General features: G+C 72.9%; 55 protein-coding genes, 2 tRNA genes and 2 pseudogenes (1 of these 59 only partly in view). 27 read left to right on the forward strand and 32 right to left on the reverse strand.

What is annotated here, in order from left to right:
* Window positions 1-420 precede the first annotated feature (420 nt).
* Window positions 421-849: pseudogene (locus ACTWQH_RS21370) on the reverse strand (SAM-dependent methyltransferase); the annotation flags it as partial.
* Between the two features lie 134 nt (window positions 850-983).
* Window positions 984-2,018 (reverse strand): LacI family DNA-binding transcriptional regulator, encoded by a 1,035-nt coding sequence (locus ACTWQH_RS21375; RefSeq protein WP_443288276.1) that lies wholly within the window; start codon window positions 2,016-2,018, stop codon window positions 984-986.
* Window positions 2,019-2,257: 239 nt separating this feature from the next.
* On the opposite strand from ACTWQH_RS21375, the gene ACTWQH_RS21380 reads away from it, so the two are divergent.
* Genes ACTWQH_RS21380 through ACTWQH_RS21395 form a run of 4 tightly spaced genes read left to right on the forward strand, consistent with a single transcriptional unit; the run spans window position 2,258 to window position 7,068 of the window.
* On the forward strand, window positions 2,258-3,583 hold the full coding sequence (locus ACTWQH_RS21380; protein ID WP_443288277.1) for an ABC transporter substrate-binding protein: 1,326 nt from the start codon (window positions 2,258-2,260) through the stop codon (window positions 3,581-3,583).
* 12 nt (window positions 3,584-3,595) lie between these two features.
* Window positions 3,596-4,666, forward strand: a complete 1,071-nt coding sequence (locus ACTWQH_RS21385; RefSeq protein ID WP_443288278.1) for a carbohydrate ABC transporter permease — start codon at window positions 3,596-3,598, stop codon at window positions 4,664-4,666.
* Window positions 4,666-5,601, forward strand: coding sequence for a carbohydrate ABC transporter permease (locus ACTWQH_RS21390; protein WP_443288279.1), 936 nt, complete (start codon window positions 4,666-4,668; stop codon window positions 5,599-5,601). Before ACTWQH_RS21385 ends, ACTWQH_RS21390 begins: the two co-directional genes overlap by 1 nt.
* A gap of 51 nt (window positions 5,602-5,652) precedes the next feature.
* The gene (locus ACTWQH_RS21395) at window positions 5,653-7,068 is read left to right on the forward strand and encodes a GH1 family beta-glucosidase (protein ID WP_443288280.1); all 1,416 of its coding nucleotides are present in this window, start codon (window positions 5,653-5,655) and stop codon (window positions 7,066-7,068) included.
* 151 nt (window positions 7,069-7,219) lie between these two features.
* On the opposite strand, the gene ACTWQH_RS21400 is transcribed toward ACTWQH_RS21395, so the two are convergent.
* Both ACTWQH_RS21400 and ACTWQH_RS21405 read right to left on the reverse strand, forming a co-directional pair.
* The gene (locus tag ACTWQH_RS21400; protein WP_443288281.1) at window positions 7,220-8,083 is read right to left on the reverse strand and encodes a spermidine synthase; all 864 of its coding nucleotides are present in this window, start codon (window positions 8,081-8,083) and stop codon (window positions 7,220-7,222) included.
* Window positions 8,084-8,166: 83 nt separating this feature from the next.
* Entirely contained in the window at window positions 8,167-8,565 is a 399-nt protein-coding gene (locus tag ACTWQH_RS21405) for a hypothetical protein (protein WP_443288282.1), read from the reverse strand.
* A gap of 198 nt (window positions 8,566-8,763) precedes the next feature.
* On the opposite strand from ACTWQH_RS21405, the gene ACTWQH_RS21410 reads away from it, so the two are divergent.
* Window positions 8,764-10,224, forward strand: a complete 1,461-nt coding sequence (locus ACTWQH_RS21410) for a tetratricopeptide repeat protein (RefSeq protein WP_443288283.1) — start codon at window positions 8,764-8,766, stop codon at window positions 10,222-10,224.
* Between the two features lie 446 nt (window positions 10,225-10,670).
* Here ACTWQH_RS21410 and ACTWQH_RS21415 read toward each other — a convergent pair whose 3' ends face one another.
* Window positions 10,671-11,270 (reverse strand): histidine phosphatase family protein, encoded by a 600-nt coding sequence (locus ACTWQH_RS21415; protein ID WP_443288343.1) that lies wholly within the window; start codon window positions 11,268-11,270, stop codon window positions 10,671-10,673.
* A 176-nt stretch (window positions 11,271-11,446) separates the two neighbouring features.
* On the opposite strand from ACTWQH_RS21415, the gene ACTWQH_RS21420 reads away from it, so the two are divergent.
* The 3 genes from ACTWQH_RS21420 (at window position 11,447) to ACTWQH_RS21430 (ending at window position 12,956) form a co-directional block, all read left to right on the forward strand.
* The gene (locus tag ACTWQH_RS21420) at window positions 11,447-12,370 is read left to right on the forward strand and encodes a phosphatase PAP2 family protein (protein WP_443288284.1); all 924 of its coding nucleotides are present in this window, start codon (window positions 11,447-11,449) and stop codon (window positions 12,368-12,370) included.
* Between the two features lie 33 nt (window positions 12,371-12,403).
* A complete protein-coding gene (locus ACTWQH_RS21425) occupies window positions 12,404-12,775 on the forward strand; it encodes a hypothetical protein (RefSeq protein WP_443288285.1) in 372 nt (123 codons plus the stop codon).
* A gap of 107 nt (window positions 12,776-12,882) precedes the next feature.
* Window positions 12,883-12,956 (forward strand) — tRNA-Lys (locus ACTWQH_RS21430).
* A gap of 288 nt (window positions 12,957-13,244) precedes the next feature.
* On the opposite strand, the gene ACTWQH_RS21435 is transcribed toward ACTWQH_RS21430, so the two are convergent.
* The 4 genes and pseudogenes from ACTWQH_RS21435 to ACTWQH_RS21450 all read right to left on the reverse strand — a co-directional run bounded on the left by ACTWQH_RS21435 (window position 13,245) and on the right by ACTWQH_RS21450 (window position 15,755).
* Entirely contained in the window at window positions 13,245-13,523 is a 279-nt protein-coding gene (locus ACTWQH_RS21435) for a substrate-binding domain-containing protein (protein WP_443288286.1), read from the reverse strand.
* Between the two features lie 274 nt (window positions 13,524-13,797).
* Window positions 13,798-13,872, reverse strand: a pseudogene (locus ACTWQH_RS21440) (LacI family DNA-binding transcriptional regulator); the annotation flags it as partial.
* Between the two features lie 47 nt (window positions 13,873-13,919).
* Window positions 13,920-14,366, reverse strand: a complete 447-nt coding sequence (locus tag ACTWQH_RS21445) for a cold shock domain-containing protein (RefSeq protein WP_443288287.1) — start codon at window positions 14,364-14,366, stop codon at window positions 13,920-13,922.
* Between the two features lie 156 nt (window positions 14,367-14,522).
* On the reverse strand, window positions 14,523-15,755 hold the full coding sequence (locus ACTWQH_RS21450; RefSeq protein WP_443288288.1) for a M6 family metalloprotease domain-containing protein: 1,233 nt from the start codon (window positions 15,753-15,755) through the stop codon (window positions 14,523-14,525).
* A gap of 389 nt (window positions 15,756-16,144) precedes the next feature.
* On the opposite strand from ACTWQH_RS21450, the gene ACTWQH_RS21455 reads away from it, so the two are divergent.
* A complete protein-coding gene (locus ACTWQH_RS21455) occupies window positions 16,145-18,040 on the forward strand; it encodes a putative bifunctional diguanylate cyclase/phosphodiesterase (RefSeq protein ID WP_443288289.1) in 1,896 nt (631 codons plus the stop codon).
* Window positions 18,041-18,067: 27 nt separating this feature from the next.
* Here ACTWQH_RS21455 and ACTWQH_RS21460 read toward each other — a convergent pair whose 3' ends face one another.
* Together ACTWQH_RS21460 and ACTWQH_RS21465 are read right to left on the reverse strand one after the other, a co-directional pair.
* Window positions 18,068-18,814, reverse strand: coding sequence for a maleate cis-trans isomerase family protein (locus tag ACTWQH_RS21460; protein WP_443288290.1), 747 nt, complete (start codon window positions 18,812-18,814; stop codon window positions 18,068-18,070).
* Window positions 18,815-18,942: 128 nt separating this feature from the next.
* Window positions 18,943-19,827 (reverse strand): maleate cis-trans isomerase family protein, encoded by an 885-nt coding sequence (locus ACTWQH_RS21465; RefSeq protein ID WP_443288291.1) that lies wholly within the window; start codon window positions 19,825-19,827, stop codon window positions 18,943-18,945.
* A gap of 215 nt (window positions 19,828-20,042) precedes the next feature.
* On the opposite strand from ACTWQH_RS21465, the gene ACTWQH_RS21470 reads away from it, so the two are divergent.
* Window positions 20,043-21,050, forward strand: coding sequence for a D-2-hydroxyacid dehydrogenase (locus ACTWQH_RS21470; RefSeq protein ID WP_443288292.1), 1,008 nt, complete (start codon window positions 20,043-20,045; stop codon window positions 21,048-21,050).
* Window positions 21,047-22,558: an amidase gene (locus ACTWQH_RS21475; protein WP_443288293.1), complete on the forward strand. Its 1,512-nt coding sequence runs from the start codon at window positions 21,047-21,049 to the stop codon at window positions 22,556-22,558. The genes ACTWQH_RS21470 and ACTWQH_RS21475 overlap by 4 nt, the downstream gene beginning before the upstream one ends.
* Here the strand turns inward: ACTWQH_RS21475 and ACTWQH_RS21480 are convergent.
* Window positions 22,539-23,063, reverse strand: a complete 525-nt coding sequence (locus ACTWQH_RS21480) for a DUF3830 family protein (protein WP_443288294.1) — start codon at window positions 23,061-23,063, stop codon at window positions 22,539-22,541. The genes ACTWQH_RS21475 and ACTWQH_RS21480 overlap by 20 nt on opposite strands.
* Window positions 23,064-23,161: 98 nt before the next feature.
* Here ACTWQH_RS21480 and ehuB point away from each other — a divergent pair, with 98 nt between their 5' ends.
* The 5 genes from ehuB to ACTWQH_RS21505 all read left to right on the forward strand — a co-directional run bounded on the left by ehuB (window position 23,162) and on the right by ACTWQH_RS21505 (window position 27,297).
* Complete coding sequence (ehuB, locus tag ACTWQH_RS21485; RefSeq protein ID WP_443288344.1) at window positions 23,162-24,100, forward strand: ectoine/hydroxyectoine ABC transporter substrate-binding protein EhuB; 939 nt, start codon at window positions 23,162-23,164, stop codon at window positions 24,098-24,100.
* Entirely contained in the window at window positions 24,097-24,846 is a 750-nt protein-coding gene (ehuC, locus tag ACTWQH_RS21490) for an ectoine/hydroxyectoine ABC transporter permease subunit EhuC (protein ID WP_443288295.1), read from the forward strand. The genes ehuB and ehuC overlap by 4 nt, the downstream gene beginning before the upstream one ends.
* Entirely contained in the window at window positions 24,843-25,502 is a 660-nt protein-coding gene (ehuD, locus tag ACTWQH_RS21495; RefSeq protein WP_443288296.1) for an ectoine/hydroxyectoine ABC transporter permease subunit EhuD, read from the forward strand. Before ehuC ends, ehuD begins: the two co-directional genes overlap by 4 nt.
* A gap of 28 nt (window positions 25,503-25,530) precedes the next feature.
* Window positions 25,531-26,364 (forward strand): ectoine/hydroxyectoine ABC transporter ATP-binding protein EhuA, encoded by an 834-nt coding sequence (gene ehuA / locus ACTWQH_RS21500; RefSeq protein ID WP_443288297.1) that lies wholly within the window; start codon window positions 25,531-25,533, stop codon window positions 26,362-26,364.
* Window positions 26,365-26,496: 132 nt separating this feature from the next.
* Window positions 26,497-27,297: an IclR family transcriptional regulator domain-containing protein gene (locus tag ACTWQH_RS21505; RefSeq protein ID WP_443288345.1), complete on the forward strand. Its 801-nt coding sequence runs from the start codon at window positions 26,497-26,499 to the stop codon at window positions 27,295-27,297.
* 135 nt (window positions 27,298-27,432) lie between these two features.
* Here the strand turns inward: ACTWQH_RS21505 and ACTWQH_RS21510 are convergent, their stop codons facing one another.
* Window positions 27,433-27,861 carry an OsmC family protein gene (locus tag ACTWQH_RS21510; protein WP_443288298.1) on the reverse strand — a complete coding sequence of 143 codons (429 nt, stop codon included), beginning with the start codon at window positions 27,859-27,861 and terminating at the stop codon, window positions 27,433-27,435.
* 115 nt (window positions 27,862-27,976) lie between these two features.
* Here ACTWQH_RS21510 and ACTWQH_RS21515 point away from each other — a divergent pair, with 115 nt between their 5' ends.
* A complete protein-coding gene (locus ACTWQH_RS21515; RefSeq protein ID WP_443288299.1) occupies window positions 27,977-28,936 on the forward strand; it encodes a phosphotransferase family protein in 960 nt (319 codons plus the stop codon).
* Between the two features lie 26 nt (window positions 28,937-28,962).
* Here the strand turns inward: ACTWQH_RS21515 and ACTWQH_RS21520 are convergent.
* A tRNA-Leu gene (locus ACTWQH_RS21520) sits at window positions 28,963-29,046 on the reverse strand.
* A 29-nt stretch (window positions 29,047-29,075) separates the two neighbouring features.
* Entirely contained in the window at window positions 29,076-30,413 is a 1,338-nt protein-coding gene (locus ACTWQH_RS21525; protein WP_443288300.1) for a DUF445 domain-containing protein, read from the reverse strand.
* A 66-nt stretch (window positions 30,414-30,479) separates the two neighbouring features.
* On the opposite strand from ACTWQH_RS21525, the gene ACTWQH_RS21530 reads away from it, so the two are divergent.
* Together ACTWQH_RS21530 and ACTWQH_RS21535 are read left to right on the forward strand one after the other, a co-directional pair.
* Window positions 30,480-31,799 carry an SGNH/GDSL hydrolase family protein gene (locus ACTWQH_RS21530; RefSeq protein ID WP_443288301.1) on the forward strand — a complete coding sequence of 440 codons (1,320 nt, stop codon included), beginning with the start codon at window positions 30,480-30,482 and terminating at the stop codon, window positions 31,797-31,799.
* 195 nt (window positions 31,800-31,994) lie between these two features.
* Window positions 31,995-34,562, forward strand: a complete 2,568-nt coding sequence (locus ACTWQH_RS21535) for a transglycosylase domain-containing protein (protein ID WP_443288302.1) — start codon at window positions 31,995-31,997, stop codon at window positions 34,560-34,562.
* Between the two features lie 70 nt (window positions 34,563-34,632).
* On the opposite strand, the gene ACTWQH_RS21540 is transcribed toward ACTWQH_RS21535, so the two are convergent.
* Window positions 34,633-34,935, reverse strand: coding sequence for a GroES family chaperonin (locus tag ACTWQH_RS21540; protein ID WP_443288346.1), 303 nt, complete (start codon window positions 34,933-34,935; stop codon window positions 34,633-34,635).
* A gap of 85 nt (window positions 34,936-35,020) precedes the next feature.
* Window positions 35,021-35,368: a DUF3618 domain-containing protein gene (locus ACTWQH_RS21545; protein ID WP_443288303.1), complete on the reverse strand. Its 348-nt coding sequence runs from the start codon at window positions 35,366-35,368 to the stop codon at window positions 35,021-35,023.
* A 145-nt stretch (window positions 35,369-35,513) separates the two neighbouring features.
* Between ACTWQH_RS21545 and bcp the strand changes: the two genes are divergently transcribed.
* From bcp to ACTWQH_RS21565, 4 genes are all read left to right on the forward strand, one after another.
* Entirely contained in the window at window positions 35,514-35,981 is a 468-nt protein-coding gene (gene bcp / locus ACTWQH_RS21550) for a thioredoxin-dependent thiol peroxidase (RefSeq protein ID WP_443288304.1), read from the forward strand.
* A 15-nt stretch (window positions 35,982-35,996) separates the two neighbouring features.
* Complete coding sequence (locus ACTWQH_RS21555; RefSeq protein WP_443288305.1) at window positions 35,997-36,776, forward strand: HAD-IIA family hydrolase; 780 nt, start codon at window positions 35,997-35,999, stop codon at window positions 36,774-36,776.
* Window positions 36,777-36,845: 69 nt separating this feature from the next.
* Window positions 36,846-37,565 (forward strand): hypothetical protein, encoded by a 720-nt coding sequence (locus tag ACTWQH_RS21560; RefSeq protein ID WP_443288306.1) that lies wholly within the window; start codon window positions 36,846-36,848, stop codon window positions 37,563-37,565.
* A gap of 7 nt (window positions 37,566-37,572) precedes the next feature.
* The gene (locus tag ACTWQH_RS21565) at window positions 37,573-38,193 is read left to right on the forward strand and encodes a class F sortase (RefSeq protein WP_443288307.1); all 621 of its coding nucleotides are present in this window, start codon (window positions 37,573-37,575) and stop codon (window positions 38,191-38,193) included.
* Here ACTWQH_RS21565 and rdgB read toward each other — a convergent pair.
* Both rdgB and ACTWQH_RS21575 read right to left on the reverse strand, forming a co-directional pair.
* Window positions 38,153-38,800, reverse strand: coding sequence for an RdgB/HAM1 family non-canonical purine NTP pyrophosphatase (gene rdgB / locus ACTWQH_RS21570; RefSeq protein ID WP_443288308.1), 648 nt, complete (start codon window positions 38,798-38,800; stop codon window positions 38,153-38,155). The two genes, ACTWQH_RS21565 and rdgB, sit on opposite strands and share 41 nt — an antisense overlap.
* Before the next feature lie 18 nt (window positions 38,801-38,818).
* Entirely contained in the window at window positions 38,819-39,790 is a 972-nt protein-coding gene (locus ACTWQH_RS21575) for a TIGR03621 family F420-dependent LLM class oxidoreductase (RefSeq protein WP_443288309.1), read from the reverse strand.
* A 95-nt stretch (window positions 39,791-39,885) separates the two neighbouring features.
* Here ACTWQH_RS21575 and ACTWQH_RS21580 point away from each other — a divergent pair, with 95 nt between their 5' ends.
* Both ACTWQH_RS21580 and ACTWQH_RS21585 read left to right on the forward strand, forming a co-directional pair.
* The gene (locus ACTWQH_RS21580; RefSeq protein ID WP_443288310.1) at window positions 39,886-40,272 is read left to right on the forward strand and encodes a hypothetical protein; all 387 of its coding nucleotides are present in this window, start codon (window positions 39,886-39,888) and stop codon (window positions 40,270-40,272) included.
* 1 nt (window position 40,273) lies between these two features.
* Window positions 40,274-41,875: a caspase, EACC1-associated type gene (locus tag ACTWQH_RS21585; protein WP_443288311.1), complete on the forward strand. Its 1,602-nt coding sequence runs from the start codon at window positions 40,274-40,276 to the stop codon at window positions 41,873-41,875.
* Here ACTWQH_RS21585 and ACTWQH_RS21590 read toward each other — a convergent pair.
* From ACTWQH_RS21590 to clpS, 13 genes are all read right to left on the reverse strand, one after another.
* A complete protein-coding gene (locus ACTWQH_RS21590) occupies window positions 41,872-43,956 on the reverse strand; it encodes a beta-galactosidase (RefSeq protein ID WP_443288312.1) in 2,085 nt (694 codons plus the stop codon). The two genes, ACTWQH_RS21585 and ACTWQH_RS21590, sit on opposite strands and share 4 nt — an antisense overlap.
* Before the next feature lie 48 nt (window positions 43,957-44,004).
* Window positions 44,005-44,301 carry a hypothetical protein gene (locus ACTWQH_RS21595; RefSeq protein ID WP_443288313.1) on the reverse strand — a complete coding sequence of 99 codons (297 nt, stop codon included), beginning with the start codon at window positions 44,299-44,301 and terminating at the stop codon, window positions 44,005-44,007.
* Entirely contained in the window at window positions 44,298-45,425 is a 1,128-nt protein-coding gene (locus ACTWQH_RS21600) for a LacI family DNA-binding transcriptional regulator (RefSeq protein WP_443288314.1), read from the reverse strand. Before ACTWQH_RS21600 ends, ACTWQH_RS21595 begins: the two co-directional genes overlap by 4 nt.
* A gap of 165 nt (window positions 45,426-45,590) precedes the next feature.
* Complete coding sequence (locus tag ACTWQH_RS21605; protein WP_443288315.1) at window positions 45,591-45,986, reverse strand: hypothetical protein; 396 nt, start codon at window positions 45,984-45,986, stop codon at window positions 45,591-45,593.
* Complete coding sequence (gene rph / locus ACTWQH_RS21610) at window positions 45,983-46,705, reverse strand: ribonuclease PH (RefSeq protein ID WP_443288317.1); 723 nt, start codon at window positions 46,703-46,705, stop codon at window positions 45,983-45,985. Before rph ends, ACTWQH_RS21605 begins: the two co-directional genes overlap by 4 nt.
* Before the next feature lie 97 nt (window positions 46,706-46,802).
* Entirely contained in the window at window positions 46,803-47,558 is a 756-nt protein-coding gene (locus ACTWQH_RS21615; protein ID WP_443288318.1) for an MBL fold metallo-hydrolase, read from the reverse strand.
* A gap of 269 nt (window positions 47,559-47,827) precedes the next feature.
* A complete protein-coding gene (rodA, locus tag ACTWQH_RS21620) occupies window positions 47,828-49,018 on the reverse strand; it encodes a rod shape-determining protein RodA (RefSeq protein ID WP_443288319.1) in 1,191 nt (396 codons plus the stop codon).
* 144 nt (window positions 49,019-49,162) lie between these two features.
* Window positions 49,163-50,113: a PLP-dependent cysteine synthase family protein gene (locus tag ACTWQH_RS21625; RefSeq protein WP_443288320.1), complete on the reverse strand. Its 951-nt coding sequence runs from the start codon at window positions 50,111-50,113 to the stop codon at window positions 49,163-49,165.
* Window positions 50,113-50,400 (reverse strand): MoaD/ThiS family protein, encoded by a 288-nt coding sequence (locus tag ACTWQH_RS21630; RefSeq protein ID WP_443288321.1) that lies wholly within the window; start codon window positions 50,398-50,400, stop codon window positions 50,113-50,115. The genes ACTWQH_RS21625 and ACTWQH_RS21630 overlap by 1 nt, the downstream gene beginning before the upstream one ends.
* Window positions 50,401-50,489: 89 nt before the next feature.
* Complete coding sequence (locus ACTWQH_RS21635) at window positions 50,490-50,609, reverse strand: putative leader peptide (RefSeq protein ID WP_443288322.1); 120 nt, start codon at window positions 50,607-50,609, stop codon at window positions 50,490-50,492.
* A 66-nt stretch (window positions 50,610-50,675) separates the two neighbouring features.
* The gene (locus ACTWQH_RS21640; protein ID WP_443288323.1) at window positions 50,676-51,149 is read right to left on the reverse strand and encodes a Mov34/MPN/PAD-1 family protein; all 474 of its coding nucleotides are present in this window, start codon (window positions 51,147-51,149) and stop codon (window positions 50,676-50,678) included.
* A gap of 221 nt (window positions 51,150-51,370) precedes the next feature.
* Window positions 51,371-51,976, reverse strand: a complete 606-nt coding sequence (locus ACTWQH_RS21645; RefSeq protein ID WP_443288325.1) for a DUF2017 domain-containing protein — start codon at window positions 51,974-51,976, stop codon at window positions 51,371-51,373.
* Complete coding sequence (gene clpS, locus ACTWQH_RS21650; protein WP_443288326.1) at window positions 51,976-52,287, reverse strand: ATP-dependent Clp protease adapter ClpS; 312 nt, start codon at window positions 52,285-52,287, stop codon at window positions 51,976-51,978. Before clpS ends, ACTWQH_RS21645 begins: the two co-directional genes overlap by 1 nt.
* 108 nt (window positions 52,288-52,395) lie before the next feature.
* Here clpS and ACTWQH_RS21655 point away from each other — a divergent pair, with 108 nt between their 5' ends.
* Both ACTWQH_RS21655 and ACTWQH_RS21660 read left to right on the forward strand, forming a co-directional pair.
* A complete protein-coding gene (locus ACTWQH_RS21655; RefSeq protein ID WP_443288327.1) occupies window positions 52,396-53,748 on the forward strand; it encodes a nicotinate phosphoribosyltransferase in 1,353 nt (450 codons plus the stop codon).
* An 80-nt stretch (window positions 53,749-53,828) separates the two neighbouring features.
* Window positions 53,829-53,886, forward strand: partial view of an isochorismatase family protein gene (locus ACTWQH_RS21660; protein ID WP_443288328.1) — the 5' portion only. It continues 536 nt past the right edge of the window; 58 of the gene's 594 nt are visible here — the first part of the coding sequence; it begins with the start codon at window positions 53,829-53,831; its stop codon lies beyond the right edge, outside the window.

Below are 53,886 nucleotides of genomic sequence, written 5' to 3' on the forward strand. Positions count from 1 at the left end.
GGGCAACCCGCTCAACCAGAACAACCCCTCCGGCGCACTGGGCAACGCCCCGCTCTCGGGCCACTGGTTCGAGGCCCAGTTCCAGGAGCTCCTGGAGAACGCCCACCCGCCCCTGTGACCCCCACGGGATCCATGATCGGCTGACCGGCGGTTGAGCGGCGGCCGGCCGACGATTCCCGAAGCCCCCCACGCACTCGCCCCCGGTGCCCTCCAGGCACCGGGGGCGAGCTGCGTCCGGGCCACGCGGGGCCGGCCCGCCTCGGGTTCAGGCTTCAGGGCTTGCGCGCCGGGCCCCGGCCAGCAGCCAGACCGCCGGCGTCGAGCGGCTCCCTCACCGGCCGCTCCGGCCGCCACAGTGGCGCCACGGCGGCGGCACCACGCCCGGCTCCAGCAGCTCGAAGCCGTCGGGAACGCCGTGATCTCGTCCAGGCTGCGCGTCCGCCCTCGCCCACGGGCCTTTTGCAGGACGGCCTCTTTCGCGCGGGCCTCGGGGAAGCTGCTGCAGAAGTGGGAGAGGAAGAGAAAGAAGAGAAAGAAGAAGAGGGAGAGGTAACTCCCGGGCGCGAGGCGCTCCTTGTAGGCGTTGACCACGCCCAGCGGGTCCTCTTCGTCGTTCACGTGGTGGATCACGGCGAGCGCCACGGGCGCGATCGGCCGCGAGAAGTCCATGGATCCGGCCACGTCGGGGGGTCGAGGACCCCGGTCACGTCGAGGACCTGGTCGATGCCGAGGTCGGCGAGCTGGCGGACAACGTCGTACGGAAGGTCGTCCCGCGCGCGGCCGTGCGCGCTGTGCCGCCCCGCCCGGCCACCGCACGCCTGTTCCGCGCCGCGTTCGCGCCGCAGCCACGCCACCGAACGCCGATTCCGCGCCACCTCCGCGACGCCTTCACGCCGATTCGCCGGGGACGGCGTCCTCGCGCCACGCGTGCTCGGCATGCGGCGTGCATGCCGCGTTCTGGGGTTGTCGGTGTTCACGGCCTCTCACGACGAGGCGCGCCGCACCAGCTCCGTGGGGAGCACCAGCCGCGGCAGGTCGGGGTCGCTGTCGCCGATCTCCTCCAGCAGCGCCCGCGTCATGGCCCGGCCCATCGCCTGTGTCGGCTGGTTCACGCTGGTCAGCGGCGGATCCATGTGGCGGGCCAGCGCCGAGTCCTCGAAGCCGACCAGCGCCACGTCGTCCGGCACCGAACGCCCCAGCTCGCGCAGGGCCCGCCGCGCGCCGACCGCCATCAGGTCGGAGGCGCAGAAGACCGCGTCGAGGCGCGGCCGCCGCCGCACCAGCTCGTGCATGGCCAGATACGCGCTCTCCTCGGTGAAGTTTCCGCGTGCGATCAGGCCCTCGTCCACCTCGCGCCCGGCCGCGCGGATCGCGGCCCGGTAGCCGTCCAGGCGGCACTGGGCCACGTACATGTCGGCGGGGCCGGTGATGGTCGCGACCATGGCGCGCCCGCGCCCGAGCAGGTGCTCGACGGCGAGCTGGGCGCCGCCGACGTTGTCACAGTCGACGTACGGCACCTGCTCCTCGGCCGTCCTGCGACCGGTCATCACCGCCGGGATGCCCGCCTCGGCGAGCTGGTCGGGCAGCGGGTCGTCGCCGTGCACCGAGATCAGCAGAACGCCGTCCACGCGCTGGCTCGTGGCGTACTGCGTGAAGCGCTCCCGCTCCCGCGGCGTCCGGATGAGGGTGAGCAGCAGCTGGATGTCGGTGTCGGCCAGCTCCGCGCTCACGCCGCGGATGATGCCGCCGAAGAACGGCTCGGCGAGGCGTTCCTCCGGCTCGGGCACGACGAGGGCGATGGCGTCGGTGCGGTTGGCCGCGAGCGCCCGTGCGGCGCGGTGCGGGACGTATCCTAGGTCGGCGATGGCCTGCTGTACTGCTGCGCGCGTCCGGTCACTCACTCTGGGTGAACCGTTGATCACGCGCGAGACGGTGCCCCGGCCCACCCCCGCCCGGGCCGCGACCTGTTCGAGCGTTGGTCTGCCGTCGCGGCCTGTGCCGCGTTCTGCCACTGTCATGCTTCCTCCCGATTGCCGCCCCAGGATCCAACTACATCACGGACACCGAGACGCATGGTCTGACGTCTTGACACTTGTCGAAGGCTCCGGAACCCTTCAACACATCACAACTGGGAGCGCTCCCACGTATCCCAAACCCTACAGAACCCGTACGTTCCGAGCCCAGGCCCCCTGCCCCCCACGCGTCGCACCACCCGGCCGGGAAGGCAACGTTCAGTGCGCCAGGAGGACGACCCGTCATGCGTAGTATTTCCCGCATATCCAAGCCACCGCGCCACCGGGCGCACAGATCCCTCGCCATCGGCCTGACCGCCGTCCTCGCCACCGGTCTGCTCGCCGCCTGCGGCGGCGACGACGACGGCGGAAGCGGCGGCGGGGACACCGCGCTCGAGATCGGCCTCTTCGGAACGATCGCGTACGAGGCGGCCGGGCTCTACGACAAGTACGAGAAGCAGAATCCGAACATCACGATCGAGGAGAACTCGGTCGAGGAGCTCCAGGACTACATCAACCGGCTGCGCACCCGCCTCGCCCAGAACAGCGGCATGTCGGACGTCCAGGCGATCGAGGTCGGCAACGTCGCCGAGATGACCGGCGAGCTCAGCCAGCGCTGGGTCGACTTCAACGAGTACGACGTGGACATGAGCCACTTCCAGGACTGGAAGGTGGATCAGGCCACCGACGAGGCGGGCCGGGTGATCGGCCTGGGCTACGACATCGGCCCGATGGCGATCTGCTACCGCACCGACCTCTTCGAGGAGGCCGGCCTGCCCACCGACCGCGAGGAGGTCGCCGCGCTGTGGGAGGGCGACTGGGAGAAGTACCTGGACGTCGGCGAGGACTTCCTCGCGGGCACCTCCAGCGACGCCGCCTTCGTGGACTCCGCCGGCAGCTTCTACAACGCCGTCCTCAGCAGCTTTGACGAGCGGTACTACAACGCCGAGGGCGAGCCGGTCTACGAGACCAGCCAGGGGGTGCAGGAGGCGTGGGACCTGGGCGTCCGCGCCGCGCAGACCGAGGGCATGACCGCCCAGCTGGAGCAGTTCAGCCAGGAGTGGAACCAGTCCTTCACCAACGACGCCTTCGCCACCATCGTCTGCCCCTCCTGGATGCTCGCCAACATCGAGGAGTACACCGGCCCGGAGGGCGCGGGCACCTGGGACGTGGCTCCCGCGCCGCAGGCGGGTAACTGGGGCGGCTCGTTCATCGGCGTGCCGGCCGCCACGGACAACGTCGAGGAAGCCGTCGAGTTCGCCGCCTGGCTGGCCGCCCCCGAGCAGCAGGTCACGCTCTTCAAGGAGACCAACGTCTTCCCCAGCTCGGAGGAGGCCGCCAACGACCCCGCGGTGCGCGAGACCACGTCCGAGTACTTCAGCGGCGCACCGACCGGGCAGATCTTCTCCGACGCCGCGGCCGAGATCCCCAGCGCGATCATCGGCCCGAGCGACCAGGTCATCCAGGAGGGCCTGACCGACGGCCTGGTGCAGATCGAGCAGCAGGGCGCGTCGCCGGAGGACGCCTGGCAGAACACCCTTGACGAGCTCGAGAACGCACTGGCGGAGTGATCGGAAAGGCTGATGACGACTGATCACAACGCGGCCGCGCCTCCCGGACACCCGGGGGGCGCGGCCCCGCGCCCCGCTTCCACACTGGGGAAGCGCGACCAGGACGGCCCGGACGGGTCCCCCGGCAAGTCACCGGGCAAACACGCCGGCCGCACCTCCTGGCACTCGCGCCGCTACCGCTGGGACATCAAGTACAGCCCGTTCGCCTTCATCTCCCCGTTCTTCATCCTGTTCGCCGCCTTCGGGCTCTTCCCCCTGCTCTACACGGGATGGGTCTCGCTCCACCAGGTGAACATGATCAACCCCGACGAGATGGAGTGGGTCGGCTTCGACAACTTCAGCCGGCTGTGGGACGACGAGTTCTTCTGGCGGGCCCTGCGCAACACCTTCACCATCGGGATCATCTCCACCGTGCCCCAGCTGGCGATGGCCCTGGGCCTGGCCCACCTGCTCAACTACAAGCTGCGCGGCAGCATGTTCTACCGCGTGGCGATGCTCGCGCCGTACGCCACCTCGGTGGCGGCGGCGGCCCTGGTCTTCGCCATGCTCTTCGGCCGCGACTTCGGCATGATCAACTGGGGCCTCGGCCTGGTCGGCATCGACCCGGTCGACTGGGAGTCCGGCCACTGGACCTCGCAGTTCGCGGTCTCGACGATCGTGATCTGGCGCTGGACCGGCTACAACGCACTGATCTACCTGGCCGCCATGCAGGCCGTGCCGAACGAGCTGTACGAGTCGGCGGCGCTGGACGGTGCCAGCCGCTGGCAGCAGTTCCGCAACGTGACGATTCCCTCGCTGCGGCCCACGATCCTCTTCACGATCGTGGTCTCGACGATCGGCGCCACGCAGCTGTTCGGCGAGCCGATGCTCTTCGGCGAGGGCCAGCCGCAGGGCGGAACGCAGGGCCAGTACCAGACGCTGGGGCTCTACATGTACGAGATCGGCTGGTACAACACGCACCTGGGCCGGGCCGCGGCCATCGCCTGGGTCATGTTCCTGCTGCTGATCGTCATCGGGCTCATCTACTGGGTCCTCACCCGCTGGGTGGGTCGCAGCACCGGCGGCATCGGCGAGGAGGCGTGATGGCGACCACCACCACAACGACACCGACCGGCGGGAGGCCGGCCGCGGACCGCCGCGACGGTCCACCGCCACCCCCGCCGCGCCGCGGGCGTGGCCGGCGGGCGGGCAGCGCCGGCAAGCAGCTGCACGGTGGCTGGCTCAGCTACACCATCCTGGCCATCTTCGCCTTCGGCTCGATCGCGCCGCTGGTCTGGGCCTTCATCGCCTCGTCCCACGACAACACGCGGCTGGCCGAGTCCACCCCGCCGTTCTGGTTCGGCGGCCACATGGGGGAGAACTGGGAACAGGCCTGGGAGCAGGGCAACCTGGGCCACGCCATGGTCAACACGACGATCGTGGCCAGCACCATCACCCTCGCCACGGTGCTGTTCTGCACCCTGGCGGGCTTCGCCTTCGCCAAGCTCCGCTTCCGGGCGAAGAACATGCTGTTCCTGCTGGTCATCGGCACGATGATGGTGCCGCCCCAGCTGACCGTGGTGCCGCTGTTCATGTACATCTCCGACCTCGGGTGGACCGACCACCTCCAGGCGGTGATCGTCCCGATGCTGGTCAGCGCCTTCGGCGTGTTCTTCATGCGCCAGTACCTGGTCCAGGCGCTGCCCACCGAGCTGATCGAGGCGGCCCGCGTGGACGGCGCGCACAGCCTGCGCGTGGTGTGGCACGTGGTCTTCCCCGCCGCCAGACCGGCGATGGCCGTGCTCGGCATGCTCACCTTCGTGATGGCCTGGAACGAGTTCTTCTGGCCCCTCATCGTGCTCAGCCAGGACAACCCGACCGTCCAGGTGGCGCTGACCGGCGTCAGCCAGGGCTATGTCCAGAACCAGGGAGCCATCATGGCCGGCGCGGTGATGGCCACATTGCCGCTGCTCGTCGCACTGACACTGTTCGGCAAGCAGATCGTCGGCGGCATCATGCACGGAGCGATCAAAGGCTGATCCCCCCCACCGAGGTCTGATCCCCTCCTTCGATCAAATGGGAGCGCTTCCATGACTGAAAACCAACCCCGGGTGTTTCCGCCGGACTTCCTGTGGGGGGCGGCCACCTCCTCCTACCAGATTGAGGGCGCGGCGCGGGAGGACGGGCGTACGCCGTCCATCTGGGACACCTTCAGCCACACCCCGGGCAAGGTTCTCGGCGGCGACAACGGAGACGTCGCCGCAGACCACTACCACCGCTTCCGCGAGGACATCGAGCTGATGTCCGGGCTCGGGCTGGGCGGCTACCGCTTCTCGGTCTCCTGGTCGCGGGTCCAGCCCACCGGCCGCGGCCCGGCGGTCCAGCGCGGTCTGGACTTCTACCGCGAGCTCGTCGACGGCCTGCTGGAGCGTGGCATCGTCCCCTCCCTCACCCTCTTCCACTGGGACCTGCCCCAGGAGCTGGAGGACGCCGGCGGCTGGCCGGCGCGCGAGACGGCGGAACGATTCGCCGACTACGCGGCCCTGGTGGGCGAGGCGCTCGGCGACCGGGTGGGCATGTGGTCCACCCACAACGAGCCGTTCTGCGCCGCCTTCCTGGGCTACGGCTCCGGGGTGCACGCGCCCGGCCGCACCGAGCCCGAGTCGGTGCTGAAGGCCGCCCACCACCTCAACCTCTCGCACGGCCTGGCCACGCAGGCGCTGCGCTCGGTGCTGCCGAAGAACACCCAGATCGGGATCACGTTCAACCCGGTCGTCTCCCGCCCGTACTCGGAAAGCCCGGCCGACAAGGACGCGGCCCGGCGCATCGACGCGCTGCAGACCCGGATCTTCACCGACCCGGTGCTGCACGGGGCGTACCCGGCTGACCTGAAGCAGGACACCGCGCGCGTCAGCGACTGGTCCTTCCTGCGCGACGGCGACGAGGCCACGATCCACCAGCCGCTGGACTGGCTGGGCCTCAACTACTACACCCCGTCCGTGGTCTCGGCCGCGGCCGACGGCGACCCGACCGAGGGCGCCGACGGGCACGGCTCCAGCGAGCACTCGCCGTGGGTGGGCTCGGCCGACCTGGTCCGCTTCCACCTCGCGCCGGGCGAGCGCACGGAGATGGGCTGGGTCATCGACCCGACCGGCCTGTCCGAGCTGCTGCTGCGCTTCCACCGCGAGGCCCCGGGGCTGCCGCTCTACATCACGGAGAACGGCGGCGCGTTCGAGGACAAGGCGGACGAGTCGGGCCTGGTGCACGACCCGGACCGGATCGCGTACCTCCACGGCCACCTCGGCGCGGTCCACGACGCGATGGCGCAGGGCGCCGACGTGCGCGGCTACTTCCTGTGGTCGCTGCTGGACAACTTCGAGTGGGCGTACGGCTACAGCAAGCGGTTCGGCATGGTGCACGTCGACTTCGAGACCCTCCAGCGGACCCCGAAGGCGAGCGCCCGCTGGTACTCGGAGGTGATCGCCGCGGGCCAGCTGCCCGACTGAGGCGAGATCACCGCAGGACCACCCGAAAGGGGGGAGGGCGTGCCCGGCGTTTCCGTCACCGCCCGCCACGCCGGGCACGCCAGGCGGGCCCCGGACCGGTGCGGCCACCACGTGGCACCGGGCCGGGGCCCTCGCCATGTTCGCGTCCGCGTCAGCGGAAGACGCTGGCGGGCGGGCGCGGCGAGGGCTCGGCGGTGGCGTCGGTCACCACGGCCGCCCCGGCGATGAAGTCGGCGAGCTCGCCGCCGGCCAGCACCCGCGCCGGGTGCGGGTCGCCCGCGCAACGCCGCACCAGCTCGGCCACCGGCAGCTCCCGGTCGGCGGCCAGCAGAATCCCGTTGCCGAAACGCCGGCCGCGCAGCACGGACGGCTCCGCGGCGAGGCAGACGTGGCCGAAGCGGCTGAGCGCGGTCGCCGCCTGCCGGCGCAGGTGGGCCAGCGGCGGGCCGTCGGTGAGGTTGGCGGCGTACCAGCCGCCGGGGGCGAGCACGCGCCGCACCTCGTCGAGGAACTCCGCGCTGGTGCAGTGGGCCGGGGTCCTGGCCTCGTCGAAGACGTCGGTGATGACGAGCTCGGCCCAGCCGTCGCGCAGCTTGCCGAGCACGGCCCGGGCGTCGGCGGCCCGCACCCGGATCCGGCTGGCGTGCGGCAGCGGCAGCTCGCGGCGTACGAACGCCGTGAGCCGGGTGTCGGGCTCGGCGACCTGCTGTTCGGAGCGGGGGCGGGTGGCGGCCACGTAGCGGGCCATGGTGAGGGCGCCGCCGCCGAGGTGCAGCGCGCGCAGCGGCCGGCCGGGGGGCGCGACGAGGTCGGCGGCGTGGCCGAGGCGCCGCTGGTACTCGAACGCCAGCCGCCCGGGCTCGGCCAGGTCGACGTGGGACTGCGCGGCCCCGTCGATCAGCAGCTCCCAGGCGTCCGGGCGGTCCGGGTCCGGCACGAGCTCGGCGACGCCGCCGCCGACGCGCTCGCTCACGATCCCCCGCCCGCCGCCGTGCCGGCGCCGCCTCTTTCTCATCACACGGACAGTGTGACGGCGCCGGCGGCGTGCGCGACAGGGGGTATCGCCGCCGCCGCTGCGTCACGGTGCCCCGCCGGGTCTCACGCTCCCGGCAGCGGATCGCGCAGCGGGCCGCAGCGGTCGACGACCGCGAGCATGTGGGTCACCTCGTCGAGCGCGGCGCGCAGGCGTTCCGGCTCGGTGGCCTGGGGGACGGCGCCGTCGGGGGCGATGAGCCAGCCGGTGCCGGTCACGGGCGGCTTGGCGGCCCGGACCGGGCCCAGCGCCTGGGTGCAGGCGCTGCCGGGCAGGTTCCAGCGCTCGGCGGTGCCGGGCGGCACGACGAAGCCGAGCGTGTCGCCGTCCCGGTCGTGCAGCACCGGGCCGACGCCGTCGCGCAGGCGCAGGATGGCGACGGCCTCAAGACCTTCCCGGGCGGGCACGGTGACCAGTTCGCAGGCCGCCGTCTCGCGGGTGCCGATCTCCGTGGCCTCCACCATGCGGATCCCTCCTCATCCCCCTTGCGATTCCTCGCGGTTCGCGGTCGGTCGAGAGGTACAACGCCGCCCGGCTGTCAACGGCTACGGGCCGCGACCGTCCCAAAGGATGGCAGTTCATGGCAGATCGCGAGTGACATGACCTGGTTTGTCGTGATATCGGATAGAGCGGCCGTGGCCGCAGCCGGTACCGTCCGCGCCATGGCGAGGCCAGCAGCCGCGCCCCGGGGCGCCGGTCCCAACCGTGCGTTCAGGGAGTTGCGGGGAGACAGGTCACCAGGAGAGTTCGCCGCGGCGGTGCGCCGCGCGGCGCGGGAGATCGGCGAGCGTGTGGCGTGCGACGCGCGCTACATCGGCCGGGTCGAGTCCGGAGAGATCCGCTGCCCTAACTATGCCTACGAGCGGGTATTCATCCATATGTTCCCTGGTCGCACTCTTATCGATCTGGGGTTCGAACCCCGGCAGGCGGTGCGCGGGCGCAGGCCGCGCACGACAGGGACCGGGCCCGGCAGCGAGGCCGGCACCGGACACAGGACCAACGGCACCAACGATCCCGACGACACCGAGGAGAGCGATGTGCTGCGTCGCGCCTTCATGACGGGCGGCCCGGCCGCCCTCGCGTCCCTGACCTCCCTTGGACAGTCCTCCTCCGCTGCCCTCGACACCGCCGCCCTCCACGCCTCCCCCGGCCCGCTCTCGGCGGGGCGCCCCGGCGAGCGGGAGGCCGCCGCCGTGCGGCAGGCGGTGCGCGACATCAGGCTGCTGGACGACGAGTACGGCGCCGACGCACTCTACCGACCCGCCGGTGACGCGCTGCGCGCCGCGTACCTGATGCTGGACGCCGGGTCCCGCCGTCAGTCGGTCAGCGACCGGCTCCACACCGGCGCCGGCGAGCTGGCGATCTCGGTCGGCTGGCTGGCCCACGACTCCGGCCGCTTCGCCGAGGCACGTTCGCACTACGCCGAGGCGCTGGCCACCGCCCGCGTCAGCGGCGATCCCGGCCTGGAGGCGCACGCCTTCTGCAACACCGCCTTCCTGGCACGCGACGCCGGCCGCCCCCGCGAGGCCGTGCGCGCGGCCGAGGCGGGCCAGCAGGCGGCCCGCCAGCTGCCGTCGTCCTCCCCACGGCTGCTGTCCCTCCTCGCGCTGCGCGAGGCGGGCGGCTGGGCGGGCATGGGCGACCGCAGCGGCTGCATACAGGCGCTGGCGCGGGCGCGCCGCCTGTTCGGCCAGGGGCCGCGCGAGGCGGATCCCGAGTGGATGACCTTCTTCGGCGAGGCCGAGATGGCCAGCCTGGAGGCGCAGTGCTGGGCGGCCCTCGGCGACTTCGGCCGCGCGGCCGAACAGGCCCGGCGGGCCGTCGAGGTCCAGCTGCGGCAGCCGCACTTCGTGCGCAACCTGGCGCTCTTCTCCGCCGAACTCGCCGACCACCTGGCCCGCCACGGCGAGCCGGAGGAGGCGACGGCCGCCGGCCACCGCGCCCTGGCCCTGCTGAACGCCGGCGCCCGGGCGGGGACCGGCGCCGCGGGCAAGGTCAGGTCGACGCGCGTGAAGGAACTGCTCGGCACGACGGCCGAACGCCTCACCCCGTACCTGGACGAGCCCGCCGTCGCCTCCTTCCGCACCGCGGCACCCGACCCGCCGGGGGCGGCCCCCGCGTGAGACACCGGCAGCCGGGGACGCCCCCTGCCCCTGCCTGACGCCGCCCGAGGCGGGCGACGCGGGCGCTCGGACGGCGCCCGGCATCCGGGCCCCCGGCCCGTCCCGACGGCCACACGCCGCAGCCGAGCACTCCAAGCGCCGACAGCCGACCACCGGCGCTCGCGCCGGCACGGACCGACCGAGCGCTGCCCCCAGCCACTCCGGCCCGCCGTGGACCTCCCGGGGCCGGCAAAGACGGCGGCACACCGGCCCGCGCGTCGGCCTCTGGCCGCCGGCAGCCGCACACCGCAGCGGCCTCGACGGCCAGGGCGCCGGGGACTTGAGGGCTCCCGGGCGCGGGCCCGCTCGCACGCGCGGCCGCGTCCGGGCACGAGCCGCAGGCTCGCGGGCGCCGGGCGGCAGGAGGGCCGGGCGGCAGGGCGTTCGCTGCCGAGCCGCCCGCAGGGCTACAGGTGGCCGGTGTCGTTCCAGCGCTCCAGGGCCGGCTCGCCGTACGCCCAGCCGAGGATGGAGATCGCCGCCGGGGACAGGGCGAGGCGGGCGGCGAAGCGGACGCTCTCGCCGAGCCAGCGGGCGGCGACCGCGCGCAGGATGTGGCCGTGGGCGAAGAGGACGGCGTCGCCGTCCGGCGCGGTGGCGCGGGCCCAGGCGACGACCGTGTCGGCGCGCTCCGACAGCTCCGCCAGGCTCTCCCCTCCCGTCACGCCGTCCCGCCAGATCAGCCAATCCCCGCCGCGGCGCCGCGCGACCTCATCGGAGGTGAGGCCCTCCACATCGCCGTAGTCCCACTCGGCCAGCGCGTCCCACGCCGTCGCGCGCTCCCCGAAGCCCGCCAGTTCGCAGGTCTCGGCCGCCCGCGAGAGCGGGCTGGTGCGGACCTCGGCCCCCGGAAGCCCGTCGAAGGGCGGGCGGTGCAGCCGCTCCCCCACCGCCTTGGCCTGGGCCCGGCCCGCCTCCAGCAGCGGCACGTCCGTCCGTCCGGTGTGCCGACCGGTCAGCGACCACTCGGTCTGCCCGTGCCGGACCAGCAGAATCCGCCGCGCCATGCCCGCCTCCCAGTTCCCAGCCGCCCCTGCGGCCTCAGATATCGCGCTCATCACTCATCATCGTGCACGCAACCGTACGGGCCGCCCCGGGCGTCACATAGATAGGACCGCGCCGTACGGTGGATGGATGCGCGCGGGCCGCCGCCGACGATGACGTGATGTGGAGTTAAGAGAAAATGCCCCGAGACCGGCCACGCTGGTGGACCGAGCTGCTGGTGATCGTGGTGGTGTATGGGGCGTACACGGGTGCCCGCGTGCTGGCGCGAGGCGACGTCCACACCGCGATAGACAACGGCCGGGCCATCCTGAACGTCGAGCGCGCGCTCTGGCTGAACGCCGAGCACCCGCTGAACGAGCTCTTCACCCAAGAGGCCTGGCTGGGGGTCCCGTCCGCCTTCGCCTACGCCTCGCTGCACTACGTCGTGACGCCGATCATCCTGATATGGCTCTACCACCGAAGGCCGCTGCACTACCGGCTGATGCGCACCTGGCTGCTGACCTCCACTCTGCTGGGACTGGTCGGCTTCACGCTGGTGCCCACCAGCCCGCCCCGGCTGCTGGACCCCGGGTACGGCTTCGTCGACAGCCTCGCCCAGTACAGCAACTGGGGCTGGTGGGCGGACGACGCCAGCGCGCCGAGCGGCATGGGGGACTTCACCAACCAGTACGCCGCCATGCCGAGCCTGCACGTGGGCTGGTCGCTGTGGTGCGGCGTCGCGTTGTGGCACTACGGCTCGGGCTCGCGGCTGGTGCGCACCCTGGCCGTGGCGTACCCGCTGACCACGGCGATCGTGGTGATGGGCACGGCCAACCACTACTTCCTGGACGCCCTGGCCGGGACCCTGGTGATGACGCTGGGCCTGCTGCTGGCCCGCCCGCTGCTGGGGCTGTCGTACCGCTTCCAGTCCCGCTTCGGCCTCGCCCGGCCCGCGCCCGGCACAGAGCACGACAGCCTCCAGGTGGCGCGCGGCGGCCGGCGCACGCCGGCGCAGCGGAACGGCGAGGCCGGACAGGGTGGACAGGGCGGCGGCTCGTGGTCGCGGGGGGCGCCGGGGGACAATGGACCCGCGCAGCGGAAGGAACTCGCTCCGCCACAGTGACCCCAGCGACCCGCCGTGGAGAGAAGATCACCGATGTCCGACCCCCACTCCGCAGGTAGCGGCGGGCGCCCGGGACCCCCGCGTTTCCGGCGCCCGGCCGCGCTGTTCTTCGATCCGGCGGACGAGCGTGGTCGGGAGGAGGAGCACTTCTTCGACCTGGAGTCGCTCACCGACCCGGCCGAGCTGCTCGGCCGTTCCACCGAGCTCGCCGTGGCGTTCCAGGCGGCGGCCGACCGCGCCGTGGAGTACCAGGCGCTGGCGGCAGCCCAGCTCGCCGACCCGCGCCGCTTCGACCGCCTCCCGGCCGCGGCGATCGCCGACCGCGCGGGCTGGACCGAGGACTACGCACAGAAGATGATCGACTACGGTCGGGAGCTGCAGCGGCGCCGCTCCCCCACCGATTGACTGCCGAACGACGGCTGAACGACCGCCGTACCGCCTCTGGCCAGGGCATGCGCGTAACCGATTTTTGTGCAGGCAGACGGGGGTGCTAAGGTCTCCTACGTCACCAGGCGCCGCTAGCTCAGTTGGTTAGAGCAGCTGACTCTTAATCAGCGGGTCCGGGGTTCGAGTCCCTGGCGGCGCACTGACGGTCAAGCGCCTCACCTGCGGGTTTCCCGTAGGTGAGGCGCTTTTTTGAGCGCTCGGCGATCTCCTGCCGACCCACTGCCGGCGCGTGGGCGACGCCGTCCTCCTCGTTGATCGGCGTGGTGGCGGCGCCGCCGAGCGGTTCGACGGTCTCCTCGCCGAACGACCATGTCGGGCAGTCCGGTTCGTGACCGATGGACACCTGGGCCGTGGTCCTGGGTGTCCGGCCGCGTCGAGGACGTGGCCTACGCGGGCGCGGACGCGGGCGCCGTCCAGGGAGAGGCCGTCATCGGGGCGGCGCCGCCGAACTGCGCCGGACGATGAGGGTCGGCGGAATGAGGTGGTGACGCGGCCGCGCCCCGCCGATCATGCCGACGAGCACCTCGATGGACGTGCGGCCGAGCGTGACGCAGTCCTGGCGCACCGTCGTCAGGGAGGGGACCAGGTACTCCGACCCCGTGATGTCGTCGAAGCCGACGAGCGAGACGTCCCCGGGGACCGCCACGCCCTCCTCCGCGAACGCCGCGAGCACGCCCATCGCCATCTGGTCGTTCCCGGCGAACACCGCCGTCGGCCGCCTCGCTGGTCAACCGGTCCACGGTCCCGGCGAGCTGGTCGTCGCCGCCGCCCTGCCAGCTGCTCATGTTCACCCAGTAGCCGGACTGCTGTGCGGCTCCCTCGACGCCGCGCAGAGTGCGAGGGAGCTCGAAGAGATCGGACCCCGCGATGACCAGGCCGATGGCCATCGACCGCCCGCTCTTCAGCGACCGCGCCAGGCCGTTGCGGCGATACCCCAGGCGCTCGATGGCCGCGACCACCCGCTCCCGGGTCTGCGGGCGCACCGACGGATGGCCGTTGAGCACACGGCTGACGGTGACGTGCGCCACGCCCGCTTCCCTGGCGACGTCCACCATGCTCGGGGGACGCGCAGAACGCGAACGCGCGCGCCGCCAGGCGCCCTTCAGGAGTCGTCGGGCTCCACCCAGCCGTGGTCCGAGGCCAGGCTCACCAGGCGGCTCCGCACGTGCAGGATCTGTCCCGCCGTGAGGGTGTGGTCGGCCGCCAGCAGCGTCTCGGTGAGCTCGGCGCGGAGCTCCTCCGGGGTGAGGACGTCGCACGTGGAGTCGTCGTCCAGGTCGTCGCGCCGGGCCGGGGCCGGCCGCGGCTCCGCCAGGGGCACCGGCCCGGACGGCCCGGAGGGGTCCGAACGCCGGATGAGGCGGATCTCGGAGGCCTTGGGCCCCTTGTCGCCCTCCTCCAGGAAGAACTCAACGTGCCGGCCCGCCTGGTAGAGGTACTTCTCCTCCAGCAGGTCGTTGGCGTGCATGAACACGTCCTCGTTGCCCTCGTCGGGCGCGATGAACCCGTACCCGCGCACCTCGTCGAAGCGCAGGATCTTCCCCGTCATCAACACAGCGACACCTTCCCACCGCAACCGCTTGAATCGCCTGAAGCACTGAATCTCGTGAACCGCTCACCACGACTGATGGCCGCCGACCGGCGGCCATCTCAGGATAGAGGCGGGACAGAGGCGAGGGCACCGGAGGGAAGGGCCGGCCCGGGCTCAGCCGCGGGCCACGGCCTCGGGGACCTCGATCTTGACGTCCCAGCCCCCCGTGGCGGTGCGGGCGCCCACCTCCACGCGGACGCCGGAGGGGGCGTCGTGGTAGCTCTCGCCGCTCCGCAGCGGCGCGTCGGCCAGGCGCGGGTGGACGGAGCCGCCGTGGCACGCGGAGCTGGCCGGATGGCCGTCGAGGACGGAGACCGGACCCTCGGCGGAGGCGACGTCGCTGCGCACCCGGTAGAGCAGCACGCCCCCCTTGCATGCGCTCGCGTCGTTGCCCTCCGGCGTGCGGGCCTCCGCGACCAGCGCCTCGGTCGGGCCGGTGCGCACCACCGCGAGCCGGGTGTCGGCCTGCGGGTGGACGGCGTCCAGCGGGGCCGTCAGCGGCTGCAGGGTGTGGTGGGTGATGCCGGGCGAGGCCACGCAGTCGACGTGTTCGGCGTCCAGCCAGCCCAGCTTCCACTTGTGCCAGGCGAACGGCTCCGGCGACAGCCCGAACTGGCTGCCCATCAGGTCCCAGTCCCCCACACGCGTGTCCCAGTCGCCGAGGTCGTCCGCCGGGCGCCGGTAGAGGTCGGGCAGGTCGAAGACGTGGCCGGTCTCGTGGGCCAGCACGTTGCGGTCGGGCGGGCGGTGCTCGAAGACCGTCACCATCCGGCGGATCTCCGTGCCGCCCACCGCCAGCGGCTGGTCGAAGTTGACGACCTTGGTGGCGTCGGAGTCCACGCCCGGCGCGTCCGGGTCGGCCACCAGGTACACGATGTCGTACTCCCCGAGCTCCACCTGGCCCTCCAGCGCCTCCACGGCGTCGCGCAGGTACGCCGAGCGCAGCTCCGGCTCCCAGTCGCGCTGTATGCCGTACGCGGTGGAGGCGGCGGGCATCCGCACCCACTCGGGCACGACGTGAACGCCGAGGTCGAGGCGGCCGTAGGAGGCGGCGCGGAAGAAGTCGGAGGTCGCCGGGAAGTAGTCGGCCGCGATCGCCGCCGGGGACGACCGGGGCCGGGAGTCGGGGAAGGAGAGGAAGACCATCACCGTCTCCACCCGCCCCACGGGCTGGGTGTACTCGGCGTTCCAGCTGTCGACGCCCTCGGAGTGGTGGATGGCGGCACGCGGCAGCCCGCAGGGAACGCCGACGAGCGCGTCGCCGACCGGGCCGGCCGTCACCGAGGCGCCGAGGAGCGCGGCCAGCGTGGTGGCCACGGTGGCGGATCGCTTGCGGGAACGGCGCACGGCGACCTCCCCTCGCGCCGGAAGACAACCCTGTGGCTACCGAGACAGCCTTGTTGAGAGTTTGTTCTGATACGACCGCACTCGTCCTGTTTCGATAGGCCGCCCGGGTCACAGGAGGAATGTGACGCTGCGTAGCGATCAGTCGTGATCGGTCGAGAGCGCTCCGAGAGAAAGCAGTCACCGAGCAGAAACGATCAGTCCGCGGAGCGCGGTCGAAAATCCTTCGCACGCACAGGTGTCGCAGGGCATCCGGAGTCCGACGGGCGCTGGCTAGGGCACCGCCGCAGCCTCTATGATCGCCACATTTCCAGCGCGGATACGTCTGCGGACAGCCGGGGGATGTCCGACAGCACCGTCCGCGGGCGACGAGTCCCCTTCGGGAGCGATCGGTGAACGGAACCCCCCACCCACCGGGCCAAGACCCCGGAGGCCCTCATGACACCACCCCGCAAAAGACTACAGAAAGTAACGATCGGAGGGGCGAGGCGAGCGACGACCCGGCCGACTACCGTGCCGCGTTCGCCATCGCACAGCTGCCGATGGCGCTGGTGAGCCGGGCCGGCCGCATCCTCTCCGCCAACCCCGCCCTCGGGCTGCTCCTCGGCGTCGCACCCGAGAGCCTCCTCGGCATGCGGGCCGAGACCGTCGCCGGGCTCGGCCTCGACGACCGCACGCGCGGCGCGTACCGCGCGGTGCTGCGCGGCCGCAGCGACCGGCTGCGCTGCACCCGGCGCCTCAAACACGCGGACGGCCACGCCGTGTGGGCCGAGATCACCGTCCTGCCCACCCGGACGCGCGCGGGGGCGCGCGACGCCGGCGCGCGCGACGCGGGCGGCGGGGACACCGAGGACGGCGACGGCGCCACCGGCGACCCAGGCGGCCCCGCGGCGCTGGTGACCATCCTCGACATCAGCGAACGCCGCGAGTTGCGCGAGCAGCTGCGCCACACCCAGATGCACGACCCGGTGACCCGCCTGCCCAACCGGGCCCTGTTCTTCGAACGCCTCACCGCCGCACTCGCCGACTCCGCGACCGGCCGGATCGGGCTGTGCTACCTCGATCTCGACGGCTTCAAGGCCGTCAACGACGCCCTCGGCCACCGCGTCGGCGACGAGCTGCTGGCCGCCGCCGCGCAGCGGCTCACCCAGTGCGCCACCGGCGCCGGCGGGCACCTGGTGGCGCGGCTGGGCGGCGACGAGTTCGCCGTGCTGGTGGAGGGGTCGACCGGCACCGAGCAGCTCACGCGGCTGGCGGAGAAGCTGCTGGGCGCCGTGCAGCAGCCCTTCGAGCTGGCCGGGCAGCGGCTGGTGGTCTCCGCCAGCATCGGCGTGGTGGAGCGGGAGGCCAAGGGCACCTGCCCCACGGGGCTGATGCAGGCCGCCGACACCACGCTGTACTGGGCCAAGGCCGACGGCCGGGCCCGCTGGACGCTCTTCGACCACGAGCGCAACGCCAACCGGATGACCCGGCAGTCGCTGGCCGCCACCCTGCGCCCGGCGGTGGAGCGCGGCGAGTTCACGCTGGAGTACCAGCCCATCGTCGGGCTCTCCGACGAGCTGCTGTGCGGCGCGGAGGCGCTGGTGCGCTGGCGGCACCCGAGCTTCGGGCTGCTCAGCCCGGACCGCTTCGTGCCGCTGGCGGAGGAGACCGGGGCGATCGTGCCGCTGGGGCGGTGGATCCTGGCCGAGGCGTGCCGCCAGGCGCGGCGCTGGCAGCTCGACCACCCCGGGCCGCCGTTCTTCGTGAGCGTGAACGTGGCGGTCCGCCAGGTGTGGGACTCCGACCTCACAGGGGACGTGGCGCGGGTGCTGGAGGAGACGGGCCTGCCTGCCGGGCTGCTCCAGCTCGAGCTGACCGAGTCGGCGGTGATGTGCTCGGCGGGCCGGCCGCTGCGGGTGCTGAGGGAGCTGGCGGAGATGGGCGTGCGCATCGCCATCGACGACTTCGGCACGGGCTACTCAAACCTGGCCTACCTCAGCCGCCTGCCGGTGCGGGTGCTGAAGCTGGACGGCACGTTCGTGCGCGGCTTCCGCACCGCGCGGCACCTCAACCCGGCCGACGAGACGATCGTGGTCTGGCTGGTCCAGCTCGCGCACAAGCTGGGGCTCACGGTCACGGCGGAGGGGGTCGAGGGGCCGGCGCAGGCGGAGCGGCTGCGGCGCATCGGGTGCGACGCGGGGCAGGGCTGGCACTACGCGCGGCCGATGGCCGCGGAGCGGATCGGCGCGCTGCTGGGCGCCAGCCGCGCGCCGGCCGGGTCACGGTCGGGGGGCTTCGCCCCCTGACCCCACGTCTTGAGGGATGGTGGGGCGTCAGGCCGAGAAGAGGCGGCCGAGGGAGGGGACGGTGGGCGGGTCGGTCAGGAGGCGCAGGCCCTCCCAGGCGGTGACCTGGTTGGCGGTGAGCACCGGCTTGCCGAGCGCCGCCTCCAGATCGGTCACCCAGGCCGCCGTGTGCAGCGCCGTGTCCGGCAGCAGCACCGCCTCGGCCGCCGGGTCGTCGCCCTCCAGGGCCAGGCGCAGCACCTCCTCGCGGCCCCAGGTGCCGACCTCGGCCGCCGTGATGATGCCGCTGCCGCGCATCGCGGTGACCTCGATCCCGGCCGCCTTCAGGAAGTCCACGAAGAGCGCGGCCACGTCCTCCGGATAGGTCGCGGCCACCGCCACGCGCGCCGCCCCCAGCGCCCGCGCCGCGTGGGCGAAGGCGAAGGAGGTGCTGGACGCGGGCAGCCCGGCCGCCTTGGCCAGCGCGCGCACCTGCTCGGCGGCGCCGTCCCAGCCGTAGACGAAGCTGGCCGAGGTGCAGGCCCACACGACGGCCTGGACGCCCTCGAGCCGCAGCTCGCCGAGGCCGGCCGCCAGGCGTTCGACCGAGCCCATCTCCAGCAGGGCGTCCACCCGGTGGGCGTCGGTGCCGATGTCGGTGTGGACCAGCGGCAGCCGCGCCCGTCCGCCCGCGTCGCGGAGCATCGACTCCATGCGGGGATAGTCGTCCTCGGCGGAGTAGCCGGGGTAGAGGAAGCCCACGGTGGGGGTCGTCATGGCGGTCGTGGCTGTCATGCGGCTCCTGTCGTGCGGGTGCGCGTGCGGGTGCGCAGTGCGTGTGTGTGCGGTTGGGCGCCGTCCTCGTCCACCGAGCCCGGCGGGGTCCGGGGCGGAGCCCCGGCTGGCTAGGGAGCCCCGGCTGGCTAGGCCACCTCGCCGCCGAGGTCTTCTTCGCCCTCGGCGAACGACGCCACCTCAGGGTCCCGTTCCTCCGGGGCCGCCGGCGCCACGGACGCCAGCGGCGGCGTCCGGGGCACCGGGGGCATGGGGGTCATCGACGCCGGGCCACGGCGGGCCGCCGGGTCCAGCAGGGCCTGGTACGGGCCGACGGCGTCCTTGCCGATCATGCGCAGCGCGGCCCACACCGTCACCTGGTTCGCCGAGATGACGGGCATCCGCAGCTCCGCCTCGAGCTGCGGGATCACGTCGTAGGTGGGAAGGTTGGTGCAGCTGATGAAGAGCGCGTCCGGGGCGCCGTCGACCGCCTGCCGCGCCATCTCCACCACGTCACGGTACGGCACCCGCCATATTTCCCGGGTCAGCCCCAGATAGCTGCGCCCGCACACCTGAACGCCGGCCTCGTGGAGGTAGTCCTCCAGCGAGTCGGTGACCGACTTGGTGTACGGGGTGATCACGGCCACCCGCCGGACGTCCAGCTCGCGCAGCGCGACCAGCAGCGCCCCGGAGGTGGTGAGGGACGTCACCTCGCCGGCGGCCGCCATGGCGGCGGCCATGGACCGCTCCCCGGCCATGCCGCCGACGAAGCTGCCCGAGGTGCAGGCGTACGCCACCACCTCGGGGCTCACGGCGGTCAGCGCGCGGACGGCCTCGCGCAGCGTCTCGTGCTCGCTGACCATCCGGGCCAGGTCAAGGCTCACCTCGACGGGCACGAACGGCGTTCGCGTCAGGTGGAGCGAGACGTCGTCGGGGACCCAGCGCCACAGCTCGCGGTCGAGCGCGAAGTCGAAAGGGGCGACCACCCCTATGCCACGCTGGGGCTGCGGACCGCCCAGGAACGACACATCCATTTGCGAACCTCGATTCACAAACGCAGGGCCACAGGACAGCGGGAGACCACTCCGTCGCCGGAACGCTGAGATAAGGCTGTTGGAGGCTGGATGAGCCGGTGCCTTCGAGGCCTTGGGGGGAACGTTCATTGACGAATGTAGTTTCTGCTTCCTACCGTGGTCAATCCTTGGCTGACTATCAAATCGAGCCCCGGTTTCGGAACGGTTTCCTCGCCATGTCCATTCCCCGCGAACCCCGCGTCCTCGTGCTGGACGCCGAGCCGCTGCCCCGCCTCGACCGGCTGTCGGGCCGGGCCCGAGTGCTGCACTGCGACGAGAAGACGCTGGCCACGAGGCTGCCCGAGGCCGACGTGCTGCTGGTGTGGGACTTCCTGTCCGACGCCGTGCGCGAGGCCTGGCCCGGGCCGGGGCCCCGCCCGGCGTGGGTCCACACCGCCAGCGCGGGCGTGGACCGGCTTCTCTTCCCCGAACTCATGGACTCCCCCGCCGTCGTCACCAATGCCCGCGGCGTCTTCGACCGGCCCATCGCGGAATACGTCGCCGGGCTCGTGCTGGCCTTCGCAAAGGATTTTCTCGGTAGCTGGGAATTGCAGAGGCAACGCCGCTGGCGCCACCGCGAGACCGCCAAGGTGCACGGCAGCCGGGCCCTGGTCGTCGGATCCGGGCCGATCGGCCGCCGAATCGGCGTCACGCTGCGGGCGTTGGGGATCGAGGTGGACCTGGTGGGCCGCCGCGCCCGGGAGGCCGACCCCGACTTCGGCCGGGTGCACGCCAGCGAATCGCTGCCGGAGCTGCTGCCCGGGGCCGACTGGGTGATCTGCGCCGCGCCGCTCACGCCGGCCACCCGCGGGCTGTTCGACCGCGCCGCGTTCGAGCGCATGAAGCCCGGGGCACGCTTCATCAACGTCGGGCGCGGGCAGCACGTGGTGGAGCCCGATCTCGACGCCGCGCTGCGCGGCGGGCGCCTGGCCGGGGCGGCCCTCGACGTCTTCGCCGCCGAGCCGCTGCCGGAGTCCAGCCCGCTGTGGGACGCGCCCGGCCTGCTGGTCTCGCCGCACATGAGCGGCGACACCGTCGGCTGGCGCCAGGACCTGGCCGAGCAGTTCTGCGACAACTTCGACCGCTGGGTGGCGGGCGAGCCGCTGTTCAACGTGGTGGACAAGCGGCTGGGATACGTCCCCGGCGCGGGGGCGGCCGAGGCGAGGGAGGAACGAGAGCGATGACCGGAGTGACGGATCTCACAGCGCTCACGGCGTCCGAGCTGACGGCGGGCTACGCCGCCGGCGACTTCTCCCCCGTGGAGGCGGTGAAGGAGACGCTGGAGCGGGCGGAGGAGATCCAGCCCGCGGTCAACGCCTTCGTGCTGCTCGACCCGGCCGACGCCCACCGGCGGGCGCGGGAGTCCGAGGAGCGCTGGCGGCGCGGCGAGCCCGCCGGTCCGGTGGACGGCGTCCCGGTGACGGTCAAGGACATCCTGCTGCTGCGCGGCCACCCCACGCTGCGCGGCTCCTCGGCGGTGGCCGCCACGGGCATGGCCGGGCCGTGGGAGGAGGACGCGCCGGCCGTGGCGCGGCTGCGCGAGGCGGGCGCGGTCTTCCTGGGCAAGACGACGACGCCGGAGTTCGGCTGGAAGGGCGTGACCGACTGTCCGCCGCACGGCGCGACCGGCAACCCGTACGCCCCCGCTCGCACCGCCGGCGGCTCCAGCGGCGGCAGCGCCGCGGCGGTGGCGCTGGGCGCGGGGCCGCTGAGCCTGGGCACGGACGGCGGCGGCTCGGTGCGCATCCCGGCGTCGTTCTGCGGGATCTTCGCGCTGAAGCCCACCTACGGGCGGGTGCCGCTGTACCCGGCGAGCGCCTTCGGCACGCTGGCGCACGTCGGGCCGATGACACGGGACGCGGCCGACGCGGCGCTGCTGCTGGACGTGATCGGGCGGCCGGACGCGCGCGACTGGTCGCACCTGGGCGATCCTCCGCCGGGCGGCTTCCGCTCGCGGCTCGCCGAGGGCGCGGCGGCGGTGGAGGCGGTGCGCGGACTGAGGGTGGCGTACTCGCCCGCGCTGGGCTTCGGCGACGAGGCGTGGGCCGCGCCCGCGCCCGAGGTGGCCTCGGCGGTGCGCGGCGCGGTGGAGGTGCTGGCGCGGCTGGGGGCGGAGGTGACGGAGACCGACCCGCCGCTGCCGCCGCTGGGCGAGCTGCGGGAGGCGTTCCACACACTGTGGTTCGCGGGCGCGGCCCGGGTGACGCAGCACTTCGACGCGGAGCAGCGGGCGCTGATGGACCCGGGCCTGAAGGAGGTCTGCGAGGCGGGGGCGCGGTACACGGCGCTGGACTACCTGGCGGCGGTGGACGTGCGGATGGCGGCGGGGAAGGTGATGGGTCTCTTCCACACCTCCTACGACCTGCTCGTGACGCCGACGATGCCGCTCACGGCGTTCGGCCTGGGCCTGGAGGTGCCGACCGGCTCGGGGATGCGGCGGTGGACGGAGTGGACGCCGTTCACCTATCCGTTCAACATGACGCAGCAGCCCGCCTGCTCGCTGCCGTGCGGCGTGGACGCGGACGGGCTGCCGATCGGGCTCCAGCTCGTGGCGGCGCGGCACGGGGACGCCACGCTGCTGCGGGCGGCGCACGCGCTGTACGCGGCGGGCGCGGCCGGCGTTCCCGCGCCCCGCCTCGCCGCGGGCCCCGCGCCGGACGCCGCCGTGGGCCCTACTCCCGGCGGAAGCTGAGGGTCTCGCCGAGCGCCCCGGCGCGCCACAGGTCCTGGCAGGCGTCGGCCATGCGGTCGAGGCCGTCGACGACGGCGCCCCAGACGATGCCGGGCACCCAGCCGGCGTCGCCGTTGATCAGCAGGTTGTTGCGCTCGTAGAAGAGGGCGAGGTCGACGACGGTGGCCCGGCCCCGGTGATGGGCGTCCTGCTCGTAGCCGTAGGAGGCGGTGGCGAGCTGCGTGCCGGTGAAGGTGAAGTAGCACAGGTCGCCGGGGATCGGCGTGATGGTGGGGTTCTCAAGGGGCGGCTCCACGGCGGCGAAGGGCTCGACGAGGGCGTAGATCTCGTTCCTGGCGTACTTGGCGTGGTAGACGTCGCCGCCCAGCGGCAGCGCGTGCCAGACGGCGTCGCAGGTGATGGGGGCCCGGTCGCTGAGGAGCTTGGCGGTGCAGCTCACTCCGCGCTTCTCCAGGGACACGGTGATGAACCGCTCGGGGGCTGCGGCCTCCTCGGGCTGGGACATGGGGGGTCTCCTTCGTTCAACGGTCAATCGGCATGGTCGCATGCGGATCATCCGAATTGACTCGCATACAATCGGCGCTTCTGGGTAGCCGCGCGCCCATGACTCCATCAGAGAGAATTATTTCGGCTACGAGGGGAAGAGGGGTCTCTCGCCGTTCGTTGCTGTCCGGACTGGGGGCCTTGGGTGTCCTCGGTGCGGCCGGGTGCAGCAGGGTGGCCGCCGAGGGGGAGGTGGAGGGCGGCGATCTCCTGGCGCGGCTGCGGGACAGCGGCACGGTGAAGCTGGGCATCGCGAGCGAGCCGCCCTTCGGCTATATCGACGAGGACGGCGAGGCGACCGGTGAGGCTCCCGAGATCGCCAGGGTCATCTTCGAGCGACTCGGCGTTGAGAACATCGAGGCGGTGCCTGTGGACTTCAGCGCGCTGATCCCCGGGCTTAAGGCCCAGTTGTTCGACGTGGTCTCCGCCGGGATGTACATCAACGCCGACCGGTGTGCGCAGGTCCTTTTTTCCGAGCCCGATTACCTGATGCTCGACTCGGCCATCGTGCGCGCGGGGAATCCCGAGGGAATCACCAGCTACGAGGTCATCGCGGAGAAGGGCCTGAAAATGGCCACCGGTCAGGCGTACGCCGAGATCGGCTTCGCCATGAACGCGGGCGTGAAGCCGGGCAACATCCTGGAGCTGCCGGACCAGGTGGCGGGCCTCGACGCCGTGGCGCAGGGCCGGGTGGCCGCCTTCGTGGGGACCAACGTCACCGTCAAGGGCGCGGTGGCGGGCAACAACCGCGTGGAGGCGACCGATCCGTTCCCCTTCGAGGCGGGCGGAGAGCCCTCCTACGGCGCGGGCGGCTTCGCATTCCGGCTGACGGAGGCGAACCTCCGCGACAAGTTCAATGAGGAGCTGGCCAAGCTGAAGCGGAACGACTTCCGCGAACTCCTGGATATCGTGGAGCCCTTCGGATTCACGAGGGCGGAGATGCCCCAGAACCCCGAGACCGGCCAGGATCTCACCACCGAGGAGCTCTGCCGGCTATGAGTCAAGGAATTTTTGAGAGCTACTTCCTGCCGGGCATCTGGATCACGATCCAGGCGACCCTCTACAGCGCGATGCTCGGCGTGGTGGTGGCGTTCATCATCGGGACGCTCCGCACCTCCAGACTCTGGATCGTGCGCTTTCTGTCCGGCGTTTATTTCGAGGTATTCCGCGGCATGTCCGCGCTGGTTCTGATGATCTGGATGGTCTTCGCGGTACCGCTGATCTTCCAGTGGCAGTTCAGGCCGCTGTTCGCCGGGGTGCTGGCGTTGGGCCTGACCTACGGCGCCTACGGCTCCGAGGTGGTGCGCGGCGCCCTCGCGGCGGTGCCGGTGGCACAGCGCGAGGCGGGGATCGCCCTGGGCTTCACCCGTTTCCAGCGGCTGCGCCGCATCGAGATCCCGCAGGCGTGGCCGGAGATGATCCCGCCCTTCAACAATCTGCTGATCGAGCTGATGAAGGGGACCGCGCTGCTCTCCACGATCGCGGTGGCCGACATGACGTTCGCCGGGAACATCCAGCGGCTCGCCACCAACGACAGCGCCCCCATCTACACCCTGCTCCTGGTGCTCTACTTCGTCTTCGCGTTCATCCTCACCCGGGGCATGCGCCTGCTGGAGCGGCACGCCAAGGCGGGTGTGGGCCAGGCCCCGCCCCCGGGCGGCTTCTGGCGCGCCCTCTCGCTGCGCACCAGCGCCGGTGAGGGCACCACGGGAGCCACCACCGTGACGACGGGAGGCGCCAAGTGAACTGGGACTGGCAGGTCGTCGACGACTTCATGCCGTACTTCTGGGACGGGCTGAAGGTCACCCTCCAAGCGCTGGTGCTGGGCAGTCTCCTGGCCTTCTCGCTCGGCCTGGTGTGGGCGCTGGCACAGCGCTCGCCCTACGTGTGGATCCGCTGGCCGGTGAACTTCCTCACCGAGTTCATCCGCAACACCCCGCTGCTGGTGCAGCTGTTCTTCCTCTTCTACGTCGTCCCCTCGTGGGGCTCGGCCTTCTCCTGGTCCCCGCTGACCACGGGGATCGTGGGCCTCGGCCTGCACTACTCGACGTACACCGCGGAGGTCTACCGCGCCGGGATCGGCGGCGTTCCGGTGGGGCAGTGGGAGGCCGCCACGGCCCTGAGCCTGCCGCGCGTGCGCACCTGGACCGCGGTGATCCTGCCGCAGGCCATCCGCCGCGTGACCCCGGCGCTCGGCAACTACGTGATCGCGATGCTGAAGGACTCGCCCATGATCGCGGTGATCGGGGCGCTGGACATGCTCGGCGAGGCCGAGAGCTACAGCAACACCACCTTCACCTCCGAGGCGTACACGGTGGTCGGCGTCGCCTTCCTCGTCATCGCCTACCCGGCGTCCCTGCTGATCCGACTCCTGGAGCGCCGCCTTGCCCGCACAACCTGAGAACCGAGAAGGACGAGAAGGAAACGCCATGGACACGACCAACGACGCGGCGCCCGGCGGGAACGACAGAGGCAACGGGAACAACACGCGCGCCAGCGGCACGGAGCTGGTCCGCTTCGAGAAGGTGACCAAGCGGTTCGGCGACATGACCGTGCTCGACCAGCTCGACTTCAGCGTCGACACGGGCAAGCACGTCACCCTCATCGGCCCCTCGGGCTCGGGCAAGACGACGATCCTGCGGCTGCTGATGACGCTGGTGAAGCCCGACGAGGGCACCATCAAGGTCGACGGCGACTACCTCACCCACGAGGAGCGGGGCGGCAAGCTCGTCAACGCCGGCGAGCGGCACGTCCGCGAGGTGCGCAAGAAGATCGGGATGGTCTTCCAGCACTTCAACCTCTTCCCGAACATGCGGGTGCTGCGCAACGTCACCGAGGCCCCGGTCCACGTGCTGGGCCTGTCGAAGGACGAGGCGGAGGCGCGGGCCAGGGAGCTGATCGAGCTGGTCGGCCTGACCGAGCACCTGGACAAGTACCCCAGCCAGCTCTCCGGCGGGCAGCAGCAGCGGGTCGCCATCGCGCGCGCCCTCGCCATGCGCCCGCAGGTGCTGCTGCTGGACGAGGTGACCTCCGCCCTCGACCCCGAGCTGGTCGCGGGCGTGCTGGACGTGCTGCGGGACATCGCGCACACCACGGACATCACGATGCTCGTCGTCACCCACGAGATGACGTTCGCGCGGGACATCTCGGACGCGGTGCTGATGTTCGACCGGGGGAAGATCGTGGAGTCCGGGCCGCCGGACAAGATCTTCAGCGACCCGGAGCACGAGCGCACGAGGGAGTTCCTCAGCACCGTGCTGTGACGTGCGGGTCGCCGCACGCGTCAACGCCCTGCCGGGGAGGCCGGATTCCGCGCCCCGGCAGGGCGTTCCTCGCTACGCTGGATCGGGTCCGCCCGTCCGAAGGAGCGCTCCGGCGAGGAGGCCGCCGTGGCCATCACCTCTGACACCTCTGACACCCCTGGCACCTCTGGCGTGCCGCGTGCGTCCGACGCCCCGGCCCAGGCCGTGGGCGCCTCGCTCCGGCTGCTGGAGGCCGTCGCCGGCCGGCCCGACGGCATCACGCCCGAGGAGCTGGCCGGGGCCGTCGGCATGGCGCCCGCCCAGGTGGCGCGGCTGCTGCCGCTGCTGCGCCGCGAGGGGTACGTGGCCGACCTGCCCGACGGCGCCCTGGTGGCGGGCGAGACGCTGCTGACGCTGGGCGGGGGTGGTGGCTTGCGCGACCGGCGGCGGCTGCGCGAGATGCGCCTCCAGCGGGTGCTCGACAGCCTGCGCGAGGCGTTGGGCGCCGCCGTCTACCTCGCCCGGTACGTCGACGGCGAGCTCGCGGTGACGCACACCTCGGCCACGCCGGAGCTGCCGACCGTCAACGAGTGGGTCGACTTCCGGGCCGCCGCGCACGCCACGGCCGTCGGCAAGTGCCTGCTCAGCCAGCTCGACCACGAGGGCCGGTGCGACCACCTCTCGCGCCACCGGGCGGCCCGGCTCACCTCCCGCACCATCACCGACCAGCGGGTGCTGCTCAGCGCGCTGGACCGGCAGCCGGCCACCATGCCGGTGCTGGACCTCCAGGAGTACGCCGTGGGCACGCTGTGCGCGGCCGTGCCGCTGACGGCCGGCTCGACCGTGGGCTGCCTGGCGCTGTCGCTCCCCGTCGACCAGGCCCACCGGCTGCGCCGGGCGGCCGAGGCCCTCAACCGGCGGGCCGCGCCCGCGCTGCTGTCGCTCTCGCTCTGACCGCTCAGCTCACCAGGGTGGCCCGCGACCGGCTCCGTTGACATGCCTCGGCCTCCGAGGCGTCAACGCGCGGTGGCGAGGCCCAGGCGGACCTGGACCCCGCCACCGGGACGGGTCAACGCTCAGCGCAGGGGCTCAGGCGAGCAGTTCGGCCTCCAGCGTGATGGGCGCCCCGGCGAGCGCCTTGCTCACCGGGCAGTTCTCCTTCGCCGTGTTCGCCGCCGCCTGGAAGTCCTCCGCCGAGATCCCGGGCACCCGCGCCTTGACGCTCAGCGCGATGCCGGTGATGCCCTCCCCCGGCTGGAAGGTGACGGCCGCCTGGGTCTGCACCGACTCCGGCGGGGTCCCGGCACCGGACAGCCCGTGCGAGAGCGCCATCGAGAAACAGGAGGAGTGCGCGGCGGCGATCAGTTCCTCGGGGCTGGTCCGCCCGTTGGGCTCCTCGGCCCGCGAGGGCCAGGACACGTCGAACTTCCCGACCCCGGACGAGTCCAGGGAGACGTTGCCCGCGCCCTCCATGAGGGAGCCTTCCCAGTTGGTGGTCGCGATGCGGGTGGTTGCCATGGTCGATCCTCCGCAGGATTCGATTCGGAGTGGCACGTCAGGTACGCCTGATCACCAGGCGTACCGCTACACGCTACCCCTGCCCCCTTAACCACTCCCGTAGCACACTGTCCCGGTGACCAAACGCCAGCTCGATCACGCCGCCCTCGACCGGATCCTCGCCGACGCCGGCGTCCCGCCCGCGCCCGGCCGCGCGTACGAGGAGCTGCCGGGCGGCACCTACAACACCCTCTACCGCGTCACGCCCGGCGGCCTGCTGCTGAAGGTGCCGCCGGACCCCGCCACCCCCGCCATGAGCTACGAGAAGGAGCTGCTGGCCGGCGAGGCCATCTTCTACCGGCTGGCGGCCAAGGAGGCCGGGGTGCCCGTTCCCGAGGTCGTCTACGCCGACCCCGGCGGCGACTACCTGCTGATGACCGAGTGCCCCGGCGCCCCCTGGCACGAGGCCCCGCCCGCCGAGGCCGACCGGCCCCGGCTGCGCCGCGAACTCGGCCGCCTCACCGCCCTGCTGAACGCCGTGACCGGCCCGCACTTCGGCTACCCGGCCGCGCCCGCGCCCCCCGAGCAGGGCTGGCGCGGGGCGTTCACCGCCATCCTGGACGCCGTCCTCGCCGACGCCGACCGCTACGCCGCCACCCTGCCCGTCCCGCTCGACCGCGTGCGCGCCCTCGCCGACGCCGCCGCGCCCGCCCTCGATGAGGTCACCGCCCCCGCTCTCGTCCACTTCGACCTGTGGCAGGGCAACATCCTGCTCTCGGGAGGCCGGATATCCGCCCTCATCGACGGCGAGCGCATGTTCTGGGGCGACCCGCTGGCCGAGTTCGCCTCCCTCAACCTCCTCGGCGGCCCCGAGGACGACCCCGACCTGCTCGCGGGCTACGCCGACGGCGGCGGCACCACGGCGTTCGACGACGCCGCGCGCGTGCGCCTGGCCCTCTACCGGGCGTACCTCGACCTGATCATGCTGATCGAGGTGCACCCCCGCGCCTACGGCCCGGAGCGCATCGCCTGGAGCCACCGCGAGGTCGCCCCGCACCTGGTGTCGGCGCTCGACGAGATCGCCGCGCTGACGTGACGCTGAGGTGACGCCGAGGAGATGAGTGCGGCCGGAGGGATTCGAACCCTCACGGGCTTTCGCCCACTGGGACCTAAACCCAGCATGACTGCCAGTTCCATCACGGCCGCCCTGTGCGCCAGCCATGCTATCGGTCCCGTCAGCCGCCGAGCAGCCGTGTTGCGGCGTGGATCGCCAGGCCCGCCAGGGCGCCGATGATCGTGCCGTTGAGGCGGATGAACTGGAGATCGCGGCCGATGTGGAGCTCGATCTTACGGGAGGTGGTGGGGGCGTCCCAGGCAGCGACGGTGTCGGTGATGAGCGAGGTGATCTGCGTCCGGTAGCCGGTGACGACGTGGAGGGTGGCGTCGGTGACCCAGCCGTCGAGCTTGGCGCCGAGGCGCTCGTCGGTCGTCAGGCGGCGGCCCAGGGTCAGGAGCGAGGCGCGGGCGCGCAGGCGCAGCGCGCTGCGGTCGTCCTCGGCGGCGGTCAGGATCATGGCGCGCAACGCCGCCCAGGCGGAGGCGATGACCTCCTGCACCTCCGGGCGGTCCAGCAGCTCCCCCTTCAGGCTCTCCACCTTCGCCCTGGTCTCCGGGTCGTGCTGGAGCCGCCGCGCGAAGTCGGCCAGCAGCCGGTCGAGCGCGCCGCGCGCCGGGTGGCCCGGGGAGTCGCGCATCTCGGTGACGAAGCGCAGCAGTTCGCGGTAGACGCGGTCGCCGACCCTGCGGTCCACGAAGCGGGGCGTCCAGCCCGGGGCGCCGTCCTCGATGGCCTTCAGCACGGTGTCGCGGTGCCGCTCCAGCCAGTCGCGGGAGTGGGCGCACAGCAGGTCGACCAGGCGCCGGTGGCCGTCGTCGGCGATCGTCTTCTCCAGCAGGCGGCCGAGGCCGGGCGAGATCTCCTGGGCGTGGGCCCGGCGGGTGATGGCCTCCCCCATGACCGCCTGCACGTCGGTGTCGCGCAGCACGGCCAGGCCGCCGCGCACCACCGAGGCCAGCTCGCCGGTGACGCGGTCGGCGTTCCCGGGCTGGGAGAGCCAGCCGCCGAGGCGGTGGGCGAGGGCGGCCGAGCGCAGCTTGTCGCGCACGACCTGGGCGGACAGGAAGTTCTCGCCGACGAAGTCGCCGAGGGACTGGCCGAGTTGGTCCTTCTTGGTGGGGATGATCGCGGTGTGCGGGATGCGCAGGCCGAGGGGGTGGCGGAAGAGGGCGGTGACGGCGAACCAGTCGGCCAGCGCGCCGACCATCCCGGCCTCGAACGCCGCGGCGAGGTAGCCGGCCCACGCGCCCGCGCCGGAGCGTTCCGCCCAGGTCGCGAGGGCGTATCCGGCGGTCACGGCGAGCAGCAGGCCAGTGGCCACGCCCTTCATGCGGCGCAGCCCGCGCTGCTTGGCGGCGTCGCTCTCGCTGAGGTGGCCGCTCGCGTGGGCGCTCGCGCTCGCGGCCGCCGTCGCGGTCCCTGTCCCGGTCCCGGTCCTGAGGTCCATGGGCTCCATCCCGTTTCCCCGTTCCCCGTTCTCCCTCCTGCATTGTCCCTTCCGGCCGCGTGGGACCATGTGCCCGTGGGCGAGGCGGGCGAGGCGGGCGGGGCCGGCATACGGCGGCACGGCGACCGCCTGGGCGTCCGGCTGCTGTCCGGCTCGGCGGCGATCGTGCTGGGCCTGGTGCTGGCGCTGGTGGCGGGCGCGCCGACGACGCCGGTGCTGCACGCGAGCGACGACGGGTGGGTCGCGACCTGGGCGGCGGCCCCCACGGGCGCGGAGCCCGGCACCGAGGAGGGCATGGCCGGCCGCTCGGTGCGGAACGTGGTGCGCGCCTCGGTCGGTGGCTCCGGCGCGCGGGTGGAGCTGTCGAACGTTTACGGCACCCTGCCGGTCACCTTCACCAGCGTCACGCTGGCCCTGGCCCTGCCGGGCGGCGGCCCCGGGCTGCGGGAGGGCACGGTGCGGGTGCTGACCTTCACGGGCCGCGAGGCCGTGACGGTACCGGCGGGCGAGGCGGCGCTGAGCGACCCCGTGCGCCTCGACGTCCCGGCGGCGGCCGCGCTGGCGGTCACGGCGTACGCCCCGCAGCCGTCGGGCCCGGTGACGTACCACCACGTCGCGCAGCAGGGCAGCTACGTCGCGGACGGCGACCTGGCCGCGGCCGTCTCGGGCGCGGCGTACGCCGAGGCCTCGGCGCGCTGGCGTTACCTCACGGCGGTGCACGTGCGGGGCCCGGCGCCGGGTCCGGGCGGCGCGGTCGCCGGGGGCGCGGTGGTGGTGCTGGGCGACTCGCTGACCGACGCGCTGCCCGCCGAGGCGGGGACGTCCCGGCGCTGGACCGACCGCCTCGCCGCCCGGCTGCGCCAGGAACGGCCCGGCCGGCCACTCGCCGTGCTGAACCTCGGCATCAGCGGCAACCGGCTGCTGCGCGACGCCTCCCCGGAACGGGCGTTCAACGGGCCGGCCGGGCTGGCGCGCCTGGAGCCGGACGTGTTCGCGCAGGCGGGCGCGCGCACGGTGGTGCTGCAGCTGGGCATCAACGACATCCTGAAGCGGCCGCACGAGACCGACGCCGAGGAGCTGGTCGACGGCATGCGGGAGCTGGCGGACCGGTCGCGGGCGGCGGGGCTGCGGGTGGTCGGCTGCACGATCTCGCCCTTCCTCGGGCGCGCGGGCGTCAAGGGGGACGTGGCGGAGCTGGACGCGACGCGGCGCGAGGCGAACGAGCTGATCCGCGCGGGCGGCGTCTTCGACGCGGTGATCGACATCGACGCCGCGCTGCGCGACCCGGCGCGCCCGGACCGCCTGCTGGCGGCGTACGACTCGGGCGACGCGCTGCACCCCAACGAGGCGGGCCAGCGCGCGATGGCGGACGCCGTGGACCTCTCCGCGCTGTAGCGCTTCGCCCCCGGGCCCGGGCCCCGGACCGCGTGCCCCGGGCCCCGTGCCCAGGGGCGCGCGGCGCCGGCGTTCGCCCGCCTCCGGGCTACGGCCGTTCGGGGGACTGCCGGGCCACCGCCGGTGCTCCGTGGTGGTCCCGGCTCGCCGCGTCCTGCAAGGTCGTTTCCGTACTTCTCGTACGGGACGGACCGCATGACCGACACACCCCCCTCTCACCCACCCGCCCGCGGCCGGACGCGCGGCCTGAAGCGCCTCAGGTCCGCGCTGCCGCGCTGGCCCGGCTGGCCCTCGAAGAGCGCCGGAGTGCCGCGCCCCCGCCGGACGGGCTGGCGGCGTTTCCTGCCGACCTGGCGGATGGCGCTGGCCGGGTCGGTCGTGGGCGCGGTGGTGTCGGCCGGCGCGGTGCTCGCCGGGTACCTGCTGGTGGAAATCCCACAGCCGAAGGCCATCGCCGCCGCGCAGAACAACGTCTACCTCTACGCCGACGGCTCGCAGCTCGCCCGCGTCGGTGAGGTCAACCGCGAGATCATCCCGCTGGACCGGGTGCCCGTCCCCGTGCGGCAGGCCGTGCTGGCCGCCGAGGACCGCGACTTCTACGACTCCCCCGAGGTGGACCTGACCGCCATGGCCCGCGCCGCCTGGAACATGCTGCGCGGCGGCGGCACCCAGTCCGGCTCGACGATCACGCAGCAGTACGTCAAGAACTACTACCTCGACCAGGAGCAGACCATCACCCGGAAGGTGAAGGAGCTGTTCATCGCGGTCAAGCTCGGCCAGGAGGCCAGCAAGGACGAGATCCTCGCCGGCTACCTCAACACCAGCTACTTCGGGCGCGACGCGTACGGCGTCCAGGCCGCCGCCCAGGCGTACTACGGCAAGGACGCCGAGGAGCTGACCACCGCCGAGGGCGCCTACCTCGCCGCGCTGCTGGCCGCGCCCAGCGTGTACGACGTGTACGCCGGCAGCGGCAACCGCGCGGCGGCGGTGGCGCGTTGGGAGTACGTCCTGGACGGCATGGTCTCCGAGGGCTGGCTCGGCCAGGCGCGGCGCGACGCGCTCCGCTTCCCCGAGCCGCTGCCGCCGCGCCCCGCCGACGACCTGTCGGGCCAGCGCGGCTACCTCGTCGAGGCGGCCCGCGAGTACCTGCTGAGCACCGGCGTGGTCGACGAGCGGCTGCTGGCGGCCGGCGGCCTGAAGATCACCACCACCTTCGAGCCGGTGCGGCAGCAGGCGCTGGTCAAGGCCGTGGAGGAGCAGCTGCGGTCCTCCCTCGCCCCGGGGCTGCGGGAGGCGGACGGCTACGTCAGGGCCGGGGCGAGCTCGGTGGAGGCGGACACCGGCCGGGTGGTGGCGATGTACGGCGGCTGGGGCTACACCGAGCAGTTCGTCAACAACGCCACCCGCCGCGACTACCAGGCGGCCTCCACCTTCAAGCCCTTCGTCTACGCGGCGGCGCTCGAACACGGCGCCCGGACGCGGGAGGGGAAGCGCGTCGGCCCCGACACGCTCTACGACGGCGACAGCGGGCGCGAGGTGGTGGGCCGCGGCGGGCGCGGCACGGGCTGGTCGCCGGAGAACGAGGGCGAGAAGGACTTCGGCGAGATCACCGTCGCGGAGGCGATGGACGATTCGGTCAACGCCGTCTTCGCGCAGCTCGGCGCGGACGTGGGCCCGGCGCGCGTGAGGGACACGGCGGTGGCGCTGGGCATCCCGGACGACACCCCCGGCCTGGACGCCGCCAAGGGCTCGATCGCGCTGGGCACGGCCACGCCGAGCACGCTGGACCTCGCGCAGGCGTACGCCACGCTCGCCTCCCACGGCGTACGCCACCCGGCGGTGCTCGTGGAGAAGGTCACCCTGCACGGCCGGGAGCTGCCGCTGCCCGAGCCGCGCGCCGAGCGCGTGATCTCGCGGCGGGCGGCGGACGGCACGACGGCGGTGCTGCGGGGCGTGGTGGACCGGGGCACGGGCATGGAGGCGCGCTCGGCGGGCCGCCCGGCGGCGGGCAAGACGGGCACGGCGGAGGAGGACCGGGCGGCGTGGTTCGCCGGGTACACCCCCGAACTGGCCACCGTCGTCGCCGTCTTCGGCCAGGACCCGGCCACGGGCGCGCAGCGGGCGCTGTACGGGGCGGCGGGCCACGAGCGGATCAACGGCGGCGGCTTCCCGGCGCGGATCTGGGGGCAGTACACGGCGCGGGCGCTGGTCGGCCTGCCGGTGAAGGGCTTCCAGCTGGACGCCCCCGAGGCCCGGAGCCGCGAGGGCCGGGAGGGGGAAGGGGAGGGGGATCGGGATCGGCGGCGGCCGGAGAGCTCCACTCCGGCCTCGGCCCGCTCCGAGCGGGAGGGTACGCCCTCGCCCTCGCCGTCGCCCTCGTCCTCGTCGCCCTCGCCTTCGACGCCCGGGTCGGGCCCGGAGCCGGGGCCCTCGGGGTCGGCGCCCGTGCCCTCGCCGCCGTCATCACCGCCGCCCGCGGACACGCCCGAGGCGACGGACACGCCGGAGCTGCCCTTCAGCCCTCCGCCGTCGTTCTCCGCTCCCCCGCGCACCCCTCCGAGCGGCCCGGCGATATCGCCGGAAACGAGAGAGCCGGAGACGAGAGAGCCGGAGACGAGACAGCCGGTCGCGCCGCCCGAGCCGCCCGAGGCGGACGCCAACGCCCCCACCCCGCCGTTCTTCCCGGACTCCCCCACCCCTGGCGCCGGTGGCGGGTGGGCGGGCGGAGCCCCGTGGCGGGAGGACGGGCGGGCGGGAGCCTAGTGCCGCGGACGCCGCTCCTTGTCGGGCAAGCCTTGGCCCCTCGGCCGACGCGGCGCTGGAGGGCGGAGGGCTAGAGGTACAGCCCCGTCGAGTCGTCGGTGCCCTGGAGCCGCTCGGCGGCCACGGCGTGCAGGTCGCGCTCCCGCATCAGCACGTAAGACACCCCGCGGACCTCGACCTCTGCGCGGTCCTCGGGGTCGTACAGCACGCGGTCGCCGGGCTCGACGGTGCGCACGTTCTGCCCGACGGCCACGACCTCGGCCCAGTCGAGGCGGCGGCCCACCTGAGCCGTCGCCGGGATCACGATGCCGCCGGACGAGCGGCGCTCGCCCTCGGCGGTGTCGGCCCTGACCAGCACCCGGTCGTGCAGCATCCGGATGGGCAGCTTGTCGTGGGTGGGATGGGAACTCACGGGACGACCGTATCTCAGAAGCGGGGTGGCCTGGCCAGCGACCGGTCTAGCGGCGACGGCGGCGGGAGGAGGCGACCAGCACGCCGACGGCGGCGGCCGCCACCAGCGCCACGGGGACGACCCGCTCCAGGCGCGGCCCGCCCTCCGGCGAGACGAACTGGCCGCGCACGCCGTCCAGGCCGCGGCTGACGGTGGCGAACGCCCGGCTTGCCGCGCGGTCCACGGTCTCCACGGCCAGGGCGCGGGCGTCGCCCGCGATGGTCTTGGGGTGAACCCGGATGGCGATCTCGTCCAGGGTCGCGGCGAGATCCTCCCGCCGCCTGGCGATGCGCGCCTCGATCTCCGCCGGGGTCCCGGTTGTTTCCGCCACCGCTCTGGCCTCCCGTCCGCCCATGTCGTGTGGTCGCCCACAGTCTGTCAGCTCCACCGGCGCGGTGCCTGTCACATCCCCCCTTTAGGCTGGTGACCAACGACAGGCCCACCGGCCCACAGGTCCAGAGCACCACAGCACCACAGCACCCACACGACGAGGAGCCGCGATGAGCGCGCGTCTGCAGCCCGGGGACGAAGCCCCCGCCTTCACCCTGCCCGATGCCGACGGCCAGCCGGTGTCCCTCGCCGACCGCCGCGGCCGCACGGTCATCGTGTACTTCTACCCGGCCGCCATGACGCCCGGCTGCACCAAGCAGGCCTGCGACTTCACGGACAACCTCGGGCTGCTGGCCGGCGCCGGGTTCGACGTGATCGGCGTCTCCCCCGACAAGCCGGAGAAGCTGGCGAAGTTCCGGGAGAAGGAGGACCTGAAGGTCACGCTGGTCAGCGACGCGGACAAGTCGGTGCTCACGGCGTACGGCGCCTTCGGGGAGAAGACGATGTACGGCAGGACGGTCACCGGCGTGATCCGCTCCACCGTCATCGTCGACGAGGCGGGCAAGGTGGCCCAGGCGCTGTACAACGTGCGGGCCACCGGGCACGTCGCCAAGCTGATCCGGGACCTGGGACTGTAGGGCCGGGGGGTTGTCATGTCCGAGCGCAAGCCGATCGAGTCCTGGCTGACCGACATGGACGGCGTCCTCATCCACGAGGGCGTCCCGGTGCCCGGCGCCGAGCGCTTCGTCAAGCGCCTGAAGGAGTCGGGCAAGCCCTTCCTGGTGCTGACCAACAACTCGATATACACCCGGCGCGACCTGGGCGCGCGGCTGGCCCGGATGGGCCTTGAGGTGCCGGTGGAGTCGATCTGGACCTCGGCGCTGGCCACCGCCCGATTCCTCGACGACCAGCGGCCCGGCGGCTCGGCGTACGTGATCGGCGAGGCCGGGCTGACCACGGCGCTGCACGACGTGGGGTATGTGCTCAGCGACGCCGACCCGGACTACGTGGTGCTGGGCGAGACCAGGACCTACAGCTTCGAGGCGCTGACGAAGGCGATCCGCCTGATCAACGCCGGGGCACGGTTCATCGCCACCAACCCGGACAACACCGGGCCCTCGACCGAAGGCGCGCTGCCGGCGACCGGCTCGGTGGCGGCGTTGATCACCAAGGCGACCGGCCGCGAGCCGTACTTCGTGGGCAAGCCCAACCCGCTGATGATGCGGACCGGGCTCAACCTCATCGGCGCGCACTCGGAGACGAGCGCGATGATCGGCGACCGGATGGACACGGACGTGCTCGCGGGTCTGGAGGCCGGGATGGAGACGTTCCTGGTGCTGACGGGCGTGACGCAGCGCGACGAGATCGACCGGTACCCCTTCCGCCCGATGACGGTGGCCGAGTCGATCGCGGACCTCGTCGACCGCGTCTGAGCTGACGCGGCGTAACTCGTCCGGACGCGCCGGGATGCGGCGGGTCGCGCGCGGGGGGACCGTCGGAGCATGTCCCTCAGACTCATCGTGAGCGCCGCGTTCGTGGCCCTGGCCGCGGGCGTCGCCACCGACCCGGCCATGGCGGCACAGGAAGATCCGGGTGCCGTGGAGGTGACCCCGGCCGGCCCGCGCCCCGGCGACGAGGTCGAGCTGCGGGTGACCGGGTGCGAGGACGCGCACGGCGTCGCCCGCTCGGCGGCTTTCGTGGCGGAGGCGACGCTGGCCCCGGCGGACGGGGCGGCGGGCGGGCTGATGGGTGAGGCGCGCGTCGCGTCGACCGTGCCGCCCGGCGAGTACCCGGTCGAGGTGTCCTGCGACGGCGACGAGGCGAGGCTCACCGGCCGCATCAGCGTCGGAGGCGAGGGCGGGGGCGGGGGCGGTGATGACGGGGGCGGCGACGCGGGCGAGCCCGCGCCCGGATCGCCCGAGTTCCCCGGCTCCTCTGACGCGCCGCAGGAGCCGCAGGAGCCGCACGAGCCGCAGGAGCCGCAGGAGCCGCCCCAGGGCCACGACCAAGGCCAGGGCCAGGGCTACGGGCGCCTCGGCGAGCCCACGCCCACCGCGCCGGTGCGCGCGGGCGGCGGCGGCACGGCCGCCGGCGGCCCGGCGTCGGCCGGCGCGAGCCTGAGCATCGGCCCGGCCGGTCTCGCGCTGCTCTCCGGCGCGCTGGTCTCCAGCACGACGCTCCTCGCCGTCCGGCGCCGCCCGCGCCGGAAGGGCGGCAGATAGGAGCCCCGTGGTCCACCGCCTCGCCTCCTGCGTGACGTGGACACTGCTGCTGCTCGCCCTGTGGGCGTGGGGCCTGCACCTCACCGACGGCCCGGTCTTCGGCGGCGGCGCCCCCACCGTGCGGGCCGCGCCCCTCGCGGGCGCCCCCGCGCCGCGCCGCCTGGAGATCGACGCGATCGGCGTCAGCGCCGACATCGTGGCGCGCGGCGTGGACGCGGACGGCGGGGTGGCGCCGCCGCCGTTCGACACCCCGCAGGCGGTGGGCTGGTACGCCGGCGGCCCGACGCCGGGCGCGGTCGGCGCGGCGGTGCTCGTCGGGCACGTCGACACCCGGTCCGAGCCGGCCGTCTTCTACGCCCTGAGCACGCTCCGGCCGGGCGACGGCGTCCGCGTCACCCGCGCCGACGGCAGCACCGCCACCTTCGCCGTCGGCGAGGTGGAGGTGATCGACCGGGACGACTTCGACCCCGGCCACGTCTACGGCCCGCGCGACCCCGGCGCGGCCGAGCTGCGCCTGATCACCTGCGGCGGCTCCTACGACCCCGACCGCCGCGCCTACTCGGCCAACGTCGTGGTCTCGGCGTATCTCACCGGCTCCGGTTCCGGCTCCGGCTCCGGCTCCCGATGAGCTCCGCGATGTGCGGGGCCAGCGCCCGGAACGCCTGCCCCCGGTGGCTGATGGCGTTCTTCTCCTCCGGGGTGAGCTGGGCGCAGGTGCGGGTGTCGCCCTCCGGCTGGAGGATCGGGTCATAGCCGAAGCCGCCGTCGCCCGCCGGGGCGTGGCGGAGGATGCCGCGCAGGCGGCCCTCGGTGACCCGCTCGGTGCCGTCGGGCAGCGCGAGCGCGGCGGCGCACGCGAAGTGGGCGCCCCGGTGGGCGTCGGGCACGTCGGCGAGCTGGGCGAGCAGCAGCTCCAGGTTGGCCGCGTCGTCGCCGTGCCTCCCGGCCCAGCGGGCGGAGAAGACGCCCGGCGCGCCGCCGAGCGCGTCCACGCACAGTCCGGAGTCGTCGGCGACGGCGGGCAGCCCGCTGGCCCGCGCGAGGGCGTGCGCCTTGAGCAGGGCGTTCTCCGCGAAGGTGACGCCGGTCTCGGCGACGTCGGGCGCGCCGGGCACGGCGTCGGCGCCGACCAGCTCGACGCCGCTCAGGCCGGCGGTTTCGGCGGCCTCGGCGAGGATGGCGCGCAGCTCGGCGATCTTGTGGGCGTTGCGGGTGGCGAGTACGAGACGCTGCATGCCACCGATTCTGCCGCCTCAGCCCACGGCCCTGAGCCGCGGGATCACCGGGGCGAACGCCTCCATGTAGGGGCCGTGGACGGTGTAGTACGTGAAGCCGTAGCGCTCGCGCTGGGCGAGGAGCTGGTCGGCGATCTCCTCGACCGTGCCGAGGAGGACGAAGGGCGAGCCCAGGATCTCCTCGACGGACAGGATGTGCCCGAACCGCTCCGCCAGCGTCCCGGCGGCGCCCGCCCGGTCGTCGGTGATCACGACGAGCTGGATCAGCGCGTGCCACTCGACCCGCCCGGCCCGCTCCCCGGCCTGCCGCCGGGCGAACGCCACCCGCTCGTCGGCCTCCTCGGCGGTGGCGATCCGCATCGTCCCCGGCGGCTTCCCCTTGAGCTGGAACACCCCGGCGACGCTCACGATGTCGGCGCGCTCGCCGGCGATCCGCAGGATGTGGTCGCCCGTGCCGCCCACGATCAGCGGCGGGCCGTGGCCGCCGAAGCCGCCGCGCTGGACGGGCCGCAGCACCGGGATGCCGAAGTTCTCGCGCAGCGCCGCCTGTTCGGCGTAGCCCTCCTCGGCAGCGAACAGCCGCCCCAGCTCGCCGATCAGCGCCTCCAGCCGCTCCGCGCGGGCACCGAACGGCTCCCACTCGATGCCCGCCGCCTCGTACTCCCACTTCATGTGCCCGGCGCCGAGGCCGAGTTCGAGGCGCCCGCCGGTGAGGACGTCGGCGGTGGCGACCTCGCGGGCGAGCAGCGCCGGGTTCCAGAAGGAGGCGTTGAGCACGAGCGTCCCGACCCGGAGGCGCCGGGTCGCGGCCGCCGCCGCGACCAGCGCGGGGAAGGGCGAGGCGATCCCGAGGTGGTCGGCGGCGAAGACCGTGTCGTAGCCGAGCCGCTCGGCGCGGCGGCAGGTCCCGGTGAAGGAGGTGAGCGATTCGATGCCGAAGATGTTGTACGAGAAGCGGAAGCCGGTCACAGGGGTCACGGGATCGGTCATGGCACGACGGTGCCACAGGGGCGCTGCGCGCTGAACGATCCGCGCCCGGTCCCAGCGCCTAAACTGACTCCTCCTGGCTGAAGAGGGGGCAGTACATGAGCACAGGCGCCATGGACTTGGGCGTTCAGCTGGTCGGCACTCACGATACGGACGCCGAGGAGCTCGCCCGGCTGACCGGATCGCTGCGGCGCGAGCTGCTCGAACTCGACGTCGAGGACGTGAGCCTGGCGCGCTCGGGCGCCGAGGCGCCCGAGGGCGCCAAGTCCGGCGAGGTGGTGGCCGTGGGCGCGCTCGTCGTCACGGTCGCGCCGGTGCTCGTCCGCCAGGTGGTGAAACTGATCGACACCTGGCTGCGGAACCGGCCGCTGCGCACCGTCAAGGTGGAGCTGGACGGCCGCAGCATCGAGCTCGGTCACGCCTCTCCCGAGGACCAGCAGCGGCTGATCGAGGCGTTCGTGAACGCGGGCGCGACCCAGGAGTGACGTGGACGGTCCCCAGGGCCGCCGTGCGGCGTTACTCGTCGCCAACGGCGCCTACGACAGCCCGGCGTTCCGGCCGCTGCGCTCGCCCCGCCAGGACTGCGAGGGCCTGGCGGCGGTGCTCGGCGACCCGGCGGTCGGCGGCTTCGGCGTGGAGCGGCTGGTGGACGCGACGTCGTACGAGGTCAGGCGCGCGCTGGAGCGGTTCTTCCGGGGCCGGGGGCGGGACGACGTGCTGCTGCTGCACCTCTCGTGCCACGGCATCAAGGACGACGAGGGGCATCTGCACTTCGCCGTGTCCGACACGGACATGGAGTTTCCGGCGTCCACGGCCGTCTCGGCGGCGTTCCTGCACGAGCTGATGGAGCGGTGCCGGGCGCGCACCGTCGTGGTGCTGCTGGACTGCTGCTACAGCGGGGCGTTCCTGCCGGGGGCGAAGGGCGACGACTACGTGGCGGTGAAGGAGGAGCTGTCGGGACGGGGGCGGGTGATCCTGACGGCGACGAACCGCACGGAGTACGCCTGGGAGGGCGAACGCCTCCAGGCGGCGGAGCCGCAGCCGTCGCGCTTCACGGGCGCACTGATCGAGGGCCTGCGCACCGGAGAGGCGGACGGCGACGGGGATGGCAGGATCACCGTCGCCGAGCTGTACCACTACGTGTACGAGCGGGTGCGGCGCGAGGGGGCGCGCCAGACCCCGCGCATGTGGGCCGACGTCGAGTACCAGGTGACCCTCGCTCGGGTCGGCATCCGCGCCGCGCCGGTGCTGCCGGAACCCGAGCCGGTGCCGGTGCCGGTGCCGGTGCCGGTGCCGCCACAGCCTGTGGAGTCTCCGGAGGAGCTTCGGCGAAAGCGGCAGGAGTTGGCGTCCCTCATGGAGAGGCTTCACGCCCGGAGACTCAAGGCTGCGCTTGGCGGAGGGGGCGGTCTCCAGCGGGGCCAGGACGCCCTGATCCGGCTGGACCTCGTCCTTGCCGAGGCGGCGCTCGGCACGACCAAGGAGATCCAGGTCAGCGCCGCCGTCACGTGTGATCGCTGCGACGGCGCCGGCGCCGTCCTGGAGGCGCCGCTGGTCACCTGCCCTCGTTGCCACGGGAGGGACCCGGTGAAAATGGGGACGTACATGCCCGCCCATCAACTGGACACCGGGCCAAAACCATGTCGCGTATGCGACGGCTCAGGCCTGGTCAGACCGCCGTGCCCCACCTGCGCGGGTCACGGCCGCGTGCCCCACCGCCGCTCCTTCGCCCTGACGGTCCCGGCCGGGGTGAGAAGCGGGACGCGCATCAAGGTCGGCGGATACGGCGAGATGGGTCCAGGCGGCGGTCCGCCCGGCGACCTCTACGTCGAGGTCCGCGAGCTGCCCCATCCGGAGTTGGAGCGGCGCGGCGACGATCTCCACCTCACGCGGCGGATTTCGCGTCGTCTCAGTCGTCAGGGCGGCACGATCGAGGTGCCGACGCTCGAGGGCGTGAGGACCGTCCCCATCCCTCCGGGGCAGCGCACAGGCACGCTGCGGCTCCCCGGCCTCGGCGCAAGACGCCTGGGCGCCGGGGACGGGGGCCGCGGCGATCTGCTGGTCCATGTGCAGGTCAGGTGGTTCTAACCGACGAGCACCCGCACGTCCCACGCCCCCAGCGCGAGCTCGTGCCCGGCCGGGAGCTCCTCGCCCGTCACCGCGTCCCGGGCCGCGCCCGGCAGCGTGAAGGTGCTGGGCTCCCAGGACCAGTTGTGCACGAAGCGCAGCCGCGTGCTGCCGTCCGCCGCCGTCGCGCTCGTGACGGTCTGGCTGGGGACGGCCGGGCGCCAGGCGTTGCCGCTGATGGCGGCCGGGGCGCACCAGCTCAGCAGCGACTCGGCCAGCGCGGCATCGGGCACCGTGCCGACGTACGTCACCCGTCCCGCGCCGTGCTCGCGCGTCGTGATCGCGGGCCAGCGGGAGAAGTGCGGGTGCTCGTAGCTCGCGAGGACCTCGCCGTCCACGAGCTGGACGCCATCCAGCCAGCGCGTGGCGTTCCCCTCCAGGGCTCCCGCCACCGGCAGCGGGCGCCGCAGCGAGGAGAACTCCTCGTACCACACCCCGGACGCCTCCGTCAGGAACGCCGGCTTGCGCTCCAGCCGCGCCCGCGCCTCCTCGTCGGCGTAGCCGGTGCGGATGCCGAGGACGAGGTGGCCGCCCGCCTCGGCGTAGCGCGCCAGCCACTCCAGCTCGGCGTCGGTCGCCGTGAGGTACGCCGCCGCGACCAGCACCGGGTGCGAGGCGGCGAAGTCCGCCGGGTCGGTGGTGAAGGTCTGCGAGGGGTGGACGATGCGGGACTGCAGGCCCGCGTCGAAGGCGCCCCGGTAGAAGGCGTCGAAGGCGGCCTCGTAGGAGCCGCGGTCCGGTCTGCTGTCGGGGTGGGAGAGCATCGGCGTGCCCTGGAGGTACCACTTGGTGTCGTTGGAGTAGAGCAACGCCACGTCCGCGTCCGGCGTCAGGCCCGCGACCAGCGAGCCCGCGCGCTCCAGTTCCTCGCCCAGACCCGCCAGCTCGGCGTAGATCCGGCCGGGCTCCAGGCTGTGCGGGAGGATGCCGCCCCAGTAGGTCTCGGCGCCGTAGGGGATGGTGTGCCAGTGCCAGTACTCGATCATCCGCGCCCCGCGCGAGATCAGTGCCCACGCGGCCTGGCGCCACTGGCCGTCGAACGCCGGCTCGCTGAGCCAGGAGCCGCCGATGGCCTGTGCGTTGGTCTCGGTGACGAGGAACGGCTCCTGGCGGGAGGAGTACATGCGGTCGGCGGACAGGTAGAGGGCCCAGGTGCCGAGGGAGGCCCAGTCCTTGATCTCCGGCTGCTCGACGGGCGGGAGTTCGAGGCTGTTCTGCATCCGGTAGTAGGGGTTCCCGGCCGTCACGTCGAGCCGCCGCGTGACGTCCTCGTCCTTGACCGTGGGGCGGCCGTAGGAGATGCAGGTCGTGACGAAGTGTCCGGCGGGCGCGTACTCCCGCACGACGTCGGCCTGCCAGCCGATGAAGTCGGTGGTCAGGGAGCCCTGGAAACGCCGCCAGGCCAGGTCGTACTGGGGCTGGCCGTTGTTGTCGGGGGTCCACAGGTCGGCCCAGGTGGACAGGCGGTGGGACCAGTAGGTCAGGCCCCAGCGCTCGTTGATCTCCTCGATGGAGCCGTAGGTGTGGCGCAGGTGGTCCACGAAGCGCTGGAAGACGCCGCGGTTGTGGAAGATCTCCTCGCCCGGCTCGTTGTCGACCTGCCAGCCGATGACGGCCGGGTGGTCGGCGTAGCGGGCGGCGATCTTGCGGATGACGCGCTCGGCGTGGAAGAGGAACGCCGGGTGGGTGTAGTCGATCTCCTGCCGCATGCCCCAGCCGATGGGCCGGCCGGTGCGGCGCTCGGCGTTGATCTCGGGGTAGCGCCGCGCGAGCCACGGCGGGGCGGCGTACGTGGGCGTGCCGAGGACGACGTGGATGCCGCGCTCGTGGGCGCCGTCGAGGACGGGCTGGAGCCAGTCGAGGTCGAAGACCCCGTCCTCGGGCTCCCAGGTGGACCAGACGGACTCGCCGACGCGGATCACGCTGAAGTGCGCCTTGGCCATCAGGTCAAGGTCCTCGTCGAGACGGGGAGAGATCTTCGCCGGGTGGTACTCGTGGTAGTAGGCAGCGCCGAACAGCACGCGGTTGGGGAGGGTTGCCATGTCAGGCAGCCAGTCCTTTCGATTCAGTGTGGTGACTCGGCCGTCGGTTCAGCCCTTGACGGCGCCGGTGGAGAGTCCTTCGAGAAGCTGCTTTCGGAGCAGCAGGAAGACCAGGATCGTCGGCACGGATGCGAGCACGGCGCCGGGCGGCACCATGTCGAACGCCCGGTTCTCAGAGCGGAAGAGGATGTTGAGGCCGAGGGGCAGGGTGTACTGGTCGGTGTCGGAGATCAGCACCAGCGGCCACAGGAAGTGGTTGTAGCTGTTGAGGAGGTTCCAGACCGCGAGGGCGCCCAGGGAGCTGCCAGCGGAAGTCGTACCCGCCGCGCCTGGATGTGGGGTCATGGTCGTCCCTCCCTCTGCTGCGATGTCGCGGATATGCGGGGCGTCGGGGTCTTCGGGGGTCGATGCCTGTGGGCGGGCGGGGGCGCCGTGCTCTCGCGCACCACGAGCTGGACCGGGCCCGCCGCCGAGGCGGTGTCCGGTGGGGCGGCCTGACCGGGGTCGCGCGCGCCGGTGATGGCGGCGATCAGCCGCCGCATGGCGCGCCCGGCGATGGCGTCGAAGTCCTGGCGGACGGTGGTCAGCGGGACGGAGAGGTAGCCGGCCTCGGGGATGTCGTCGAAGCCGACGACGCTGATGTCGTGCGGCACGCGGCGGCCGGCGCGTTCGATGGCGTACATGGCGCCGATGGCCATCTGGTCGTTGGCGACGAACAACGCGGTGGGCGCCGCGGTGGGTGCCGCGGCCGGATCGGGGGTGGTGGCCAGCAGCTCGCGCGCGGCGCGGCAGCCGGCGGCGGCGGACCAGTCGCCGTGCCGCGGCTCGGGCTCGGGGGCACCGGCCGCGCGGAGCGCGGCGCGCCAGCCGCGCATCCTGTCGCCGGTGACGGCCCAGCCGGGCGGGCCGGCGATGTGGTGGACGGTGCGGTGGCCGAGGGCGAGCAGGTGCTCGGTCGCGGCGCGGGCGCCGCCCGCGTTGTCAACGCCGACCACCATCGCGCCCGCATCCTCCGGGCCCGGTGGATCGATGCGGACGACGGGAATGCCGGCGGGGACGTAGGCGGTGGGGTCGACGACGCCGACGGGCGCGGAGACCGCGATGCCGTCAACGCCCTGGCTCGCCAGGTGGACGACCGAGCGCCGCGCCTCGTCCTCGTCCTGTTCGTCGGCGTGGACGACGCTGACGAAGTATCCGGCGCCGCGCGCGGCCCGCTCCAGGCCGCGGAGGACGGCGGCGGGCCCGAAGTAGGAGGTGCCGGTGGTCACGATGCCGATGCGGCGCGAACGCCGGGTCACCAGGGCGCGGGCCGACTCGTTCGGGCGGTAGCCGAGCCGCTCGATCTCCCGCAGCACCCGCTCGCGCACCGCCTGGCTGACATGGGGCTCCCCGTTGACCACGCGCGAGACGGTCTTCTGCGAGACGGCCGCGCCGCGGGCCACGTCAACCATCGACACCCTGCGGGTCACCACCGGCTCCTTCCCCAGCACAGCCGGCACGCGGCCGAACCCCTCCCCGGCTGACTACGCAGTCAACCGGTCGCGCAGAAACGTTAGGGACGCGTTTCGGCCAGCGTCAAGGGGTGGGTTCGAAATTCCGTGGCAGGTTCGAGATCTCGGTCAAGGGTGCGAAGGCTAGGAGTTGTCACCGTCCGAGGGCGTGCAGACACCGGTCAGCTCCGACGTGGCGTCGACCAGCGGCGACAGGTCCGGCGTCTCGCCCCGCTCGACCGCCTGCTCGATGTTCTCCGCCGCCTCGCCGACCGACTCGGCCGCCTCGCGCACGTCCGTGTCCTGGACCCGGTCCTGGAGCTCCTCGATGTCCTCGGCCAGCTCCCGGAAGGCGTCGGCGTCGTCCTCGATGACGGAGGTGGCCACGGCCTCGGCGACGCGGTCGCCGGCGTTCGACACCTCGAGCGCCAGCACGGCGCAGTCCACGGCCCGCTGCACGTCGCAGGCGGTGCTCGCCCCGGCGGCCAGCGTCACCGTCAGCGCCAGCGCGCCTGCCCTCGCTAAGCCATGGCCCCTCACCGCAACGCCTCCCGCTGCGTGTCCCCCAGCTGCGCGCACCCGGCCACGGCGAGGTCGAGCAGCTCGTCCAGCTCGCCCCGGGCGAACGGCTTGCCCTCCGCCGTGCCCTGCACCTCCACGAACCGGCCGTCGCCGGTGCACACCACGTTCATGTCCGTCTCGGCGCGCACGTCCTCCTCGTAGGCGAGGTCCAGCATGGCCATGCCGCCGACGATGCCGACGCTGACCGCCGCGACGCTGCCGGTCAGCGGCTGTGCCCTGCCCTTGATCAGCTTCTGCCGCTGCGCCCACCCGACGGCGTCGGCCAGCGCCACGTACGCGCCCGTGATGGCGGCGGTCCGGGTGCCGCCGTCGGCCTGGAGCACGTCGCAGTCGAGGACCACCGTGTTCTCGCCCAGCGCCTTGAAGTCGACGACGGCCCGCAGCGAACGCCCGATCAGCCGCGAGATCTCGTGGGTCCGTCCCCCGATCTTGCCCCGCACGGCCTCGCGATCGCCGCGCGTGTTGGTGGCGCGCGGCAGCATGGCGTACTCGCTGGTGACCCAGCCGACGCCGCCGCCCCGGCGCCAGCGCGGGACGCCCTCGGTCACGCTGGCGGTGCACAGCACTCTGGTGTCGCCGAAGGAGATCAGGACGGAACCCTCGGCGTGCTTGCTCCAGCCGCGTTCGATGGTGACGGGACGGAGTTGGTCGGCCTCACGGCCATCGATACGTGCCATGGAGGGGAGCCTAGCCCGCGAGCGCTCGCACATACATGTGCGGTCGGCGCGATCCGGACGGGATCCGGACGCGATCCGGGAAGCGGTCCGGACGTGGCTAGATGTGGTAAACGGCGCCGGGGCGGGCGAGTTCGACGGGGCCGTCGAAGACGGCCTTGGCGTCGCCGAGGTTGACCTGGGCGTCGGTCCACGGCGGGATGTGGGTGAGCACCAGCCGCTGCGCGCCGGCGGCGCGCGCGCACTCCCCGGCCTGCCTGCCGTTGAGGTGCAGGCCCGGCACGTCCTCCTTGCCGTGGGTGAACGACGCCTCGCACAGGAAGACGTCGACGCCCCGGGCGAGTTCGGTGAGCGACCCGCAGGAGCCGGTGTCTCCCGAGTAGCAGAACGCCCGTTCGCCGTGCTCGACGCGGAAGCCGTAGGTCTCCACAGGGTGGTTGACCTGCGCGGTCCGCACCGTCAGCGGCCCGAGGCGGAAGTCGCCGCCCGGAGTGAGGGTGCGGAACTCGAAGACCTCGCTCATCGAGTGGTCCGACGGGGTGTCGGCGTACGCCGCGGTCAGCCGTCGCTCGGTGCCCGCCGGGCCGTAGACCGGCATGGGGTCGCAGCGCCCGCCCTCGTGCCGGTAGTAGCGGGCCACGAAGTAGGCGCACATGTCGATGCAGTGGTCGGGGTGGAGGTGGCTGATAGCGATCACGTCGATGTCGTACAGCCCGATGTGTTTCTGGAGCTCGCCGAGGGCGCCATTGCCCATGTCCAGGAGCAGCCGGTAGCCCTCGGCCTCGATCAGGTAGCTGGAGCAGGCCGAGTCCGCGGACGGGAATGAACCCGAGCAGCCGACGACGGTGAGCTTCATGAAGAGGGGAACCTCCGTGGTGGGGTTCGAACGACTGTAAGTCGCGAGAGGCGCCGTCGCCCCTTGTGCGCCGGCCGGTGTGGGCGGAATCACCAGCCCGGGGTACCGTCACAATTGTGGACATCTTGTGGTGGCTGGCGCTGATGGGCGTGGCCGCGCTGGCCCTGATCGCGGCGGTGATCGACGGCGCGGGGCGGCCCGGCTCCCGCCGTCGGCGGCGCCGGCCCAAGTAACCCGCGTCACGCGACCGGGACGCCCCCGGCGGGGCCTCAGACCCCGCCGCGGGCGCGGACACGGATGGCCAGCAACAGGCCGACGGCGATCCAGACGGCGAACATCGAGGAGCCGCCGTAGGACAGGAACGGCAGCGGCAGCCCGGTGACGGGCATGATGCCCAGTGCCATCCCGATGTTCTGGAAGGACTGGAAGGCGATCCAGACCACCAGCCCGGCCGCGACGATCGTGCCGTACAGCTCGGGCGAGGCGGCGGCGATGCGGCAGGCCCGCCACAGCACCACGCCCAGCAGCACGACGATGGCGCCCGCGCCGACGAAGCCCAGCTCCTCGCCGGCGACGGTGAAGATGAAGTCGGTGTGCTGCTCGGGGACGAACTGGCCGGTGGTCTGGCTGCCGTGGAACAGGCCCTGGCCCGACAGGCCGCCGGAGCCGATGGCGATGCGTGCCTGGTTGGTGTTGTAGCCGACGCCCGCCGGGTCCAGCTTGGGGTTGGCGAAGGCGGCGAAGCGGTCGATCTGGTAGTCGTCGAGCACGCCGAGCTGCCAGACCGCGAGCGCCCCGGCCACGCCCAGGCCGACCAGCCCGAACAGCCAGCCGCGGCCCACCCCGGCGGCGAGCAGCACGCCGAGCGCGATGGCGGCGATCACCATCGTCTGTCCCACGTCGGGGGTGAGGAGGATCAGGATGGCGGGCACGACCGCCAGCAGCAGCGCCTGGAGCACGGTGCGGGCGTCGGGCCGCTGCCGGCCGTCGCTCTCCAGGGTGGCGGACAGCAGCGTGGCCATGGCGAGGATCACGCCGATCTTGACCAGCTCGGAGGGCTGGAAGGCGAAGCCGGCGCCGAGCTGGAGCCAGCTCCGGGAGCCGTTGACGGTGGAGCCGAGCGGGCTGAGCACCAGCAGGGACAGCAGCAGGCTCACGCCGTAGAGCGCGGGCACGGCGTTGCGCAGCCTGCGGTGGCCGAGCCACACCAGGAGGGCGGCGAGCCCGAGGCCGATGCATGCGTTGAGGGTGTGGCGCAGCAGGAAGAAGTGGGGGTCGCCGCCGGTGAGGTCGGTGCGGTGGCGGGTGGCGGAGTAGACCAGGAGGGTCCCGACGAAGGTCAGCGCCACGGCGGCGCCGATCAGCGGCCAGTCCAGCCGCCGGACGAGGGAGGAGCGGTCGCTGATCACCGCCCACAGGGAGCGTTCGCGTTCGGTGGTGGTGTAGCCGCGCACAGTCACGAATGTGACTTTAGGTGTTCATATCGGCTGGTTTCGTGAGACATGGCCGGGGCCGGTCCCCCCTCGGCCGGTACGCCGAGGGGATCCGGTGCGAGCCGGGCGGGCCGGAGCGGGCCGAGCGGGCCGGAGGGGTGACGGCGGCGGCTACGCCCAGAGCTGGCCCTGGAGGCGTTCGACGGCCTCCTCGGTGGTCTCGGCGGTGTAGATGCCGGTGGACAGGTACTTCCAGCCGCCGTCGGCGACGACGAAGACGATGTCGGCGCTCTCGCCGGCGCGGACGGCCTTGCGGCCGATGCCTATGGCGGCGTGGAGCGCGGCGCCCGTGGAGACGCCCGCGAAGATGCCCTCCTCGGCGAGGAGTTCGCGGGTGCGGGCGACGGCGTCGGCGGACCCGACGGAGAAGCGGGAGGTGAGGACGGACTCGTCGTACAGCTCGGGGACGAAGCCCTCGTCGAGGTTGCGCAGCCCGTAGACCAGGTCGTCGTAGCGCGGCTCGGCGGCGATGATCTGGATGCCGGGGCGGTGCTCGCGCAGGTAGCGGCCGACGCCCATGAGGGTGCCGGTGGTGCCGAGCCCGGCGACGAAGTGGGTGATGGACGGCAGGTCGGCGAGGATCTCCGGGCCGGTGGTGGCGTAGTGGGCGCCGGCGTTGTGGGGGTTGCCGTACTGATAGAGCATCACCCAGTCCGGGTGCTGGGCGGCCAGCTCCTTGGCGACGCGGACGGCGGTGTTGGAGCCGCCGGCCGCCGGGGACGAGATGATCTCCGCGCCCCACATGGCCAGGAGCTGGCGGCGTTCGGCGGAGGTGTTCTCGGGCATGACGCAGACGATGCGGTAGCCCTTGAGGCGGGCCGCCATGGCCAGCGAGATCCCGGTGTTGCCGGAGGTCGGCTCCAGGATGGTGCAGCCCGGGGTGAGCCGGCCCTCCTTCTCGGCCTGCTCGATCATGAAGAGCGCCGGGCGGTCCTTGACCGACCCGGTGGGGTTGCGGTCCTCCAGCTTGGCCCACACGCGCACGTCGTCGGCGGGCGAGAGGCGGGGCAGCCGCACCAGGGGCGTGTTGCCGACGGCGGCGAGCGGGGAGTCGAAGCGCATCAGCGCATGCCCCCAGACCCGCCGGCCACGGCGGGGAGGATGGTGACGCTGTCGCCGTCGCTGAGCTTGGTGGTGATGCCGTCGAGGAAGCGGACGTCCTCGTCGTTGAGGTACACGTTGACGAAGCGGCGCAGCTGGTCGCCCTCGACCAGGCGCTCCTTCAGGCCCGGGTGACGGGCGTCCAGGTCCTGGAAGAGCTCGGCGAGCGTCTCCCCGCTGCCGGAGACGGCCTTCTGACCGTCGGTGTAGCTGCGGAGGATGGTCGGGATGCGGACCTCGATGGCCATGGATGCTCCAGGTGACGACACAGATGCGGACGACGAGTGGCGGGGGCGGTGAACGCGCGCGGCGGCCTCGGCCGGTGCCCGGGCCGGCCTCAGTGGATCGCCGCGCGGGCGGCGGTACACGTGGCGCTGCTCTGGCGGCACAGATCGACATGCAGACGTGCCACGAGCAGCGGAAGTGGTCGTGCGTCGCTCACGTCCTGGGAAACCATGGCGGCATCGTATCGATTCCCGCCCCGTCAGACCGAGGGTCGTCTCATCATGCGGGCGAAGCCGTCTCACATGCTGTCGGAGCCGCCTGAGGCGCCGGAGACGTCGTCGTAGGAGTCGACGATGCGCACCTCCTCCTCCACGACGATGTCGCCCGCGATGTGGAAGGACCGGAAGGGCACGGGTCCTTCGCCGTTGCCGCACAGGGCGGTGGAGATCACGACCCAGTGGACGGCCCGCGTGGTGGTCTCCTTGGCGGTGGTGACGTCCGTGCGGGAGGGGTACGCCTCGGTGGCGGTGTGGGAGTGGTACACGACGACGATCTCCTCGTCGCGCTCGTACATCTCCTTGTGGAGGGCGAGCAGTTCCCCGGACTCGAACTTGAAGCCCGTGGGGGACCTGTCCTCGTTCATCATCGGGACGAAGCGCTCCGGCCGGTCGCTGCCCTCCGGCCCCGCGATCACGCCGCACGCCTCGTCGGGGTGGTCCTCGCGGGCGTGCGCCACGATCCTGTCGCAGAGATCCTGGGTGATGGTGAGCATGGCGCAACGATAAGCCAGCCCCCGAGCGCACCCCGCAACACCCTGTGCCCCGCACCCCGGGGAGCCCTCGGGCTCCCCGGCGGCCGTCGTCCGGGGTGTTGTCGTCCTCCGCGACCGCGCCGAGGTCGCGGGACCGGCGCGGCCTCGGCCGCCGATCCTCCGGACCTGGCGACCGGCGCGGCCTCGGCCGCTTCCAGGGCGTCGGTCTCCGCCTCGGTACCTCAGCTCAGCATGGTCTCGACGAGCGACTCCTGGAGGCCGCCGAGCCAGAAGTACGCCATCACCATCGGCTTGTTCGGGTCGCTGTCCGGCAGCGAGAAGAGCCGGTCGCTGCTGTCCTCGTCGGTGATGTCGAGGCGGGTCGCGATCGCCAGGCGCAGGTCGTTGAGCGCACTGAGCCACCGCTGGCTTTCCTCCGGCTTGAGCGTCAGCACGGCGGCGCCCGCGCCCTCCTCGCCCTCGGCCGGGGCGACGGCGTCCAGCGCGCGGACCATCGCCAGCAGGTTCTCGCGCTTGCGCGCCCGCAGCTCCCCCTCGGTGAAGCGGCGGAACTCCGCCGACAGGCGGCGGCTCTCCTCGTCATGCTCCCTGCCCGGCTCGCCGTAGGCGTCGGGGAAGAGGCGGGCGAGCGCCGGGTCCTCCGGCGGCTCGGTCGAGCCCTCGGCGAAGAGGGCGTCCAGGTCCGTGGCGTCCTCGCCGCCGGGCGCCGGGCCGATCAGCTCCAGCAGCTGCGTGGCCAGGCTGCGGAGGATGGAGATCTCGACCTCGTCCAGCGCGATCGCCGCGCCGCCGCCCGGGCCACCCGCGGCCTCGAAGTACCCGGCCATCAACGGTCCTGCTGCAGCGTGGCCCACAGTCCGTATCCGTGCATCGCCTGCACGTCGCGCTCCATCTCCTCGCGGCTGCCCTGCGAGACCACCGCCCGGCCCTTGTGGTGGACGTCCAGCATCAGGCGCCTCGCCTTGTCCTTGGAATACCCGAAGTACGCCTGGAAGACGTACGTGACATAACTCATCAGATTCACCGGGTCGTTGTGGACCACGGTGACCCAGGGGACATCGGGCTTCGGCACCTCCGCCGGGGCCTGGTCTGGCTTCGTGCGCTCGATCTCCATGGGGATGGCACTCACATAGACCATGCTGCCACCACCCCCGCCGCCAAGCCCAAACGACGCCGCCAGGAGGACGCCGGGCGTGGCCTCCGCCACATATCGTCAAACTGACGAGATGGGGTGTAGGCTGCTTCCATGACGCACCACGCAGATCACGGGGCGGCGGCGCACGCGCTGCCGGTGGCCGTGCCGTCCACGGCGCTCTTCACGGACCAGTACGAGCTCACCATGCTGCGGGCCGCGCTGCGGTCGGGCACCGCCCACCGCCGCTCGGTCTTCGAGGTCTTCACCCGCCGCCTGCCCGAGGGCCGCCGCTACGGAGTGGTCGCCGGCACCGGCCGGGTCCTGGACGCGGTGGAGAACTTCCGCTTCGAGCCCGCCATCCTCGACTTCCTGCGCGAGCGGCGCGTCGTCGACGAGCCGACCCTCGACTGGCTGGCCGGCTACCGCTTCACCGGCGACATCGACGGCTACCCCGAGGGCGAGGTCTACTTCCCCGGCTCGCCGATCCTGCGCGTGACCGGCAGCTTCGCCGAGTGCGTGCTGCTGGAGACGGTGATCCTGTCGATCCTGAACCACGACTCCGCCGTCGCCGCGGCCGCCTCCCGCATGGCGGTGGCCGCCGCCGGGCGCCCGCTGATCGAGATGGGGGCCCGGCGAACACACGAGCTGTCGGCCGTCGCCGCCTCCCGCGCGGCGTACGTCGGCGGCTTCACCTCCACCTCCGACCTGGCCGCCGGGTTCCGGTACGGCATCCCCACCGTCGGCACCAGCGCGCATGCGTTCACGCTGCTGCACGACACCGAGCGGGCGGCGTTCACCGCGCAGGTCGAGGCGCTGGGGAGCGGGACCACGCTGCTGGTGGACACCTTCGACATCGCCGAGGCCGTCCGCACCGCCGTCGAGGTCGCCGGGCCCGGGCTCGGCGCCGTGCGCATCGACTCCGGGGACCTGCTGGTGATCGCCCACCGGGTGCGGCAGCAGCTCGACGAGCTCGGCGCGAAGGACGCCCGCATCGTGGTCACCAGCGACCTCGACGAGTACGCCATCGCCTCGCTGGCCGCCGCGCCCGTCGACGCCTACGGGGTCGGCACCCAGCTCGTCACCGGCAGCGGGCACCCCACCTGCTCGATGGTCTACAAGCTGGTGGCCCGCGCCGAGCGGGAGGACGCCGGGGCGCCGCTCAAGCCGGTGGCGAAGAAGTCGATGGGCGCGAAGCTGTCGATAGGCGGCGTGAAGTGGGCCGCGCGGCAGCCGGACGCCGACGGCGTGGCCGAGGCCGAGGTGGTCGGCACCGGCCCGATGCCCGAGGAGCTGGCCGCGCGCCAGCTCGTCGTGCCGCTGATGCGCGACGGCCGGGCGGTGGCGCGCGAGTCGCTGGACGCCGCGCGCGACCGCCACGTGAGGGCACGGGAACGGCTGCCGCTGTCGGCGACGCAGCTCTCCCGGGGAGAGTCGGTGCTGCCGACGCGCTATGTGGGCGTATGACCGAGTGACGCCTGTGCCGTGCCGGGTGGCGTCGCCTAGGCTCGAACATGTCCACCACCACCGAAGAGGTGTTCCCAAGCATGCATCGCGCCCTGATCGTTGTTGACGTGCAGAACGACTTCTGCGAGGGAGGCAGCC

Origin of the sequence: Streptomyces sp. 6N223, assembly GCF_052246635.1 — a bacterium.
Taxonomy (GTDB): Bacteria; Actinomycetota; Actinomycetes; order Streptomycetales; family Streptomycetaceae; genus Streptomyces.

Coding starts and splice junctions, on each gene's coding strand:
- ACTWQH_RS21375 (WP_443288276.1), bottom strand. CDS start 2,018: ATGACAGTGGCAGAACGCGGCACAGGCCGCGACGGCAGACCAACGCTC.
- ACTWQH_RS21380 (WP_443288277.1), top strand. CDS start 2,258: ATGCGTAGTATTTCCCGCATATCCAAGCCACCGCGCCACCGGGCGCAC.
- ACTWQH_RS21385 (WP_443288278.1), top strand. CDS start 3,596: ATGACGACTGATCACAACGCGGCCGCGCCTCCCGGACACCCGGGGGGC.
- ACTWQH_RS21390 (WP_443288279.1), top strand. CDS start 4,666: ATGGCGACCACCACCACAACGACACCGACCGGCGGGAGGCCGGCCGCG.
- ACTWQH_RS21395 (WP_443288280.1), top strand. CDS start 5,653: ATGACTGAAAACCAACCCCGGGTGTTTCCGCCGGACTTCCTGTGGGGG.
- ACTWQH_RS21400 (WP_443288281.1), bottom strand. CDS start 8,083: ATGAGAAAGAGGCGGCGCCGGCACGGCGGCGGGCGGGGGATCGTGAGC.
- ACTWQH_RS21405 (WP_443288282.1), bottom strand. CDS start 8,565: ATGGTGGAGGCCACGGAGATCGGCACCCGCGAGACGGCGGCCTGCGAA.
- ACTWQH_RS21410 (WP_443288283.1), top strand. CDS start 8,764: ATGGCGAGGCCAGCAGCCGCGCCCCGGGGCGCCGGTCCCAACCGTGCG.
- ACTWQH_RS21415 (WP_443288343.1), bottom strand. CDS start 11,270: ATGGCGCGGCGGATTCTGCTGGTCCGGCACGGGCAGACCGAGTGGTCG.
- ACTWQH_RS21420 (WP_443288284.1), top strand. CDS start 11,447: ATGCCCCGAGACCGGCCACGCTGGTGGACCGAGCTGCTGGTGATCGTG.
- ACTWQH_RS21425 (WP_443288285.1), top strand. CDS start 12,404: ATGTCCGACCCCCACTCCGCAGGTAGCGGCGGGCGCCCGGGACCCCCG.
- ACTWQH_RS21445 (WP_443288287.1), bottom strand. CDS start 14,366: ATGACGGGGAAGATCCTGCGCTTCGACGAGGTGCGCGGGTACGGGTTC.
- ACTWQH_RS21460 (WP_443288290.1), bottom strand. CDS start 18,814: ATGACAGCCACGACCGCCATGACGACCCCCACCGTGGGCTTCCTCTAC.
- ACTWQH_RS21465 (WP_443288291.1), bottom strand. CDS start 19,827: ATGGATGTGTCGTTCCTGGGCGGTCCGCAGCCCCAGCGTGGCATAGGG.
- ACTWQH_RS21470 (WP_443288292.1), top strand. CDS start 20,043: ATGTCCATTCCCCGCGAACCCCGCGTCCTCGTGCTGGACGCCGAGCCG.
- ACTWQH_RS21475 (WP_443288293.1), top strand. CDS start 21,047: ATGACCGGAGTGACGGATCTCACAGCGCTCACGGCGTCCGAGCTGACG.
- ACTWQH_RS21480 (WP_443288294.1), bottom strand. CDS start 23,063: ATGTCCCAGCCCGAGGAGGCCGCAGCCCCCGAGCGGTTCATCACCGTG.
- ehuB (WP_443288344.1), top strand. CDS start 23,162: ATGACTCCATCAGAGAGAATTATTTCGGCTACGAGGGGAAGAGGGGTC.
- ehuC (WP_443288295.1), top strand. CDS start 24,097: ATGAGTCAAGGAATTTTTGAGAGCTACTTCCTGCCGGGCATCTGGATC.
- ehuA (WP_443288297.1), top strand. CDS start 25,531: ATGGACACGACCAACGACGCGGCGCCCGGCGGGAACGACAGAGGCAAC.
- ACTWQH_RS21510 (WP_443288298.1), bottom strand. CDS start 27,861: ATGGCAACCACCCGCATCGCGACCACCAACTGGGAAGGCTCCCTCATG.
- ACTWQH_RS21525 (WP_443288300.1), bottom strand. CDS start 30,413: ATGGAGCCCATGGACCTCAGGACCGGGACCGGGACAGGGACCGCGACG.
- ACTWQH_RS21535 (WP_443288302.1), top strand. CDS start 31,995: ATGACCGACACACCCCCCTCTCACCCACCCGCCCGCGGCCGGACGCGC.
- ACTWQH_RS21540 (WP_443288346.1), bottom strand. CDS start 34,935: ATGCTGCACGACCGGGTGCTGGTCAGGGCCGACACCGCCGAGGGCGAG.
- ACTWQH_RS21545 (WP_443288303.1), bottom strand. CDS start 35,368: ATGGGCGGACGGGAGGCCAGAGCGGTGGCGGAAACAACCGGGACCCCG.
- bcp (WP_443288304.1), top strand. CDS start 35,514: ATGAGCGCGCGTCTGCAGCCCGGGGACGAAGCCCCCGCCTTCACCCTG.
- ACTWQH_RS21555 (WP_443288305.1), top strand. CDS start 35,997: ATGTCCGAGCGCAAGCCGATCGAGTCCTGGCTGACCGACATGGACGGC.
- ACTWQH_RS21560 (WP_443288306.1), top strand. CDS start 36,846: ATGTCCCTCAGACTCATCGTGAGCGCCGCGTTCGTGGCCCTGGCCGCG.
- rdgB (WP_443288308.1), bottom strand. CDS start 38,800: ATGCAGCGTCTCGTACTCGCCACCCGCAACGCCCACAAGATCGCCGAG.
- ACTWQH_RS21575 (WP_443288309.1), bottom strand. CDS start 39,790: ATGACCGATCCCGTGACCCCTGTGACCGGCTTCCGCTTCTCGTACAAC.
- ACTWQH_RS21580 (WP_443288310.1), top strand. CDS start 39,886: ATGAGCACAGGCGCCATGGACTTGGGCGTTCAGCTGGTCGGCACTCAC.
- ACTWQH_RS21590 (WP_443288312.1), bottom strand. CDS start 43,956: ATGGCAACCCTCCCCAACCGCGTGCTGTTCGGCGCTGCCTACTACCAC.
- ACTWQH_RS21595 (WP_443288313.1), bottom strand. CDS start 44,301: ATGACCCCACATCCAGGCGCGGCGGGTACGACTTCCGCTGGCAGCTCC.
- rph (WP_443288317.1), bottom strand. CDS start 46,705: ATGGCACGTATCGATGGCCGTGAGGCCGACCAACTCCGTCCCGTCACC.
- ACTWQH_RS21615 (WP_443288318.1), bottom strand. CDS start 47,558: ATGAAGCTCACCGTCGTCGGCTGCTCGGGTTCATTCCCGTCCGCGGAC.
- ACTWQH_RS21625 (WP_443288320.1), bottom strand. CDS start 50,113: ATGCGCTTCGACTCCCCGCTCGCCGCCGTCGGCAACACGCCCCTGGTG.
- ACTWQH_RS21630 (WP_443288321.1), bottom strand. CDS start 50,400: ATGGCCATCGAGGTCCGCATCCCGACCATCCTCCGCAGCTACACCGAC.
- ACTWQH_RS21635 (WP_443288322.1), bottom strand. CDS start 50,609: ATGGTTTCCCAGGACGTGAGCGACGCACGACCACTTCCGCTGCTCGTG.
- ACTWQH_RS21640 (WP_443288323.1), bottom strand. CDS start 51,149: ATGCTCACCATCACCCAGGATCTCTGCGACAGGATCGTGGCGCACGCC.
- ACTWQH_RS21645 (WP_443288325.1), bottom strand. CDS start 51,976: ATGGCCGGGTACTTCGAGGCCGCGGGTGGCCCGGGCGGCGGCGCGGCG.
- clpS (WP_443288326.1), bottom strand. CDS start 52,287: ATGGTCTATGTGAGTGCCATCCCCATGGAGATCGAGCGCACGAAGCCA.
- ACTWQH_RS21655 (WP_443288327.1), top strand. CDS start 52,396: ATGACGCACCACGCAGATCACGGGGCGGCGGCGCACGCGCTGCCGGTG.